This window comes from Rhodococcus sp. Leaf225 (genome assembly GCF_001426145.1).
Taxonomy (GTDB): Bacteria; Actinomycetota; Actinomycetes; order Mycobacteriales; family Mycobacteriaceae; genus Rhodococcoides.
The window spans coordinates 441,670-498,723 of record NZ_LMRN01000025.1; the positions used below are offsets into that span (position 1 = coordinate 441,670).

The 57,054-nt window shown below is 66.1% G+C and carries 53 protein-coding genes and 1 pseudogene (2 of these 54 cut by a window edge); 36 read left to right on the plus strand and 18 right to left on the minus strand.

Annotated features, from left to right (window positions below; all coding sequences use genetic code 11):
* The 3 genes in view from ASG69_RS20445 to atzF are tightly spaced (each overlapping or abutting the next) and all read left to right on the plus strand, a layout consistent with a single transcriptional unit that may run on beyond the window.
* On the plus strand, positions 1-312 hold the 3' end of the coding sequence (locus ASG69_RS20445) for an urea amidolyase associated protein UAAP2 (protein ID WP_056443812.1). 333 nt of this gene lie to the left of the window's left edge; the window shows 312 of its 645 coding nt (coding positions 334-645); the start codon falls outside the window, past its left edge; it ends in the stop codon at positions 310-312.
* On the plus strand, positions 309-2,300 hold the full coding sequence (locus ASG69_RS20450) for a 5-oxoprolinase/urea amidolyase family protein (RefSeq protein WP_056443815.1): 1,992 nt from the start codon (positions 309-311) through the stop codon (positions 2,298-2,300). Before ASG69_RS20445 ends, ASG69_RS20450 begins: the two co-directional genes overlap by 4 nt.
* Positions 2,300-3,973: an allophanate hydrolase gene (gene atzF / locus ASG69_RS20455; RefSeq protein ID WP_156380603.1), complete on the plus strand. Its 1,674-nt coding sequence runs from the start codon at positions 2,300-2,302 to the stop codon at positions 3,971-3,973. The genes ASG69_RS20450 and atzF overlap by 1 nt, the downstream gene beginning before the upstream one ends.
* A gap of 30 nt (positions 3,974-4,003) precedes the next feature.
* Here the strand turns inward: atzF and ASG69_RS20460 are convergent, their stop codons facing one another.
* Positions 4,004-4,687 carry a TIGR00266 family protein gene (locus ASG69_RS20460; protein WP_056443821.1) on the minus strand — a complete coding sequence of 228 codons (684 nt, stop codon included), beginning with the start codon at positions 4,685-4,687 and terminating at the stop codon, positions 4,004-4,006.
* 111 nt (positions 4,688-4,798) lie between these two features.
* Here ASG69_RS20460 and ASG69_RS20465 point away from each other — a divergent pair, with 111 nt between their 5' ends.
* The 9 genes from ASG69_RS20465 to ASG69_RS20500 all read left to right on the plus strand — a co-directional run bounded on the left by ASG69_RS20465 (position 4,799) and on the right by ASG69_RS20500 (position 13,419).
* Positions 4,799-6,718 carry a hypothetical protein gene (locus tag ASG69_RS20465; protein WP_056443824.1) on the plus strand — a complete coding sequence of 640 codons (1,920 nt, stop codon included), beginning with the start codon at positions 4,799-4,801 and terminating at the stop codon, positions 6,716-6,718.
* On the plus strand, positions 6,715-6,903 hold the full coding sequence (locus tag ASG69_RS20470; protein WP_056443827.1) for a hypothetical protein: 189 nt from the start codon (positions 6,715-6,717) through the stop codon (positions 6,901-6,903). The genes ASG69_RS20465 and ASG69_RS20470 overlap by 4 nt, the downstream gene beginning before the upstream one ends.
* A complete protein-coding gene (locus ASG69_RS20475) occupies positions 6,900-7,313 on the plus strand; it encodes a hypothetical protein (RefSeq protein ID WP_056443829.1) in 414 nt (137 codons plus the stop codon). The genes ASG69_RS20470 and ASG69_RS20475 overlap by 4 nt, the downstream gene beginning before the upstream one ends.
* A complete protein-coding gene (locus ASG69_RS20480; RefSeq protein ID WP_056443832.1) occupies positions 7,310-8,608 on the plus strand; it encodes a hypothetical protein in 1,299 nt (432 codons plus the stop codon). Before ASG69_RS20475 ends, ASG69_RS20480 begins: the two co-directional genes overlap by 4 nt.
* An 83-nt stretch (positions 8,609-8,691) precedes the next feature.
* The gene (locus tag ASG69_RS20485) at positions 8,692-10,716 is read left to right on the plus strand and encodes a CocE/NonD family hydrolase (protein ID WP_056444339.1); all 2,025 of its coding nucleotides are present in this window, start codon (positions 8,692-8,694) and stop codon (positions 10,714-10,716) included.
* 70 nt (positions 10,717-10,786) lie between these two features.
* Positions 10,787-10,945, plus strand: coding sequence for a hypothetical protein (locus ASG69_RS22635; protein WP_156380604.1), 159 nt, complete (start codon positions 10,787-10,789; stop codon positions 10,943-10,945).
* A 99-nt stretch (positions 10,946-11,044) separates the two neighbouring features.
* Positions 11,045-11,212 (plus strand): hypothetical protein, encoded by a 168-nt coding sequence (locus tag ASG69_RS20490; RefSeq protein ID WP_155957070.1) that lies wholly within the window; start codon positions 11,045-11,047, stop codon positions 11,210-11,212.
* 171 nt (positions 11,213-11,383) lie between these two features.
* Positions 11,384-12,406: an ABC transporter substrate-binding protein gene (locus ASG69_RS20495; protein ID WP_056443836.1), complete on the plus strand. Its 1,023-nt coding sequence runs from the start codon at positions 11,384-11,386 to the stop codon at positions 12,404-12,406.
* The gene (locus ASG69_RS20500) at positions 12,403-13,419 is read left to right on the plus strand and encodes a FecCD family ABC transporter permease (RefSeq protein ID WP_082544448.1); all 1,017 of its coding nucleotides are present in this window, start codon (positions 12,403-12,405) and stop codon (positions 13,417-13,419) included. Before ASG69_RS20495 ends, ASG69_RS20500 begins: the two co-directional genes overlap by 4 nt.
* 37 nt (positions 13,420-13,456) lie before the next feature.
* Here ASG69_RS20500 and ASG69_RS20505 read toward each other — a convergent pair whose 3' ends face one another.
* Entirely contained in the window at positions 13,457-14,413 is a 957-nt protein-coding gene (locus tag ASG69_RS20505) for a type IV toxin-antitoxin system AbiEi family antitoxin domain-containing protein (protein WP_082544416.1), read from the minus strand.
* A gap of 6 nt (positions 14,414-14,419) precedes the next feature.
* Positions 14,420-15,061, minus strand: coding sequence for a class I SAM-dependent methyltransferase (locus tag ASG69_RS20510; protein WP_056443846.1), 642 nt, complete (start codon positions 15,059-15,061; stop codon positions 14,420-14,422).
* Between the two features lie 80 nt (positions 15,062-15,141).
* Between ASG69_RS20510 and ASG69_RS20515 the strand changes: the two genes are divergently transcribed.
* Positions 15,142-16,323 carry an RtcB family protein gene (locus ASG69_RS20515; RefSeq protein ID WP_056443848.1) on the plus strand — a complete coding sequence of 394 codons (1,182 nt, stop codon included), beginning with the start codon at positions 15,142-15,144 and terminating at the stop codon, positions 16,321-16,323.
* A 35-nt stretch (positions 16,324-16,358) separates the two neighbouring features.
* On the opposite strand, the gene ASG69_RS20520 is transcribed toward ASG69_RS20515, so the two are convergent.
* The gene (locus ASG69_RS20520) at positions 16,359-17,171 is read right to left on the minus strand and encodes an SDR family oxidoreductase (protein WP_056443851.1); all 813 of its coding nucleotides are present in this window, start codon (positions 17,169-17,171) and stop codon (positions 16,359-16,361) included.
* A 17-nt stretch (positions 17,172-17,188) separates the two neighbouring features.
* Positions 17,189-18,862, minus strand: a complete 1,674-nt coding sequence (locus ASG69_RS20525) for an EAL domain-containing protein (protein ID WP_156380605.1) — start codon at positions 18,860-18,862, stop codon at positions 17,189-17,191.
* A gap of 376 nt (positions 18,863-19,238) precedes the next feature.
* Between ASG69_RS20525 and ASG69_RS20530 the strand changes: the two genes are divergently transcribed.
* The 7 genes and pseudogenes from ASG69_RS20530 (at position 19,239) to ASG69_RS22325 (ending at position 25,495) form a co-directional block, all read left to right on the plus strand.
* Positions 19,239-20,210, plus strand: a complete 972-nt coding sequence (locus ASG69_RS20530) for an AurF N-oxygenase family protein (protein ID WP_056443859.1) — start codon at positions 19,239-19,241, stop codon at positions 20,208-20,210.
* Positions 20,211-20,214: 4 nt separating this feature from the next.
* Positions 20,215-21,867 carry an FAD-dependent oxidoreductase gene (locus ASG69_RS20535; protein WP_056443861.1) on the plus strand — a complete coding sequence of 551 codons (1,653 nt, stop codon included), beginning with the start codon at positions 20,215-20,217 and terminating at the stop codon, positions 21,865-21,867.
* Positions 21,868-21,881: 14 nt separating this feature from the next.
* Positions 21,882-22,583 (plus strand): TetR/AcrR family transcriptional regulator, encoded by a 702-nt coding sequence (locus tag ASG69_RS20540; protein WP_056443863.1) that lies wholly within the window; start codon positions 21,882-21,884, stop codon positions 22,581-22,583.
* Positions 22,584-22,639: 56 nt separating this feature from the next.
* Entirely contained in the window at positions 22,640-23,236 is a 597-nt protein-coding gene (locus ASG69_RS20545; RefSeq protein ID WP_056443866.1) for a DUF6461 domain-containing protein, read from the plus strand.
* A gap of 436 nt (positions 23,237-23,672) precedes the next feature.
* A complete protein-coding gene (locus ASG69_RS20550; RefSeq protein WP_056443869.1) occupies positions 23,673-23,939 on the plus strand; it encodes a hypothetical protein in 267 nt (88 codons plus the stop codon).
* A 1-nt stretch (position 23,940) separates the two neighbouring features.
* Positions 23,941-24,579, plus strand: a complete 639-nt coding sequence (locus tag ASG69_RS20555; protein WP_056443872.1) for a DUF6226 family protein — start codon at positions 23,941-23,943, stop codon at positions 24,577-24,579.
* A gap of 75 nt (positions 24,580-24,654) precedes the next feature.
* Positions 24,655-25,495: pseudogene (locus ASG69_RS22325) on the plus strand (DUF72 domain-containing protein).
* Here ASG69_RS22325 and ASG69_RS20565 read toward each other — a convergent pair.
* Entirely contained in the window at positions 25,462-26,898 is a 1,437-nt protein-coding gene (locus ASG69_RS20565; protein WP_056443877.1) for an HNH endonuclease signature motif containing protein, read from the minus strand. The pseudogene ASG69_RS22325 and the gene ASG69_RS20565 sit on opposite strands and share 34 nt — an antisense overlap.
* Positions 26,899-26,987: 89 nt before the next feature.
* Here ASG69_RS20565 and ASG69_RS22640 point away from each other — a divergent pair, with 89 nt between their 5' ends.
* A complete protein-coding gene (locus ASG69_RS22640) occupies positions 26,988-27,548 on the plus strand; it encodes a hypothetical protein (RefSeq protein ID WP_156380606.1) in 561 nt (186 codons plus the stop codon).
* Positions 27,549-27,623: 75 nt separating this feature from the next.
* Here ASG69_RS22640 and ASG69_RS20570 read toward each other — a convergent pair whose 3' ends face one another.
* The 8 genes from ASG69_RS20570 to ASG69_RS20605 are packed head-to-tail and all read right to left on the minus strand — an operon-like array spanning position 27,624 to position 36,676.
* Entirely contained in the window at positions 27,624-29,132 is a 1,509-nt protein-coding gene (locus tag ASG69_RS20570) for a cellulase family glycosylhydrolase (protein ID WP_056443880.1), read from the minus strand.
* The gene (locus ASG69_RS22330; RefSeq protein WP_056443883.1) at positions 29,108-30,337 is read right to left on the minus strand and encodes an acyltransferase family protein; all 1,230 of its coding nucleotides are present in this window, start codon (positions 30,335-30,337) and stop codon (positions 29,108-29,110) included. Before ASG69_RS22330 ends, ASG69_RS20570 begins: the two co-directional genes overlap by 25 nt.
* Positions 30,334-31,734, minus strand: a complete 1,401-nt coding sequence (locus tag ASG69_RS22645) for an O-antigen ligase family protein (protein ID WP_156380608.1) — start codon at positions 31,732-31,734, stop codon at positions 30,334-30,336. The genes ASG69_RS22330 and ASG69_RS22645 overlap by 4 nt, the downstream gene beginning before the upstream one ends.
* Positions 31,731-32,843, minus strand: a complete 1,113-nt coding sequence (locus ASG69_RS20585) for a glycosyltransferase (RefSeq protein ID WP_056443888.1) — start codon at positions 32,841-32,843, stop codon at positions 31,731-31,733. The genes ASG69_RS22645 and ASG69_RS20585 overlap by 4 nt, the downstream gene beginning before the upstream one ends.
* Entirely contained in the window at positions 32,840-34,018 is a 1,179-nt protein-coding gene (locus ASG69_RS20590) for a hypothetical protein (protein ID WP_056443891.1), read from the minus strand. The genes ASG69_RS20585 and ASG69_RS20590 overlap by 4 nt, the downstream gene beginning before the upstream one ends.
* Complete coding sequence (locus ASG69_RS20595; RefSeq protein ID WP_056443894.1) at positions 34,015-35,136, minus strand: glycosyltransferase family 1 protein; 1,122 nt, start codon at positions 35,134-35,136, stop codon at positions 34,015-34,017. Before ASG69_RS20595 ends, ASG69_RS20590 begins: the two co-directional genes overlap by 4 nt.
* Complete coding sequence (locus ASG69_RS20600) at positions 35,136-35,684, minus strand: acyltransferase (protein WP_051613483.1); 549 nt, start codon at positions 35,682-35,684, stop codon at positions 35,136-35,138. Before ASG69_RS20600 ends, ASG69_RS20595 begins: the two co-directional genes overlap by 1 nt.
* Entirely contained in the window at positions 35,681-36,676 is a 996-nt protein-coding gene (locus tag ASG69_RS20605; RefSeq protein WP_056443897.1) for a GDP-mannose 4,6-dehydratase, read from the minus strand. Before ASG69_RS20605 ends, ASG69_RS20600 begins: the two co-directional genes overlap by 4 nt.
* A 252-nt stretch (positions 36,677-36,928) precedes the next feature.
* Between ASG69_RS20605 and ASG69_RS20610 the strand changes: the two genes are divergently transcribed.
* Entirely contained in the window at positions 36,929-38,281 is a 1,353-nt protein-coding gene (locus tag ASG69_RS20610) for a polysaccharide biosynthesis tyrosine autokinase (RefSeq protein ID WP_056443900.1), read from the plus strand.
* Here ASG69_RS20610 and ASG69_RS20615 read toward each other — a convergent pair.
* Positions 38,251-38,835: an acyltransferase gene (locus ASG69_RS20615; protein ID WP_235579022.1), complete on the minus strand. Its 585-nt coding sequence runs from the start codon at positions 38,833-38,835 to the stop codon at positions 38,251-38,253. The genes ASG69_RS20610 and ASG69_RS20615 overlap by 31 nt on opposite strands.
* A gap of 256 nt (positions 38,836-39,091) precedes the next feature.
* Between ASG69_RS20615 and ASG69_RS20620 the strand changes: the two genes are divergently transcribed.
* The 12 genes from ASG69_RS20620 to ASG69_RS20660 all read left to right on the plus strand — a co-directional run bounded on the left by ASG69_RS20620 (position 39,092) and on the right by ASG69_RS20660 (position 52,670).
* Positions 39,092-40,165 (plus strand): glycosyltransferase, encoded by a 1,074-nt coding sequence (locus ASG69_RS20620; RefSeq protein WP_056443903.1) that lies wholly within the window; start codon positions 39,092-39,094, stop codon positions 40,163-40,165.
* The gene (locus ASG69_RS20625; RefSeq protein ID WP_056443908.1) at positions 40,162-41,193 is read left to right on the plus strand and encodes a GDP-mannose 4,6-dehydratase; all 1,032 of its coding nucleotides are present in this window, start codon (positions 40,162-40,164) and stop codon (positions 41,191-41,193) included. The genes ASG69_RS20620 and ASG69_RS20625 overlap by 4 nt, the downstream gene beginning before the upstream one ends.
* Before the next feature lie 734 nt (positions 41,194-41,927).
* A complete protein-coding gene (locus tag ASG69_RS22335; protein WP_082544417.1) occupies positions 41,928-42,965 on the plus strand; it encodes a glycosyltransferase family 4 protein in 1,038 nt (345 codons plus the stop codon).
* Positions 42,962-43,927 carry a glycosyltransferase gene (locus tag ASG69_RS22340; protein WP_082544418.1) on the plus strand — a complete coding sequence of 322 codons (966 nt, stop codon included), beginning with the start codon at positions 42,962-42,964 and terminating at the stop codon, positions 43,925-43,927. The genes ASG69_RS22335 and ASG69_RS22340 overlap by 4 nt, the downstream gene beginning before the upstream one ends.
* Complete coding sequence (locus ASG69_RS22345; RefSeq protein WP_162246757.1) at positions 43,924-45,159, plus strand: polysaccharide pyruvyl transferase family protein; 1,236 nt, start codon at positions 43,924-43,926, stop codon at positions 45,157-45,159. Before ASG69_RS22340 ends, ASG69_RS22345 begins: the two co-directional genes overlap by 4 nt.
* A 10-nt stretch (positions 45,160-45,169) precedes the next feature.
* Positions 45,170-46,435 (plus strand): hypothetical protein, encoded by a 1,266-nt coding sequence (locus ASG69_RS22650; protein ID WP_235579023.1) that lies wholly within the window; start codon positions 45,170-45,172, stop codon positions 46,433-46,435.
* A gap of 59 nt (positions 46,436-46,494) precedes the next feature.
* Positions 46,495-47,925: a hypothetical protein gene (locus ASG69_RS22655; RefSeq protein ID WP_156380610.1), complete on the plus strand. Its 1,431-nt coding sequence runs from the start codon at positions 46,495-46,497 to the stop codon at positions 47,923-47,925.
* A 59-nt stretch (positions 47,926-47,984) separates the two neighbouring features.
* The gene (locus ASG69_RS23385; protein ID WP_082544420.1) at positions 47,985-49,004 is read left to right on the plus strand and encodes an acyltransferase family protein; all 1,020 of its coding nucleotides are present in this window, start codon (positions 47,985-47,987) and stop codon (positions 49,002-49,004) included.
* Between the two features lie 719 nt (positions 49,005-49,723).
* Entirely contained in the window at positions 49,724-50,086 is a 363-nt protein-coding gene (locus tag ASG69_RS20645; protein ID WP_056443917.1) for a hypothetical protein, read from the plus strand.
* A gap of 214 nt (positions 50,087-50,300) precedes the next feature.
* On the plus strand, positions 50,301-51,044 hold the full coding sequence (locus ASG69_RS20650; RefSeq protein ID WP_056444345.1) for a polyprenol monophosphomannose synthase: 744 nt from the start codon (positions 50,301-50,303) through the stop codon (positions 51,042-51,044).
* A gap of 88 nt (positions 51,045-51,132) precedes the next feature.
* The gene (locus ASG69_RS20655; protein WP_056443920.1) at positions 51,133-51,909 is read left to right on the plus strand and encodes a GAF and ANTAR domain-containing protein; all 777 of its coding nucleotides are present in this window, start codon (positions 51,133-51,135) and stop codon (positions 51,907-51,909) included.
* A complete protein-coding gene (locus ASG69_RS20660) occupies positions 51,906-52,670 on the plus strand; it encodes a GAF domain-containing protein (protein ID WP_056443923.1) in 765 nt (254 codons plus the stop codon). The genes ASG69_RS20655 and ASG69_RS20660 overlap by 4 nt, the downstream gene beginning before the upstream one ends.
* A gap of 1 nt (position 52,671) precedes the next feature.
* Here ASG69_RS20660 and ASG69_RS20665 read toward each other — a convergent pair whose 3' ends face one another.
* The 3 genes from ASG69_RS20665 to ASG69_RS20675 all read right to left on the minus strand — a co-directional run bounded on the left by ASG69_RS20665 (position 52,672) and on the right by ASG69_RS20675 (position 54,605).
* On the minus strand, positions 52,672-52,860 hold the full coding sequence (locus ASG69_RS20665) for a DUF2795 domain-containing protein (protein WP_056443925.1): 189 nt from the start codon (positions 52,858-52,860) through the stop codon (positions 52,672-52,674).
* Between the two features lie 76 nt (positions 52,861-52,936).
* Complete coding sequence (locus ASG69_RS20670) at positions 52,937-53,974, minus strand: GGDEF domain-containing protein (RefSeq protein WP_056695889.1); 1,038 nt, start codon at positions 53,972-53,974, stop codon at positions 52,937-52,939.
* 148 nt (positions 53,975-54,122) lie between these two features.
* Positions 54,123-54,605 (minus strand): Lrp/AsnC family transcriptional regulator, encoded by a 483-nt coding sequence (locus tag ASG69_RS20675; protein ID WP_027506980.1) that lies wholly within the window; start codon positions 54,603-54,605, stop codon positions 54,123-54,125.
* Positions 54,606-54,845: 240 nt separating this feature from the next.
* Between ASG69_RS20675 and ASG69_RS20680 the strand changes: the two genes are divergently transcribed.
* Both ASG69_RS20680 and ASG69_RS20685 read left to right on the plus strand, forming a co-directional pair.
* On the plus strand, positions 54,846-56,465 hold the full coding sequence (locus ASG69_RS20680) for a polysaccharide biosynthesis tyrosine autokinase (protein ID WP_082544421.1): 1,620 nt from the start codon (positions 54,846-54,848) through the stop codon (positions 56,463-56,465).
* A 254-nt stretch (positions 56,466-56,719) separates the two neighbouring features.
* Positions 56,720-57,054 carry the 5' portion of a YdcF family protein gene (locus tag ASG69_RS20685; RefSeq protein WP_056443934.1) on the plus strand. 250 nt of this gene lie beyond the right edge of the window, so only the first 335 of its 585 coding nucleotides appear in the window; its start codon is at positions 56,720-56,722; its stop codon lies beyond the right edge, outside the window.

Sequence of the window (57,054 nt, forward strand, 5' to 3'; positions counted from 1 at the left end):
TCGAACACGCTGCGCTACGGCCACCACACCAAGCACCAGCACGCGTGTGTCGAGAACTTCGTGCTCGAGGGGTCGCGGTGGGGTCTGGGCAAGCGCGACATCGTCTCCAACATCAACTTCTTCATGAACGTCCCGGTCGACGCGGACGGCAGCCTGGGCATCGTCGACGGACTGTCCGCGCCGGGCAAGCGGATCGCGCTGCGCGCGGAGATCGACTCGCTGGTCCTGATCTCGAACTGCCCGCAGATCAACAACCCGTGCAACGGTTTCGACCCGACACCGGTTCGTCTGATCGTGACGCGGCCCGCATGAGCATCCGCGTCGAGCGCCCCGGCATGCTCACCACCATTCAGGACTGGCCCGGCCGGGTGGGGTACTGGAAGGTGGGAGTACCCCCGTCGGGGCCGATGGACGACCTGTCGCTGCGGTTGGCCAACGTCGCCGTCGGCAACCCGGAGGGAGCGCCGGCGCTCGAGACCACGATGAGCGGTCCCGCACTGCGTTTCGACGACGAGACCGTCGTGTGCGTCACCGGTGCGGACGCACCCGTCACGGTGAACGGCGAACCCGCCGAGCGCTGGACGCCGATCACGGTGCCCGCGGGCGGGGTGCTGGACGTGGGTGCGGTGTCCGGGGCCGGTCTGCGGATGTACGTCGCGATCCGCGGCAGCGTCCTGGCCGAGGAGTACCTCGGCAGTGCGTCGACCTTCACACTCGGGACGTTCGGCGGGCTCGACGGCCGTGTGCTGCAGGCGGGCGACGACCTCGCCCCGGCGGATCGCGCGACCGGCACACCCGCATCCGTGCCGATGGAACACGTTCCGGCGCTGACGCACTCGTGGCAGCTCGCCGTCACGGAGGGTCCGCACGGCGCACCCGAGTTCTTCACCCGTTCCGACATGGACACCATTCTCGGCACCGACTACGAGGTGCACTTCAACTCCGATCGCACCGGCGTGCGGCTGGTCGGACCCCGCCCGGACTGGGCGCGCACCGACGGGGGAGAGGCGGGTCTGCACCCGTCGAACATCCACGACAACGCGTATTCGGTCGGGGCGCTGGACTTCACGGGCGACACCCCCATCCTGCTCGGTCCCGACGGCCCGAGCCTGGGCGGTTTCGTGTGCCCGGTGACGGTGGTCGCGGCCGATCGCTGGAAGCTCGGTCAGCTGCGCCCCGGCGACACGGTGCGCTTCGTCGCGCTCGAGGCCGCTGCGGCCGCCTCGAAGAACACGCTGGGCGTCGGCCGGCGCGCCGGCCTGCCCGTGGTGTTCTCGCGCGGCGGCGACGGGGACGACGGTGTCATCGCGCGCCGCGACGGTGCCACGCCGGTCACCTATCGACGCTCCGGTGACGACAACATCCTGGTCGAGTACGGCGAGATGTCCCTCGACCTCGCGCTGCGGGCCCGCGCGCACGCACTGCACGAGGCCGTCGAGGCCATCGCTCCCGCCGGGTTGGTCGATCTGACGCCCGGTATCCGGTCGTTGCAGGTGAAGGTCGACCCCGATGTGCTGCCGACCTCGAAACTCCTCGACCTGCTGCTCGAGGCCGAGGACGCGCTGCCGGACACCTCCGAGCTCACGGTGCCCAGTCGGCATGTGCGGCTGCCGCTCTCGTGGGACGACCCGACCACGCGCGAGGCGATCCAGCGCTACATGCACGGCGTACGCTCCGACGCGCCGTGGTGCCCGTGGAACATCGAGTTCATCCGCCGGATGAACGGGCTCGAGTCCGTCGACGACGTGTACGACACGGTCTTCGATGCCGAGTACATGGTGCTGGGCCTGGGCGACGTGTACCTCGGTGCGCCGGTGGCGACTCCGCTGGATCCACGGCACCGCCTCGTCACGACGAAGTACAACCCGGCCCGCACGTGGACACCGGAGAACGCCGTGGGGATCGGCGGCGCGTATCTGTGCATCTACGGCATGGAGGGACCCGGCGGCTACCAGTTCGTCGGCCGCACCACCCAGGTCTGGAACCACCGACACCCGTCCGCAGTCAAGGGTTTCGAAGAGGGCACGCCCTGGCTGCTGCGCTTCTTCGACCGCATCTCCTGGTACCCCGTCAGCACCGAGGAACTCGCCGACATGCGCGCCGATCTCGCGGCCGGGCGCGGAGCGGGTGTCGAGATCACCGACGGCACCTTCTCTCTGGCCGACCACGACGAGTTCCTGGCCGAGAACGACAGCTCCATCGCCGAGTTCCGCAAGAAGCAGGCCGAGGCGTTCGGCATCGAGCGCGATGCCTGGTCCGCGGCCGGCGAGTTCGCCCTCACCACAGCACAGGGAGCATGATGACGACCGCCACCGATCGAGTGTTGCTCGCGTACAAGCGTATTGCCGAGGTCGACCGCCCCGAGGTGTGGATCACGCTGCGCGACGAGGCGGACGTCCTCGCGGAGGCCGCCGGTCTGGACGAGAGCCTGCCGCTGTACGGGACCGTGCTCGCGGTCAAGGACAACATCGACGTCGCGGGTCTCTCGACGACGGCGGCGTGCCCCGAGTTCGCCCGTACCCCGGACGCCGATGCGACCGTTGTCGCGCGACTCCGCGCCGCCGGCGCTCTGGTGCTGGGCAAGACCAATCTCGACCAGTTCGCCACCGGACTCGTGGGAACGCGCAGCCCGTACGGCGCGGTGCGGCACGCGCACGACCCCGAGAAGATCTCGGGCGGCTCGAGTTCCGGCTCCGCGACCGCGGTCGCGCTGGGCATCGTGGACATCGCCCTCGGAACGGACACGGCAGGGTCGGGCCGAGTTCCTGCGGCCTTCGCCTCCCTGGTGGGCATCAAGCCGACGCTGGGACTGGTGCCGAACACCGGCGTCGTCCCGGCGTGCGTGGACTACGACGCCGTGACGGTCTTTGCCGCCGACATCACCACGGCCACAGCAGCCATGGCGATCATGATCGGTGCGGACTCGGCGGATCCGCGGAGTCGTGCGTGGCCCGCGACGGTGCCGTTGTCGGCCCCGCCGCGCCCCCGTGTCGCCGTTCCGCGCACCGAGGATCTCCGCGCGCTGTGCCCCGAGTACGCGGAGGCGTTCGAGCGCACGGTGTCGGGACTGGACGCTGTGGGGATCGACCACGAGATCGTCGACATCTCCGTCCTGCTGGACGCGGCCGTGCTGTTGTACGACGGGGCGATCGTGGCGCAGCGCTACGCGGCGGTCGGCGAGTTCCTGTCGACATCGCCCGAGCACGCCGACCCGACCGTCTCCCGCATCGTGCTGGGCGCGAAGGATCCGGCAGCGCACGCGTACGTCGACGACCTCTCGACGCTGCTGGCGGCGAAGGCGCACGCGGCGTCGATTCTCGACGGGCTCGACGGCCTGGTGCTGCCGACGACCACCGAGCACCCCACCATCGCTGCGGTACAGGCGGATCCGCTCGGCATCAATCGCAGGCTCGGCACGTTCACCAACTTCTGCAACCTTCTCGACATGGCGGCGGTCGCGGTGCCGGGTGCGCGCACGACGGCGGGGGATCCCTTCGGCGTCATGGTCGTGGGCCCCGCGTTCACCGATCAGGTACTGCTCGACATCGGCGCCGCGGTGGCGGATCAGGACACGGCGGTACTCGTGGAGGACGGCGTGGACGTGCTCGTCGTCGGCGCGCACCTGCGAGGGTTCCCGCTGAACGGTCAGCTGGTCGAGCGTGGTGCGCGGTTCGTCGGTGAGGTGAGCACCTCCGCCGACTACCGCCTGGTCGATCTGGGCACCACGCCGCCCAAGCCCGGACTGGTGCGCGGCGGCAGCGCCTCCATCGCGGGCGAGCTGTATCGGATGGCCCCGGCGCACCTCGGCACGTTCCTGGCCGGGCTGCCCGCACCGATGGGCCTGGGATCGGTGACGCTGTCCGGCGGTCGGGAGGTGGTCGGTTTCATGTGCGCCGCCGATGCGGCGGAGGCGGGCACCGACATCACCGAGTTCGGCGGCTGGCGGGCCTACACCGCGAATCGTGGAGTCTGAACCCCGGATTCCGGGGTCTGAGTTCCACGATCAGCTCGAGCGTGGCCGGTTCTCGTCGATGAGCCGTTCGAGTTCGCGAGGGTTCCTGGTCTGCAGCAGGACGCGGCCCGGACCGGTGAAGTCGAACACCAGCCCCTCGCCGGACTTCAGCGTCTGCACCGTCTTCCCCTGTACCGCTCGACGCACGTCGAACGTCATCGCGAGGTGGTACGCCACCACGTGACCGGTGTCGATGGTGACGCGTTCCCCGGGACCGAGGTCCATGACGTCGATGGCGCCGTACACACCCAGCAGCACGTGCCCGCGTCCCGACGCCTTGTAGCCGAAGGCGCCCTGGCCGCCGAACATCTGCTTCATTCCGCCGAACTGCGGGTCGACGGTGACGTCGGGGGAGTTGCCGAGCCAGGAACCGTGGCCCACGAACCACTCCTGCCCGTCGGCGACGTCGACGGTGATGACGTCGCCGGGCAGCTTGCCGGCCAGGTCGACCCAGCCGCCCTGGTCCGGTGCCGTGTACGTGGTGACGTAGAAGGATCCGGCGCTCAGCGCGCTGCGTTTGAGTCCGCCGAGGAATCCGCCCGGGGTGCTGCTGCGGATGTCCACACCGGCCGAACACGCGAGCATCGCTCCGCCCTCGGTGTTCAGCGATTCCCGTGGCGCGAGGCGGCATCGGGCGACGGTGTTGGAGGGGTTGTGCCGGAGTTCGACGTCCATGCGCAGACGATAGAGCAGCGACGACCGCCGCGCGCGGCACGTGAGAGTGCCCGAGAAATTACTTTCGGGTAGCTCTGGTGTCGACGTCCGGTTACAGACATAATCCGATGCGTGAACAATGTAGGTGTTACCTCGAGTAACCTGATCGCACAGGCGCCGGCCGGTGGCGGCGCCGCGCTCGATCAGGTCTTCGGCATGACCGCGGCAGCCGGTGTCATCTCGCTGTTCCTGCTGTATCTGGCCGTGATGCACCGGACGAGGCGCATCACGTGGCTGCAGCGCCTCGCGGACTACGCGGGCGAGAAGCTGCACCGCCCCGGGTGGGTGGCGCTGCCGCTCGTCATGTTCATCTCGACGATCCTCACCGCGTTCTTCGGCTTCATCTGGGACGTCAGCCTGCACATCGGACGTGGTCGCGACGAGGGCCCGTTGGCCAACCCGGCGCACTACTTCATCCTGGTGGGCCTGTTCTTCCTGTTCATCGCCGGTGCGCTGGCGATCATCCTGCCGCGCGACGAGAAGCCCGGTCCGGCAGCCATCAAGATCACCCGAACCTGGTACGCCCCCACCGGCGGGCTGCTCATCGCCGGTTCGGGCCTGTACGCGCTCATCGGCTTCCCGCTCGACGACATCTGGCACCGCATGTTCGGCCAGGACGTGACGCTGTGGGGACCGACGCACCTCATGCTCATCGGCGGGGCCGGGCTCTCGCTCGTCGGCGTGCTGCTGCTCGAGCACGAGGGGCGCGTCGCGATGGCCTCCACCGCCGTGACCACCGCCGCCACCGGCGGTGAGCCCGACGGCGAGACGACGGCGGACCCGGCGCAGGCCGTCGACTCGCGCAAGCGCTCGATCATCACCTGGTTCATGCGCAGCTCCGCCTTCGGTGGTCTCGTCATCGGCCTGTCCGTCTTCCAGATCGAGTACGACTTCGGCGTCGAGCAGTTCCGCCTCGTCTTCCAGCCGCTGCTCATGACGGCTGCCGGCGCCTTCGCGCTCATCGCCGCCCGCCTGATGGTGGGCCGCGGATCCGCTCTGTTCGCCGTCGCCTTCGCCGCGGTGATCCGCGAGATCACCGCGCTGATCGTCGGTCCCGTCCTCGGTGAGCCGCACAGCGTGTTCACGCTCTACCTGGGCATGGCCGTGGTCGTCGAGATCATGGGTCTGACCACTCTCGTCCACCGCCGCCTCCTGTTCGGCGCCGTCACCGGTGTCGCCGTGGGCACCGTCGGCCTGTACCTGGAGTCCATGTGGGTCGACGCCGTCTTCCTCTACCCGTGGCCGAACAGTATGTGGGTCGAGGCGCTCGCCACCTGCATCCCGGCCGGCCTCGTCGTCGGTCTCACCGCGGGTCTGTTCGCGCAGGCGCTCAGCGGTGACGGACTCCCGCGTCCCGCCGTCCGGCGTTCCATCGTCGTCGCGATGGTGCTGGTGCTCGGCGGCAGCGTCGCGAACGGCCTGATGATCGACGTTCCGCAGGGCGCGAGCGCGACCGTGAGTCTCACCGACGCTCCCCGCGAGGACGGCTTCCGCATGGTCACCGCCACGGTGAGCATCGACCCGAGCGACCTGGTGTCCGACGATCCCGAGTGGGTCTCCATCCTCGCCTGGCAGGGCGCAGGCGACTCGCTGCACGGACTCGTCGTCGACAACCTCGAGCGCACCGGCCCGGGTGAGTACCGCTCCACGCGTGCCATGCCGGTCGACGGGACGTGGAAGACGTTCCTGCGCATCCAGGACGGCCGCACCATGGCCGGTGCGCCCATCTTCATGGCGGCGGACGAGGGCATCGGCGCCGAGGAGGTCCCCGCGACCACCGAGTTCACCCGCGAATTCCAGTACGAGACCAAGCTGCTGCAGCGTGAGCGCTCGTTCGACCACCCGGCATGGCTGTTCACGGCTGCGTGCCTCGTGGTGCTGGCCTGCTCGCTGGCCCTCATCTGGTCGCTGTCCTGGGGCGCCGCACGCATCAGCCTGGCCACCCCCGGCAACACCGCGACGAAGGGCAGCAAGGAGCGCAGTCGCGTATGACGCCCGATCCGAACGTGACGTACCTCGCGGATCACTCTGTCGTGCTGGCACTTCCGGCCGTCATCCCCGCAGTGCTCATCGCTCTCGTGGTGATCGTCATCGTCGTGCGCGACCGGCGGGCCGAGCGGGCGGAGAACGCCGAGAACGACCTGAAGGATGCGAACGAGAGGGAGGGTACGGAGTGAGGCGGGTAGTGGTGGTCGGGCTGGCGGTACTGGCGCTGGCGGGGTGCTCGCAGGCGGAGCCGGAGACCGAGGCGACGCCCGAGCAGGTCTCTTCGACACCGGCCACGTCCGTAGCGGCGTCCGACGTCCCACGCATCACGCCGACCACCACGCTCGACGTCTCCATCGCGGGCGGTGAGGTCACCCCGGTCGACCAGCGCCTCGAGGGCAGGGTCGGCGAGGAGATCCTCGTGACCGTGTCCAGCGACGCGGAGGACGAGATCCACGTGCATTCCGTTCCGGAGCACAGCTTCCCGGTGGCGGTCGGTGACGATCAGCAGTTCCGCTTCACGGTCGACGTGCCGGGCTCGGTCGACATCGAGTTGCACGAGGCCGACGTCACCGTGGCGACGGTGCTCGTCCGGTCGTGAGCAGCGAGCTCCTCGCGCACGGTCTCGGCGGGTCGACCGACCTGCCGATCCCGGTGACGTACGCCCTCATCGGCGGTGCCTGGGCGCTGGCAGCGTCCTTCGCGGTCCTGTTGTTGGCGTGGAAGACTCCGCGTCTGACGCCCGATCGACACCTGGTCCGAACGCCGCTGGCACGACTCGTGGACGCTGCCCCGTTCCGGGGCGTCGTCGGCGCCGCGTCGGTGGCGCTGGCCGTGTGGGTCGGTGCGGCGTCGGTGCTGGGTCCGCAGGATGCATCCAACGCGCTGCTCGGCGTGTTCTACGTGTTGGTGTGGGTCGGGCTGGTCCCGGCATCGCTGGTCTTCGGGCCGGTGTGGCGCATCGTGTCCCCGGTCCGCGCGCTGTATCGCGTTCTGCCGCACGGCCGGCCGCGGACCGTGCCCGACGGCATCGGGGTGGTCCCGGCGGTGCTGGGCCTGCTGGCCTTCGTGTGGCTCGAACTGGCGTCGAGTGATCCCGGTTCGGTCGCCGCCGTGCGTACCTGGTGTCTGCTGTACGTGGTGGTCCTGCTCGGCGGCGCCCTGATCTTCGGCGAGGAATGGTTCGCGCGCGCGGATCCGTTCGAGGTGTTCAGCGACACCGTGGCGCGGTTGTCGATCCTGGCGCGCGACAGGGAGTCTCGCGCCCTCGTGCTGCGGAACCCGCTCGACGGTGCCGCCACCCTCCCCGTACGACGCGGAACCGTCGCCGTGACGGCCACGTTGCTCGGCTCCACCGCGTTCGACTCGCTGGCGCAGACGCCGAGTTGGAAGTCGTTCGCGCGTGACCTCGGTGACCCGGTGCTGATCCGCACGGCCGGCGTGCTGGCGTGTGTCGCACTGGTGGGCACCGTGTTCTGGCTCGCGGCGCGCACCACCGGCGGCGTGACGAGGGAGCGTCGCGCGCAGTTGCCCGGCTTGCTGGCGCACTCGCTGATCCCGATCGTCGTCGGGTACTTCTTCGCCCATTACCTCACCTATCTCGTGGAGAAAGGTCAGCAGAGCGTCTTCACGTTGTTCGATCCGTTCGACCGAGGATGGAATCCGCTCGGCATCGCGGACGCGTCGGTGAACTACGCGTTGTCCTCGCATCCGTCGGTGGTCGCATCGATCACGGTGCTGTGCGTGGTGATCGGGCACATCGTCGGAGTGACACTGGCGCACGACGCGGCTCTGCGGCTCCTACCGAAGAAGGATGCGCTGCTCGGCGAACTGGCACTGATGCTGGTGATGGTGCTGTACACCTTCCTCGGTCTCTTCTTGTTGTTCGGCGCATGAATGGTCGTTGACCTTTCCGTGACCGTAGGTTACCGTCCGGTAGGTTAGTGGCGCCCATCACAGGGGAGGGTGCCGATCAGAGCATGGGGGCTCGTGTGCGGCGTCGTTCCACGGTCATCTCGGGCGTTCTCGTCGCCCTCCTCGTCGCATCCGGTACCGCGGTGCCGGCCACGGCGGATCCCACCGGCGGCGCGGACGCCGTCGCCTGGACCGCCGCGGCCGATGCGCCGCCGCACTACCCGCAGGTGGCCATCGACTGGGACGTCCCCATCACGATGAGTGACGGAACGGTGTTGCAGGCCAACATCTACCGGCCCGCCGATGCATCCGGTCGCCCGGTGGAGACCGCCCTCCCGACCGTCCTGAACATCACGCCGTACACCAAGCTCGTGGGCAACCTGATCGACTCGATCCAGCAGATCCCCGGGGTGAGCGAGCCGGTGCTCGACTTCCTGGCGAGCCTGAACTTCGCCGGTACGCCGTTCGACGGCATCACCGATCTCACGCAGGCGGTCGACGGCGGGGGCCTGCGCATCTTCGCCGTCAACCGGAACCTCGTCCAGAACGGCTACGCCCAGGTGGTCGTCGACGCCCGCGGCACCGGGTTCTCGCAGGGTACGTGGGACGTGTTGGGTCCACGCGAGCAACAGGATTCGGCGGAGATCATCGACTGGACGTCCCGGCAGTCCTGGTCGGACGGTCAGGTCGGCATGTCGGGCATCTCCTACTCGGCCATCAACTCCGTGCAGGCCGCGGCGCTGCGTCCGCCAGCGCTCAAGGCCATCTTCCCGGTCGAGCCCGGCAACGACCTGCTGCGCGACATCGTGGGTACCGGCGGCGCGTTGGGTGTCGGGTTCATGCCGCTGTGGCTCACGTTGGTCAACGTGCTGAAGTTCGTCCCGAACGTGCAGTCGATCCTGCAGGGGCAGTTCGACACTCGGTGGCTCGCCGATCGATTGGCCGATCCGGCGATCCTGATCCCCGAACTCGCCAACGCCTTCACGGCGCCGACCATTGCCGACATCCGGCCCGAGACACTCGGTGTCGCGCAGGACGGCGAGTTCTACGCCGACCGTTCGGCGGATCTGTCGCAGATCGAGGTGCCCACCATGGTCTACGGCGGCTGGCACGACATCTTCACCAACAGTGAGCCGCGCATCTACAACGACATCCCGGTCGCGCCCGGACGCAAGCAGCTGATCATGGGCGACGGGTACCACGTCAATCCGGGCGCGGGCTTCGGACGCCCGGGCAACCCGCCGCGACTCGATGCACTCGAACGCGCGTGGTTCGACCACTGGCTCAAGGGCGTCGACAACGGTGTCGAGAGGTACGGCCCCGTGACGCTGTTCCAGCAGGGCGGCGGGTGGACCACCACCGATCAGTTCCCCCGTGCCGGAGCGCAGTCTCAGCGCACCTACCTCTCCGCCGCCCCCAGCGGCACCGCCGGGCACAGCCTCCATGACGGCTCGCTGTCCTCGTCGCCGACGTTTGACACCGCGCGCCTCACCGTCGCGCCGGGCCTTCGCGGGGTCTGTTCCCGCGACGCCGCGGTCGGTACTGCGGGTGCGGCGGCGATCCTGGGGTCCGTGTGCACGAAGGACTCCCGGTTCAACGAGGCCGAGGCCCTGACGTTCACCAGCGCGCCGGCCGAGAAGCCCACTCAGATCTCGGGTGCCACCAACCTGCATCTCAACACGGTGCTCGATCGGCCCGACGGCTTCTGGGCCGCGACGATGAACGACGTCGCGCCGGACGGCACGTCCACCCCGATCAGCCACGGCGCTCTCACCGCATCGCTGCGCCAGATCGACGAGGCGAAGAGCACCCGCTCGGCCAACGGCGACTACGTCGACGCGAAGCCGGCGCTCACGCTCGCGAGCCGGCAGCCGCTCGTGCCCGGCGTCCCGACCACGGTGGACATCAACCTGCTCCCCACGGATGCCGTGATCGCGCCGGGCCACCGGATCCGCATCGACGTCTACGCCGCCAGCGTGCCGCGCTACCTGCCCCTGGGGCCGATGCTCGTCGACTCCGCGCTGGCACCTCAGCACGTGCAACTCGACCCCGCGAACCCCAGCTTCGTGAACATTCCGTATGTGAACTGAGCGGATACCGTGACCATGTCGCGTCCTCGCAGGCGGTTCGGTCGCCGGTATCGGTGGAACACTTCGTGACATGTGGTGGTTCGTCATCGGCTTCGTGGCCGTCTGGATGGTGGTGTCGGTCGTTCTCGGCGTCCGAGTCGGCCATGCCATCCATGTGGCCGACGTCGAGGAAGACGTAGAGCATGCACACGACGTCGACGGTGACGCGCCACTCGCTCCCGCGAGGTGATGGGGACCGAGATCGGATTGTGATCGAGCACGGCAATCCTCGCGAATGGCCGTGACGAAAACTCGTCGTGACGACACCGCACCACCTCGGGACCCGCTCGTGACCACGGGCTGGATGCTCGTGGTCGGCATCGCGGTCGCGTGGCTTCTCATGGCGGTCCTCATCGGTGTCTGGATCGGTCGCGCCGTCCGCAAGGCGGAGCGCGACGAGCGCGACGCACGTCGGCAGGAGTCGACTCCCGAACACCGCCGCGACTCGGCGGCCTGACGACCGACCGTTAGAGTGACCCTCGAACAGTCGTTCAGCGAGGGAACCCGGTGCGATTCCGGGACTGGCGCGCAACGGTGACGAGCTTCGGCTCGAAGTCCGATCGCTTGCTGTCCGGCACCACCCTCGAAGCTCCGCGCACGGGCTCCCAGCAGGACGGCACAACCGAACATGACCCCACGCCTCGCGATCGCCGCTGTCGTCACGACAGTCGGCCTCCTCGCCACAGGATGCTCCACCGGCCCGACCACGACGGCTGCGGCCGAGGCCGGAAGCAACTATCCCGTCACCCTCGAGAACTGCGGCCGCACCGTCACCATCGACGCGCCGCCGCAGCGCGCCGTCTCCCTCAATCAGGGATCCACCGAGATCCTGCTGTCCCTGGGGCTGGAAGATCGGATGGTCGGTACCGCCACCTGGACCGACCCGGTACGGGCCGACCTCGCGGACGCCGACGCGCAGGTTCCGCGGCTGGCGGACAACAAGCCCTCGCTCGAGGTGGTGCTGGACACCGAGCCCGATCTGGTCACCGCGTCGTTCGGCGGAACGCTGGGAGAGGGTGGAGTCGCCGACCGCGACCGGTTCGACGCGCTCGGCGTCCCGACGTACCTGTCGCCGACCGATTGCATCGGCAAGTCGGCCACCAGCGTCAACGCCGACGGTGCCCGGGACGAGCCACTGAGCATCGAGACGGTGTTCGAGGAGGTGCGCGATCTCGCGGCGATCTTCGATGTCCGCGACCGAGGGAATGCCCTCGTCGACGAGCTGCGAGCGCGCTACGACGCGGCATCCACGCCGGTGTCGGAGGCGTCGCTCGCCTACTGGTTCGCCGACACCACTGCCCCCTACATGGCCGGGTGCTGCGGAGCGTCCGGTGTCATCTCGAACGCGGTGGGCGTGCGCAACGTCTTCGCGGACACGAAGGACGAATGGCCGCAGGTGAGTTGGGAGAGTGTCGCCGACCGCAACCCCTCCGCACTCGTGCTGGCCGACCTCAGCCGGCGCAGCATCGACGGTGACGCGCTGGCGAGCAAGATCGCATTCCTCGAGAGCAACCCGGTGACGAGTCGCATGCAGGCGGTGATCGACAAGCGTTACATCGTCGTGAACGGTGCCGACCTCAATCCGTCGATCCGGACCATCGACGGTATCGAGAAAGTGGCTGCGGCACTGCAGGAGTGGTCGAACGGGTGAGGGTGCGACCGGCATTGGCGGTCGTGGCCACGCTGCTGGCGGTCGTCGCGTCGGTGGCGGTGTCCATCGCGCTGGGCCCGGCGAACGTGACGGTGCCCGACGTGGTCGCCGTCGTCGTCGCGCATCTCGGTGGCCCGCCGGCGGACGTCAGCCGCATCCAGGACGGCATCGTCTGGGAACTGCGGCTTCCCCGTGCACTTCTCGCGGCGATCTGCGGGTGCGGCCTGGCGCTGTGTGGCGCGATCATGCAGTCGCTGCTGCGTAACCGCTTGGCGGATCCGTTCGTTCTCGGCATCTCGTCCGGTGCCTCGACGGGCGCCGTGTCGGTGGCGGTGCTCGGTGTGGGTGCGGGCGCACTGTCGCTGTCGACCGGCGCCTTCGTCGGTGCTCTCGTGTCCTTCGTGCTGGTGATGATGTTGGCCACCGGCGCCGGCGGCGGAACAGGGCCGGTGATCCTGGCGGGAGTGGCCGGTACGCAGTTGTTCTCGGCCCTCACCTCGTTCATCGTGCTGTCCTCCGCCGATGCAGAGCAGACGCGCGGGGTTCTCTTCTGGTTGCTGGGCTCGCTCGCCGGTGCCGGGTGGGGCGATGTCGCGGTGTGCGCCGGCGCCGTGGGGATCGGGGCGGTGGCGTGCGTGGTGGCGGCGCCGTCGCTCGACGCGGTCACGCTGGGATCGGACACGGCCCGCGCGCTCGGGGTCTCGATGCTCCGCCTGTCCGTCGTCCTGCTCGGAGTCACTGCACTGATGACCGCGACCATCGTGGCGTCGGCGGGAGCCATCGGATTCGTCGGGCTGGTCATCCCCCACGCGGCCCGCATCCTCGTCGGCACCGCCCATCACCGCGTGCTGCCGGTGTCCATGGCGATCGGTGCCGTGTTCATGGTGTGGGCTGACACCCTGGCGCGCAGCGTCTTCGCGCCGCAGGAGATTCCGGTGGGGGTCGTGACGGCGCTCGTGGGTGTGCCGGCGTTCGCGGTGATCCTGTTGCGTGGCCGGCGCGGGGTTCGATAGTGGAATCTGGACCCCGGAATCCGGGGTGCCGATTCCACTATCGACGCAGTACTCGACGAACTTCGGCGATCACGGCTTCGGGCTCTCGAATCAGCCGGTGGTAGGTGAACCGGAGGATCGTCCAGCCGTCGTTCACGAGCGCGTTCTGACGCACCGCGTCGTGTGCCATGCGCTCGGCCGTCCGGTGATACGCCCAGCCGTCGATCTCGATCGCCACCCGCCGGTCGACGAAGGCCACGTCGATCACGTAGCCGCACGATCGCACGGCGCACTCCCATCCCGTGATGCGAAAGGTGCGCAGCAGTCGAAGGAAGATTCGCTCCGCCTCGGATTCGCCGCCGGTCGCCGCGTGCACGAGCATCGCCGCGGCGCGAGGGCTGCCGACACGTCCGGGGTTGCGAGCGTGGGCACTCTGCAGCCGGTCCAGTGATGTGCGGGTCTGCAGTGCGCGGTCGAGGAACCGGGTTCCGTCGCCGGGCCGTGCCTCCTCCAGGATCACGGCGGTCTCCAGCACAGTCAGAGCGAGGCCGGTGACGCGGAGATCACGGGCCACCGCCACGTCGACTGCAGGAACGTTGCGTCGTCGCACGGTGACCGACCGATCGAGGTATCGCCGAGCACGCGGAAGGGTCACCCAGGAGTGGGCGGGCGGCCGCTCGAGCAGGCCGAGCCACCATGCGGCGGTGGGCCCACTCGCCAGTGCTCCGCGACCGCATCGGAGCACCGCGATGCGCACCATCGCCTGCTGGGTGACCGGTTGACCTGCCGGCATGTAGATGCCCGACGCCATGCGGGTCCAGCGTCCTGCGGACACGCGGCGTTCGAGCGCGGTGGACGACAGTCCCAGTGCGAGGGCCTGTGCCCGGCTGATGACGCCGTCGTGCCGACCAGCGAATCTGTCCAGTTCGTCCACGCACTGTTGGACGGGCGTGGGCCCACCGGGGATCCCCGCAGTAACAGTGGAATCGGAACCCCGGATTCCGGGGTCTGACATCCACGATCAACACCCTCGCGGCGGCGGCTCCACGAGGTGATCGCGTGCCCGCGCGACGACGAACGCCTGCGCCGCCGTCTCCGTGCCGTGGGCGGATCGCACGGCGTCCCGGTGCAGCACGTACCCGCTGTCGATGAGCAGCGACTGCACCTCGTCGACGTCGTGGCGGAGGTAGTCGAGGTGCACGTCCCGCCCGAACGCGGTGCGCAGCTCGCGGGTGGGTGCTGCGGTCTGGAACGCCAGCAGCAGCCAGCCGTCCGGGACGATGACGCGGCGGAACTCGGAGAACAGAGCGGGCAGATCGGCGGTGGGGGTGTGCACGATCGAGTACCAGGCGCACACGCCGTGCACAGAACCGTCGGCCAGGGGGAGCGCGGTCATGTCGCCCACCACCCAGGAGGCCGGCCCCGATGCTGCGGCGATCATGCCCTTCGACGCGTCGAGACCCAGGACGTCGAGGCCGGCACCCGCGAGCTCGCGTGCCGCCTGGCCGGGCCCGCACCCGGCGTCGAGCACCGTCGTGCCGCGCGAGGACCGTACCGAGCGAGCGAACGACGACAGGAACCCGCGGTCGAAGGGGCGCGAGCCGAGCTCGTCGGCGAAGGCGGCCGCGTAGTCCGGGGCGATCGCGTCGTACTCCGAGTGCATGCGGGACAGCGTAATTGCCTGGCCCCGAGGTACCCACACCTCGTACCGTCATCCCCTCACTGACAACGAAGGAGATCACCATGCCACCGACAGGCGCGGGAACGCGGCTGCTCAACTGGGCCTCGGCCATCGAGGACGCCACGTTGGAGCAGGCGCGTCGCACCGCGGCCATGCCGTTCATCCACCCCCACGTCGCCCTGATGCCCGATGCGCACCCCGGAATGGGAAGCGCTGTGGGCACGGTCATTCCGACACTGCGCGCGGTCATCCCCGCCGCGGTCGGCGTCGACATCGGGTGCGGGATGATCGGCGTCGAGACGACGCTGACTCACAGCGACATCACGGACCTCGACCTGGCGCAGCTGCGTCAGGACGTCGAGCGCGTCATCCCCCTCTCGCCCGGCAACTACAACGGGCACCTCGACCGCTTCGAGTTCACCGCTGCCAAGATCGCGGAGCTCGAGGAACTGGCCGAGAAGAGCGGGGTGGACCTGTCGCACTCGCCGAAGTGGCGTCAGCAGCTGGGGTCTCTCGGTGGTGGCAACCACTTCATCGAGCTGTGTCTCGACGAGCGGGACCGGGTGTGGCTGTTCCTGCACTCGGGTTCGCGAGGGGTGGGCAACAAGATCGCCAAGAAGCACATCGCGATCGCGCAGAAGATGTGCGAGAAGTGGTGGATCCAGCTGCCCGACCGTGATCTCGCGTACCTGGCCCAGGGCACGCCCGAGTTCGATCGGTACATCGCGGATCTGACGTGGGCGCAGCGGTTCGCGTACCTCAACCGGGCCGAGATGATGGATCGGTTCCTGCACCAGTTCGTGCATCGGGCCGGTACCGACACGAGTGTCGAGTCGGATCGAATCAACTGTCACCACAACTACACCCGGCCGGAGAAGCATGCCGGCAAGGACGTGTGGCTCACCCGTAAGGGCGCCGTCCACGCGGCCGAGGGTGTGCGGGCCATCATTCCGGGCAGCATGGGAACGCGGTCGTACGTCGTCGAGGGCAAGGGCAGCGCGAGCGGTCTGCACTCGGCTCCGCACGGTGCGGGTCGGCGGTTCTCCCGGGCCGAGGCGCGCAAGCGCTACACGCAGGACGACCTGCGTGAGCGGATGGTGGGGATCGAGTACCGGGACTCGGCCGAGTTCATCGACGAGATCCCCGATGCCTACAAGTCCATCGACGTGGTGATGGAGGATGCTCGCGATCTGGTCACGGTGCTCCACGAGCTCCGCCAGATCATGAACGTCAAGGGCACCTGACGTCCGATGGCCCTGCAGTGCAGGGCCATCGGACGTCACACGCTCCGCCAGGCGTCGTCCTTCACGAACTGGACGGCCTGCGGCCCCATCAGGGCCATGCCGCCGTCCACGACGAGGGAGGCGCCCGTCATGTACGACGACGTCGGGCCGGCGAGGAACGCGACGACGGAGGCGATCTCCCGTGCGTCGCCGGTACGTCCGAGCGGGACACCCGGCCGGGGGTTGTTCTCGGGGTTCTCGTCGGTCTGACCGGTCATCGGTGTCGAGATCTCGCCCGGTGCAACCGAGTTCACGGTGATGCCGTATTGTGCGAGCTCGATCGCCATCACCTGCGTCAGTCCGCCGAGACCGGCCTTCGCGGCGCAGTACGGTGCCGCACCGACCTTGGGCAGGTGTTCGTGCACGCTGGTGACATTGACGATGCGCCCGCCGTGGCCCTGCTCCACCATCAGCCGTGCGGCGTGCTGTCCACACAGGAACGCGCCGTCGACGTCGACCGACAGCACCGTGCGCCACGAGTCGAAGTCCAGGTCGAGGAATGAGGTGGCGGTGCCTGTGCCGGAGCAGTTCACCAGCACGTCGATCCCGCCGAGCTCACTGGCCAGCGAGTCCACGGCGAACGGGGCGCCCGGGAGGTCGGTCAGGTCCATGTGGGCACTGAACCCGCTGCACCCGAGCGCGCGGATCTCCGCGACGGTGGCCTCGGCGCCCTCGCGGTCGCGGTTGTAGGTCACCCCGACGTCGAGGCCGCCGCCGGCCAACGCGACGGCCACCGCGCGGCCGATGCCGGAGTCGCCGCCGGTCACGACGGCGGTGCGGGAAACGAAGTCGGAACCTGGTGTCGTCATGGCCGGGCCATACCCGCTCAGAGGGCGTTCATGCCGTTCTGACGGCTCAGGATCGGAGTGGAGGTGGGGCGCCCCAGCAGGAACCCTTGCACCATGTCGGCACCGAGGCTGCGCGCCGACTCCAGCTCCTGCGGCGTCTCGATGCCCTCGTACACGCATTCCGCACCGATGGCGGCCGCGAAGGTGGTGAGGGCGCTGGCGGCGGCGCGGCGCATGGGGTCGGTGTCGATGCCGCGGACGATCGAGGCGTCGAGCTTGAGGACGTCGGGCTTGATCTCGACGAGCTGACGGAGACCGGAGTAGCCGGCCCCGACGTCGTCGACGGAGATGGACAGGCCCTCGTCGCGCAGATGATCGAGGGCGGCGCCGAGTGCGGTGTAGTCGCTGACCAGGTCGTGCTCGGTGATCTCGACGACGACGCGTCGGCACTCGGCGGCCTCGTCGAGGATCGGCACCAGGTCGGTGGCGACGATGGTGGTCGCCGAGACGTTGACTGCGAGGAAGACGTCGGTCGGGAGGTCTCGGGACGCCGCGACGGCGCGTCGGACAGCAGCGAGCTCCAGCGGGATCTGCAGGCCGTCGGCGGCCGCGTCGAGGAACCAGCTCTGGGTGGTGCCGTGCCCGGAAGGAAAGCGGGACAACGCTTCGTAGCCCATGACGCGACCCGTCGACACCGACAACACGGGTTGGAAGACGATGGCGGGCCCGCCGTCGGCGATCAGCTCGGCGACGTGGTGGTTGCTGCGCGGAGCCACGGCGTCGCCGTACTGCAGGAACGCGGCGGCGGTGAGGGTCTTGCCGAGCGCGACGGTCACGGTGGTGCGGTAGTCGACCGGCACGGTGGAACTGGTGCACGTCATGCTGACGGTGGCGCTGCGCAGGCGGGTCGACTCCACCAGGGCGCGCGCCGCGGCGAGCCGCTCGGCCACGTCGTCCGCGGAACCGAGCCAGACACAGGCGAATTCGCCCGGTTGGGTCCGGGCCACGATGGCGTCGGGAAACGCGTCCGTGAGGAGACTCGATGTCTCGGCGACCAGGTCGTGGCTCGTGGCGCGGCCGAGGCGTCGCTCGATCTGCACGAAGTCCCGGAGATGGACGACGGCCGCGCCCAGGGTCTGCTCGACTCCGCGGGGAACATCGAACCGGGCGACGGCGCCGTCGAGGCCGCGTCGGTTGAGCAGGCCGCTGACGCTGTCGCGTCGGCTGTTCTCGAGCTTATCGGTGAGGAAGTCGACGTGAATCTTGAGCAGGATCGGCACGATGACCGCGGTGAGCAGCGTGAGCGCACGCGAGAGAACAATCCACCCGGAGACACCGTCGTGTACCGAGAGCACAGACAGCACGACGAGGATCGCCGCGGCGAAGGCCAGCTGGGCCGTCAGGATCCGCCCGGAGACGTACACGCCCGCGAACAACGACACCAGCATCAGCAGGACGACGCCGGGAAGGGCGTCGAACGGCGACCGGGAGGCGAACAGAACGACGGTGATGCCGATGTCTGCGTAGACGACGAAAGGAATCGAGTAGCGGAGATTTCGCCCGTAGAGGTAGATGAGCAACGCGGACGGAAGAGTGGTCAGCGCCGCCACGGCGACGATGACGAAGGACGTCCTGTCGAACTGCGGTGACAGACCCCAGGTGATCCCGGCCAGGCCCACGATGATGACCAGCGTCAACACGACGAGACGCATCGCAGGCACGCTCGGGTACTCGAGGCGTGCCGCGGCGTGGTCAGCGGTCGGGATCGGACGTACGGGCAACACACACTCTCGTTCGTCGAGCCGCGTCGACCCCCGACGAACGATGCGGCAGTGAGGAGAAGGACAGGTCGAGTTCCCGGTATTCGGAGCTGCGGTTCGCAAGGACGGGGAAACGGTACCCGATGATCGAAGAATAGATGCCGAGTGAATGCAACAACCGAGAATGGCCTGATTTCGGCCACGATGACAACGTTCGTTGTACCAATTCGCGACGGCTCAACGCTTGCGTGGTACACCGAGTTGCAGTAACTTTTACTGCAACAGCCTGTCGCACCAAGTCGGCCCGGCACTCACGGAGGTTCACGCCATGACGATCACATCCGACACGCGCTCCGAGTACGAGCAGACGCTGCGCACCCTGTCCGAAGCGTCCGTTCACCAGCACTTCGATGCCTTCCTCGACATCCCCTGGGACGATCCGCACTACGCGATCGTGGCCGACGATCCCCGCTGGGTGCTCCCGGCAGCCGATCCGCTGGGCAACACCGAGTGGTACCGGTCGCTCCCTCTGGATCGGCAGATCGCGGTCGGCATGTACCGGCAGGCCAATATCCTCAAGGTGGGTCTGCAGTTCGAGCAGGTGCTCATCGCCGGCATCATGAACTACGCGCTGCGGCTCCCGAACGGCTCGCCGGAGTTCCGCTACTCCACGCACGAGGCGACGGAGGAGTGCCACCACACCCAGATGTTCCAGGAGCTGGTGAACCGGATCGGTGTCGCCGTGCCCGGTGGCCCGAGGTGGTTCCGCAAGGCCGGCCCTCTTCTTCCCCTCTTCGCGGGCCCGCTCCCGTTCGGCTTCTTCGTCGGAGTGCTGGCCGGTGAGGAGCCCATCGACCACGCGCAGAAGTCGATCCTGCGCGCCGGTGCATCGCAGCACCCGTTGATGACGCGCATCATGCAGATCCACGTCGCCGAGGAAGCGCGGCACATCGGATTCGCCCACCAGTACCTGGAACACCGCGCCCCGAAGCTGTCCCGACGTCAGCGGTTCGCAATGTCCATTGCGACGCCGATCATCATGCGCGTGCTGTGCGACGTCATCATGAAGCCCAGCAAGCAGGTGCAGCGCGAGCTCGGAATCCCGCGCGAGGTAGTGCGTGAGGTGTGGTGGGACAACGACGCCTCTGCGAAGACGTTGCGCGACATGTTCGGTGACGTCCGCAAGCTGTCGGAGGACATGGGGCTGATGAACCGCGTCTCGAAGCGTCTGTGGACGAGTCTGCGTATCGACGGACGCCCGTCGCGGTTCCGCAGCGAGCCCGCCTCCGCCGCGGCCTGATTCGATGCCCCACGTCGTCACCGGGACGTGCTGCGCCGACGCGTCCTGCGTCCTCGCGTGCCCGGTCAACTGCATCCACCCCGCGCCGGGTGAGCCCGGGTTCGGGACCACAGACATGCTGTTCATCGACCCGGCGACATGCGTGGGATGCAGTGCCTGTGTGACGGCGTGCCCGGTGGGCGCGATCGTCTCCGACACGAAGCTGACCATCGAGACCGCTCCGTACGCGGCCCTCAACGCGGAGTACTTCGAGCGGTCTCCGCACGCGGACCGCACTCCGCTGGCTCTCGTTGCGCCGCAACGACGTCTGCGCCGCGGTGGCCCGTTCCGCGTCGCGGTGATCGGTGCCGGGCCTGCCGGGCTGTATACCGCGGACGAGCTGCTCAAGCATCCCGAGGTGGCGTCGGTCGACGTCTACGACAAGCTCCACACTCCGCACGGCCTGGTGCGGCACGGCGTCGCACCCGACCACGCGACCACCAAGAAGGTCACCGACCTCTTCGAGGCGATCGAGAACGAGCCCGGCTTCCGCTACGTGCTGGGCGCCGAGGTGGGAACGACTGTCACTGTGGCGCAACTGCAGTCGGTCTATCACGCGGTGGTGTTCGCCGTCGGCGCGTCGTCCGACCGCACGCTCGGCATTCCCGGTGAGAACCTGACGGGCTCCGTGGCGGCCACCGACGTCGTCGGCTGGTACAACGGCCATCCCGACCATCGGGACGCCGCCGTCACGCTCGATCACGAGCGCGCCGTCGTCGTCGGCAACGGCAACGTCGCCCTCGACGTCGCGCGCATGCTCACCCGCGACACCGATTGGCTCTCGGAGAGAACGGACATCGCGCCGCACGCTCTCGACCAGCTCCGGGGTTCTCGGATCCGAGAGGTGCGGATTCTCGGCCGACGCGGACCGGCCGACGCGGCCTTCACCGTGCCCGAGCTGATGGGTCTCGCAGCGCTCACCGATGTCGATGTCATCGTCGAGGCGGATCCCGCACAGCTGCAAGGTGACGATCAGCGGAGTCGCCTGCTCGCGGAGCTGGCTGCTCGGCCGCGATCGACAGACGCCACGCGCCGTCGCATCGTGCTCACGTTCGCGGTGTCTCCGGTGGAGATCCTGGGCCGGGACGGCCGGGTGACCGGCGTCCGCGTCGCCCGGAACAACCTGGTCGAGGGTGCTGACGGTGCCGTCGTCGCCGTCCCGACGTCCGACGAGTACGTCCTCGACGCCGGCCTGGTGGTGCGGTCGGTCGGCTTCCGCGGTGTCGGTCTGCCCGGGCTCCCGTTCGACGAGCGCACGGGCACCGTGCCGAACGATCGCGGGCGGGTGGCGCCGGGTGTGTTCGTCGTCGGGTGGATCAAGCGCGGTCCGCGCGGCTTCATCGGCACGAACAAGACCTGCGCGCAGGAGACGGTGGAGGCGGTGCTCGACCACCTGGACTCCGACATCACCGAGCCGCACCACACGCCCGACGAGTTGATCGCAGCGGCGATCCCGCGGGCGGGTGACCTGGCGGCATGGCGCCGGCTGGATGCGGAGGAGCTCGCTCTCGGTCGACGGAACGGTCGGCCGCGCGTGAAGATCGTCGATCGGCTCGATCAGGAGGCCGTCGCGGCACGTGTGACGGTCAGGGCGCCGCGGAGACTACTGCGTACGTGAGATGCTTCGGTGCGATGAGCACCGAGCGCACCACCTCCGGTGACGGCCGGAGGCGACGGTGGGATCAGCACAACGCCGACCGCCGCCGTCAGGTGATCGCCGCTGCCCTCGACGTGCTCGAGCGGGGCGTGCATCCGGGGGAGTGGGTCACGGCGCAGCAGATCGCCGACGAGGCGCGCATCCATCGCACCGGCATCTACCGTTACTTCGCCGACAGGGCTGACCTCGACGTCGCCATCCAGCGCACCATCTGTGAGCAGCTGGAACACACCCTGACGGCGTCGGTGACACTCGAGGGTCTGCCACGCTCGGTGGTGCAACGGGTGGTCGACTCGTACGTGCGCTGGGTGGTCGCCCATCCCACCTGGACGTACGTCATCGAGCAGAACGTCACCGGATCGTCCGAATCACCGCTGCAGAGCACCATCGCCCGCGTCGCCGAGAAGATCGAGGTGGCCGTCGGCGGATTCCTCGCTCTCGTCGACGCCGACCTGGGCGACGAGGACCTGCGCCTGGTCGGACCGTGGGTGTCGAGCCTCATCTCCGGCTGCGTCGGCGCGGTGAGAACGTGGCGCGCACAGGAGGATTCGGTCGATCTCGACACGTTCGCCGCCTTCCTCGCCGACACCATCTGGCTGCAGATCACGGGCCTCGGCGCGTCGCGGGGGATCACGATCCCGAACGTGCCGCTGGAGAGGGTGCTGGACGCCAACTAGGCCGTGGCCGCGTGTGCCGACTGCAACTGACCTCGGTTGCGACGTAGATTGCAGCAATGACGAACGTGCGCTCCGCTGATTACGCGTGGATCACCGTCGACGACCCTTACCTGCTCGACGAAGGATTCTGCCTGTCGGTGTTCTCGCCTGCCACTGTGGACGACGTTCTCGCAGGGCTTCCGGCAGTCACCGAGTCGAGCACAGGCGACTTGGGCGCGCTCTGTGATCTTGCCTGGGACAACGGCCGGGATCTGATCGGCGGTGTACTCCAGGTCGGCGAGTCGGTCGTTCTGTACGAACCCTATGGCTACCTCGACGACGACGCGAAGCAAAGCCTGTCGACTGGCCGATTCGCGGTCAGCGTCGACGGCAACCTCGCTGCCAGTCACTTCCGGTTCTATCGTGACGGAGCGTTGGTGACCATGTTCGAGCACATGTTCGCGGACTCCCGCCAGGGCAACGATCCTGATGCGGTGTTGCCACTGATGGAACAGGTGGGTGGCTTCGACCTCGATCGCGGGCCCGAGGACGATCCAGCCCTCGACGCGAACTACCTGGCGTCGTCATTTGCGCTGTGCGAAGCGATAACTGGTGCGCGGCTCACTTATCGGCTCATGTCGGAGTCGCAGTTCTTGATCTGTCGATTCGCCTGAGTGCCACTGGCCGTAGGTATGGCGGAGGTTGCCATTGATCAGCCTGTCGATGCGCTTGCGCAAGCCACGAACGGCGTCGTCGTCCGGGCGCGGTGGGTCGAGGAGCAATGTCCACCGAAGGTTCGTCCCAGCGCCATCGTCCGTCAGGTCGAAGCGAATGAGAGCACTGGGTCTCGCCGGCCAGAGCGACGACCACACGACCAGCGACGGCGGCTCGGACTCGATGACGCGCGGAAGCATCTCGTCATCGAGCAGGCGCAACCACGGCCGTATGGTCTCGCGTCCGGGATTGACGAGATCGTCGAAAACCACATGAGGGGGCGGTGGCTGGTTCTTCCGTCGGGTCACGACCTCGTCCATGCACCGCACCGTACGGTGTCGAGGGGATCGTGAGAAACAGTTTTCCGAGCACCGGAATGCTTGCCACACTGGACCGATGTGGGGCCCCGATCTCGAGTACGTCGACGAGTGGACGTTGCCGTTGCTCCCCGACTCCGGAATGGGTGCGCCCACCCAGATGGTCGACGCGTGTGTCGCAGTGGGGTCGGACCTGCACTGGCGCCGGTCCGGTGCGCACCTGGACCTCGACCGACTTCGGTGGACCCTCTCGCTCCACGAGACGGGTGTCGCGGTGTGGTGCGATCCCCGCACCGACCGGGCGGTAGCACCGATCGGACTGCTCGCAGCGAGAGAGGATGACTGACGTGAGTTCGTACGTACGCCCCACGATCGAGGAGCCGGTGTTCCGCGACTCCGACGGTCGGGTCATCGAGTACGGGAACCTGTGGGCCGACTCTCCGCCGGAGAGTGCCTATTCCGTGACCGAACACCCGGAACGCTATGCGCCACTTCATGTGATCGCGGATGCCCTCATCGAGCACCTACGCGACACCTACGACGTCGAGATCGACGAGGGTCCGGAGGCGATTGCGGAGTTGGTTCGCCCGCATCGCGCCACGACTCGTGCTGTTCGAATCCGACCGAGCGATTCCGACTGCGCGACACTGACACTGATCTTCACGTCCTACCCCGGGATCGGGATGCACGCTGGTCTGCTGCACGATTTCTACTTCCCGAGCTGCGGGTGCGACGCGTGCGACTCGACCTGGCAGGACGAAGCCGACGGCCTCGAGCGTCAGGTGTTCGCGGTCGTGAACGGCAACTATCGGGAGAGTGTCAAGCGCGGGCTCCGTCCGATGGTCGGGTACGCATTCACCTTTCCCGACGGCGCGAGCTCGGGGCGGACCGGTTCCGACGGTATCCCCGCAGCGCGTCTCGACGCTGCGGATCCCATTCTCCGTGCACTTCCCGACGGCTGGGCCGCCTGGCCACCGCGACCGTGATCGCACCAGGCCCATGTGTCGCAGCTCGGTGTGCGGGTATCTGCTGACGGAGGCCGAGAGGACGGGAGGTAGCCGATGGAACTGCGCATCGGCATCTCCGGCTGGCGCTACGCGGGCTGGCGGGGCGACTTCTATCCCGCAGGCCTGGCGCAGCGCCGCGAGCTCGAGTACGCCTCCCGCGCACCGACCTCCATCGAGATCAACGGCTCGTTCTACTCCCTGCAACGGCCGTCGAGCTATCAGCGGTGGCGTGCCGAAACGCCGGACGGGTTCGTGTTCGCGGTGAAGGGGCCGCGCTTCGTCACCCACATGAAGAAGCTGGTGGGGGTGGACGCGGCGCTGGGCAACTTCTTCGCGTCGGGGGTTCTCGCGCTGGGGCCACGGCTCGGGCCGATCCTGTGGCAGCTGCCGGCCACGTTCCGTTTCGACGCCACGAGAATGGCCGACTTCTTCGCGCTGCTGCCGCGGTCGACGACGGAGGCCGCTCGGCTGGGGGAGAAGCACGACGACAAGCTCGCCGACGACCGCGTGTTCCTGGACGTCGACGAGGACCGGCCGCTGCGGCACTGTCTCGAGGTGCGGCATGCAAGCTTCGACTCACCCGAGGCCTACGAGCTGATGCGGGCACACGACATCGGGTGCGTGGTGGCGGACTCCGCCGGGAAGTTCCCCATGCTCACCGAGGTCACCAGCGACGTGGTCTACGTCCGGTTGCACGGCGACACGGAGCTGTACACGAGTGGGTACTCCGACGAGGCGCTCGGCCGGTGGGCCGAGCGCATCGGTGAGTGGCGCGCTGCGAAGCGCAGACGTGTACGTCTACTTCGACAACGACGCGAAGGGCTTCGCGCCGTGGGATGCGTTGCGACTCATCGAGATGACTCAGGCCGCTGGCTCGTCGTCCTCCCACAGATAGTCCTGTGGGTGGTGATAGTGGTTCACCCGGCCTGTCCTCGACGGGTCGATGAGGGCAGGCGGGTGCCACAGAGTGCGCCCGGCGTAGGGATGGCCTGGCGGCGCTGTGGTGGTGGACCATCCGAGTGCTCCGTCATGGACCATCGGATGGTGCATGTCGCACACGAAGGTGAGCGACTCGATGTCGGTGGGCCCGCCGTCCTGCCACTCGTGGATGTGGTGCGCCTGAGTGGCGACGGCGGGGCGATCGCATCCCGGTGCTGTGCATCCGCGGTCTGTGGCCATGAGGACGAGGCGCTGGTCCTCACTGGCGATGCGGCGGGTGCGGCCGAAGTGGAGTGGTCTGCCGTCGTCGTCGCCGAAGACAGCGAGGTAGTGATCGGCGTGCGACCCCATGCGGATGACGTCGCGGATCGGCATGGTGGAACCCGTTGCGGTGGTGGCCAGTCCGGTGCCTCGGATCAGGTCCTCGAGACGGGCGACGATGATGACCTTGACCGGCACACCGCGGTGCCTGCCGAGATCGTCGGAGGACAGTGTGTCGCGTAGCAGTAGCTTGAGGGCGTCGTGCCGTCGTTGCGGTGTGGTCCGGGTGTCGCGCTGGCGGGTCTCGTCGTCCGGTTCTCCGATGACGGGCGCGCGTGTGTCCTCGGGATTGCCCACCCCGGGCGACGCGTACTTGCTGTTGTAGGCATCGAGGTACGCCGCGGTCTCGGGATCGAGAACGAACCTGCCGCTGCGCATGCCGTCGCTGTCCTGCTTGCCCATGAAGATGCCGCGCTTGCGGACGCGCTCCGGCGGGAGCTCGAACTCGCCTTCCTCGACGATGTGCGCGGTGATGCGTTCGGCGAGCGCGGTGAGTTCTGCGGGACGCACCTCGCGCGCCGCGTCGGCCAGGTGCCGCTCCGCGTGGGCGCGAGTATCGGCATCCACAGCAGCGGGGAGATTCTTGTCGAACTTCCTGATCACCTTCACGTGGGCCGGGTCGATGGCACCCTCGCGCAGCGCCGCAGCGGTGGCGGGCAGCTCGGGTTCCATGACGTCGCCGAGCAGGGTGGTCCTGTTGCCGAGCTGGGCGGCCACGGACAGTCGCGCCACAGCGGCTGCGCGATCGATGGTGAGGAGTTGAGCCAGCGCATCGGCGTTGTGCGCTCCGGTCTCCTCGAAGCCGCGCTGCTGGACGAGCTCGGCCAGCCACACGTGCGCCTGCGCCTGCCGCGACCGCGTCACCTTCTCGTCCCGCACCAGAAGGGCGAGACGGTCGGCCGTCCCGATGTGCTGAGTGTCGTAGGCCGCGATGCGGCGCGTCAGCTCCTCCTGCGCAGCGACGAGCTGGGCGAGAACGGGGTCGCCGATGGAGCCGTCGTCACGACGACCATCCCCTGCGTTTCCCCCCGAAAACATGCCTCACAGTACCGCGGACCACCGACAAAAATCGAACGTGTGTTCGATTTGCCTACATGTGCGGAAGTGGGCCGAATTCAGAGAAGGCCGTGGCTGATGCAGAGAAACAGCAACACGAGAAAAGCGACGAAGCTGACACCGACGGAACTGACTTGTCCGAGCGTCGGTTTATCGGGCGCAACAATGCGCGAACGTCGTCTGACCATGCGGAAAGTATGGCCATCCGCTGTTTCTGCTGCAAGTCATCCCGCGATCTCATCCGACTCGTCCTCGGCGTCGAAGAACTCGAAACACGCCTGAACAGGCCGGGTGCGCGAAGCGTCGTTGACCCCGTCCTCCGATCGAATGACAGGTTCTGTGGTGCGGATCGCGTACCGAAGACGCCCGTGGTGGCGCTTCGAACCCCGCCGAGAAACGTTCTCAATGGTTTCATTGCCATTTATGGTCACATTTCCGGATTTCGGTGTCACACTCGTGCGATGTGGTGGATCGTCTACGGCATCGGCGCCGTCTGGGTTGTCGCAGCCCTGGTCATCGGCGTCGTCATGGGCCGTGCCATTCACAATGCGGACATCGAGGACGGGGCTCGCATTCTGGGCGAGGAGACGCCTCTGAACCGCAATCCCCGGACGCCCGTCACGCTCGAATAGCGGCCCGTGAAACGGTGTCGCAATGTCCAGTAACGGCGACGTCAGCGGAAACCCGGCGCAGCGCGCCCAGCCGCGTCACCGGTCGCGCACCACCACTGCCCCGTCCGTCGGGTTCCACAGGATGCGGCCGGACTCGAAGTCCACGACGCGCTGACCGTCGGGCGTCTCGTACTCCCCGGTGACCGGGAACCCGAGCTCCGGCCGCCACTGATCGAGGATCGCGCCGACGACGGCCCATGTGCCGAAGCGCGGATCGGAGAACACCCGGAACCCGCCGTCGGCCAGCAGGTCCTGGTATCCGTCGTGGAACGGGCCCGCCGGAACGAGCCCCGTGGTGCGGGCGATGTCGGCGACCGCCGGCGGCGAGGTGAGCCAGCCGCTCGAAGTCGAGTACAGGCTGCCGTGGGTGTACTGGCGGCCCGAGCCCGCGGGGAGTGCGAAGACCGGGCCCCGCGGCTCGCCCAAGTCGGAGGGTGCGGCGGCGTCGAACCGGTTCGCGATGTCGCGCTGGGGCAGCCCCGCCGCGGCCAGTGCGGCCAACTGTCCGTAGACGGGTTTGGGTACGAAGGCATCGTCGAGCACGCCGAAGCGTGCCTCCGGATCGGGGGACAGGCTGTCGCCGTCACGGACGGTGTAGACGTAGAACGGCCCGCCGTACGGCACCTCGCCCCACTGCTGCGCCGACTCCACGATGAGCCGCGCCTGCGTGTCCGCGTCCACGCCGGTGTCGGGCGCGCCGTACTCGGTGATCCAGATGCGTGCCGCCGCATCCCCGTGCGCCACCATCGTCTGCCGCATCCTGATGATCTGCTGCACAGCCGAATTGGGGTACAGGCCGGCGTCGGCCAGGGTGGTGCCGTAGTCGTACGCGTGGTACGAGAGCGCGTGGAACGACCCGGCCGCACCGGTGTCGTACATACCCACGAGGAACTCGTTCGAGTCCATCCGGCCGTCGGTGGTGTCCGTGTTGCCCAGTGCCCCCGCCACGACGACGGCGTCGGGATCGGACGCGGTGACGGCGGTGAAGGCGGACCGCAGCATGGCGGTGTACCGGGCGGGGTCGGGGTTCGGCCAGAAGAACAGTCGGCCGTTCGGCTCGTTCCAGATCTCGTAGGTCGACACCCGCCCGCGATACCGATCGGCGACGACGCCCGCGAACGCGCCGTACTCCTGCGGGTTTCGGGGAGCCGCTGCGGCGAGGTCCGAGAACCCGATGGCCGCCCACGCCGGTGTCGTGGTCAGCGTGGCCACCACGTCCAGGCCGGCCGCCCTGGCGGCGTCGACCACCCGATCGGAGGGTCGCCAGTCGTACTGCCCCCGAGCAGGTTCGGCGAAGCGCCACGAGATGTCGATACGAACCGATGTCGCCCCGCCGTCGCGGACCGCGGCCATCGTCCGGGAGACGTCCGCGTCGTCCGCCCACAGGATGGACGATCCGGTGGAGTAGCCGAGCACTCGGGGCGGCGCCACCGGTTCCCCGGGGACGGGCGGCGCAGCCCGGTCCCGCGCGCACCCGGCCGCCGCTGCCGCGGCCGCGAGCACGAGGAACCCCCGTCGGTTCACGTGGTACGTCCGGCTCGCCATCGCATCATCGGTCGTTCCACCAGGTAGTACGTCAGCGACCCGAGCGCCACCGTCAAGGACATGACCAGCACGAATCCCCACACGAGACCGAGTGCGGTGGGCGGGATCGGAATCCCCGCACGGCCGACCAGGATCAGAACGGGGTAGTGCCACAGATAGGAGGACAGGGAGACCATGCCGAGATACTTGAGCGGCGCCCAGTCGGTCATCCTCGCGAGGCGGGAGTCCTCGCCGCGGCCGAGAGGCGCGACGATCGCGAGAATGGAGGCGCACGAGGCGATCGCGAACACCGAGGAGATATAGCGAGATCCGAGCGCGAACAACAGCATCGAGCCGGACAGCGCCAGGACGGCGATGCTGAGGAGAACCGCCGACAACCGCGACGTCGACAAGCGGGAGAAAGCTCCCCGGGCGATCGCGGCGTAGACGACGGCCGCCACCATGCCCCAGGCGAAGTGGTCGGCGAGAGCGAGGAAGCTGCGCGAGAACACCGCGACCCAGTTCGGTCCCCAGTACTGCTCGAGCGGTGGGAGGCCGCTCGCGTGCTGCAGCCTGCCGACGATGGTGTTGGCGATCAGCCCGAGCGCGATGAGCGCCACCGCGGGGATCAGCGCGGTCACGAGGGGTCGCCGGCCGCCGCGGCCGAACCGGAAGAGCAGGAAGCCCGCTATCGGGAGGACGAGGTAGAAGCCCCACTCGGTGCTCAGCGACCAGGAGGGATTGATTCCGGTCTGCAGAGTGCTGGGGAAGTACGACTGCGTCAGCGTCAGGTGCGCCAGGAGGGGCAGCGGCGCGGTGATGGTGCCGGTGCCGTCGGCGGAATGATCCCAGCCGCTCGTCACGGGATTCACCACGTAGCCGGCGCCCAGGACGAAGTTCACGATCAGGAAGATGACGATGTAGGCGGGAAACACCCGTCGGACGCGGGCGACGAAGTAGCGCTTCGTGTTCGGGAACGCTGCCCCGTCGGCGAAGCGCGTGACGTACGGAAGGTAGAGCAGGAACCCGGACAGCGCGAAGAAGAACGTGAGGGCCTGGCCCAGGAAGTCGATCCGCGTCGACGCGACGATGTTCGGGGTGTGCACCACGGCCACGTGGGCGAGGACGACGCAGATCGCGGCGACACCGCGGGGGCCTTCCAGCCCGGCGATCCAGGCCTTCCGCTGGGTCGGCGGTGCGGTGACGGGAGCGGGAGTATCGGTCACCGTGGAACCTCCTGCAGTCGAGCATGATCGGGTTCGACGGCGCTGTCGTCCGGTGTGGGTGTCGGGTTGACTGTGAGCAGAGCGAGGAAGACCGAGAACACCATCGTGACGATCGGATTGGTGACCACCGGGAAGTCCAGTTGCAGTGCGACGAGCAGGAATCCGATGAAGGCCGCACCGATCACACCGGCCTGCCAGTGCGTCGACGAGCGCATCCGTCGGTACGCGATGACCAGCGCGGCCAGCAGCAGCGCGAGGAACACGACGCCGACGATGATGCCCCCGCGATAGAGCGTCAGCAAAGGGGTATTGGCGACGTAGTTCGCGTTGTAGCCGGCCACCTCGTCGATGAGCTCGAGGGCACCCCACCCGCGCCCGAAGAGCCAATGCCCGTCCATCGATGGAAGGAAGTTCGCGAGTGCGCGGGCCCTGTCGTCGGTTCCGCGGTCGGACGAGCCGAAGCTGGACAGGAACCGCGCGTTGACGGCGGGGATGGCGAGTGCGACAGCCGCGCCCAGCAGCGTGGCCGCCACGACGATCACGCGGGTCCGTGTCCGCAGTTGCTGGAACGCGAGGTACACCGCCAGCGCGACGATCACCGACAGGATGGCCGAGCGCGACAGGGTCGCCATCAGCGCCAGTCCGATGACGGCACTCGACACGATGCGGATCCACCCGCGGGTCAACGCCAACGCGAGGGCGAAGCCGAGGAACAGAAAGATGCCCGCCACGTTCGGGTCGATGTAGGTGCCGGCCAACCGACGGATGGACGTGCCGCCCACCTCGAACCAGCGCAGCGTGGTGCCGATGGTCCCGGTGTTCCCGTACCCGATGGGGGACAGGACGGAGATCGCCGTCCCGGTGCGGTCGAAGAACAGGATCAGGAGGGAAGCGCCGCCGCCCACCGCCGCGCCGCACACATAGGACAGGCCGAAGCGGCGCAGGTCGACCGCATCGAGTCGGAGCAGCGGGAAGATCAGTGACGTCGCCACTGCCCATTTGAGGAACTCGGTGACATGGACTCCACTGGTGGCGCTCTGGGTGACCGAGGCGAGCGAGACGAGCAGGAGCAGCGCCACCATCACGTCGAGGCTGCGCACCCGCAGGACAGGGGGCGGGTGGGTGAGCATCGCGGCCCACACCGCGACCGCGAGGAGCAGCACCGCGGGTCCCGCGCCGGGAATCACCGCGAACGGGATGCCACCGAGCGTGAATCCCAGTGCGGCATAAACGAATTTTGGTGAGGCAAGGGTGACCGTCACGCCGACCACCATGCCGATCAGGCCCACCGCGAGCAGCCGGGCGGCGCTGGTGCTCGAGCCGGACAGCAGGCCCACCGCGACGGCCACACCGGCGCCGAGGATGCCCACCAGGAGAGACGCTCTGCGGGGGGTCATGGCGCCAACCACTCCTGCACCGCGCGGTGCGGTGCGCCCTCGTTCCAACGGTCGGCGTTGGCTCGGTAGAGGGCGTCGCCGTCGGCCACCGCGGCCGAACGGTCGAGCAGGTAGCGCCGGCAGCGCTGCACGAACTCGTGCTTGTCGTCGATGCCGTCGATTCCCAGGACGGGTCCGAGCGATCCGACGGCCGCGGTGGTACCGACGACGGGCATGCCCCGGCTGGCCGCGTCGAGGATCTTCACCCGGACTCCGCCGCCGGTGACGATGGGCGCGACCATGGCGCGGCTGGTCGAGAGGAACGCGTCCAGGTCGTCGACGAAGCCCAGATCCTCCACACCGGGCGGCAGCGGTACGGGCCGGCCGGGTCCGCGCGAGCCCACGATGCGCAGTTCCGCACCGTCGATGCCGCGGGCGATGTCCGGCCACCACGTCAGCAGCCGTTCGAACGCCTCCTGGTTGGGCGACCACTGGCGGTCGCCGAGGAACACCAATCGAGGGCCGGACTCGCCGATGTCCACCTGCGTCTTCGGGGGCAGTGTCAGATCCAGCCAGTGCGCTCGCCGCACCCCGTGATCGGAGTAGAACTGCGCCTCCTCCGCGTCGTACGTCCCGACAGAGTAGGCCTGACGCGCGACGCGGAGTTCGTCGCGCACGATGCGGCGCGAGTCGACCCGGCCGAGGACTCCCCGGGTCGCCTTCCACACCAACGTCTCCGACACGACGGTGCTCACCGCGAGGATGGGGTCTCCGTGTCGACGGGTGTGTGCCCGCGAGGAGTGCAGGAAGGCCTCGGCCATGTAACTGTGGTCGGCGACGAAGATGTCGGCGTCGGTGTCGTCCACGGCCTTCACGAGGCTGTCCGAAGTGAAGCGCGTGTGCACCAGACTGCGACGGGTGCGCAGGCTCCGGCTCACCAGTTCGGCCGGGCGCGGAGCCGTCTTGGGAATACGGACGACGTCGGCCTCCGCCACCTCCGGGCGGCCGGAGAGGCACACGACAGCGACGTCGTACGACGACCGGGCGAGCGTCATCACGAGGTTCGCCATCGTCAGATCGCCCGTCGACTCGAACCGGGGATCCTTGGCCAGGAGAAATGCCGCTTTCATCGAGTAGCCCTGTCGTGAAGTGGTTCCCGGATGGAGGACGACGCCGCGCCGTGTACGGCGCGGTGGTACACGAACAGCAGGGCGGCCTCGCACACGACACAGGCCACGGCCGCGCCGTACCCGCCGAGCGGTCCCACGAGCAACGCCAGTGCCGCGAGCTTCGCCACCGCCACGGCGACGGTGGCCTTCACCCGCAGGGCGTCGCGCTTCTGCACGAACAGCACCACGATGAACGAGTGGTTGATCGCCCGCGCGACGACGAACAGCGAGAGGATCAGCGTGATGTGGCCGGTGTAGTCGGCGCCGCCCCAGACCAGGATGCCGACGCCGATGACGGCCATCGACCCACCGGTGAGCAGGCCGACCTTGACGACGTCGCGAAGCGCCGGCGCTCCCGACACGTGACCGCCGACCGCCCGGATCTTCTCGAGGTAGGTGTTGGCATAGTTCTGGCCGATGGTCGAGATGGCCAGTGCCGCCACGAGTGCCACGGAGTAGTAGCCCGCGACCTCGTCGCCCGCGACCCACCCGATCACGACGACGTCGCCCTGCGCGTAGAGGGCGGCGGCGAGAGCCTCGAAGGAGAGCAGCGCGAACTCCTTCGGCCCGCCGGGTGCGGCGGGGGTCCGTCCGGGGACGTACCGGAGGCAGGCGGCCGCCACCACGAGGTAGGGGAGCAGGTACAGGGCCGCGGCTGTCGACAGCGACGGTGCCTCCACCGCATACAGATACGTGGCACCGAGGACGATGCTCGTGATCTGCCGGACCGCGTCGAAGCGCATGGCGACGTCGGGACGTCCCTCCCGGAGCAGGTGGCTCTTCCAGGTGTTGAACAGCAGCTCACCCGCCGCGACGATCACGGCGAAACCCACGACGAACGACGCGGTGAACGCGACGACACCGACCACCGCCACCACCGAGCCGAACAACACGCGGGCGCAGCGTTCCCGCTCGTACCTGGCCTCATCGAGTCGAAGGGAGCGGACGTAGAACGCGTTGTCGATGCCGGCGTTCACGATGGCAGCCGTCGCCACTGCGACCGCGTACTGCCCGTAGGAGCCGATGCCGAGGGTGTGGATGAGGGCGAACGTCCAGCCGAGCCCGACGAGCCGGCCGCTGTAGTTCCAGAACGACGCCACCCCCGTGCGGAGGAGATGGCTGTCGAGCGCTCTCATCGCACCGAGTACTCGGCGGCGTCGAGGCTCGCCCCGGCGGACCACGCGTCGAGGAAGACGGCCGCACAGTGGGTCATGGCGTCGGCTCGCCGTACCGCGTCGACCTGGCGGGTGAGGTCGTCGAGCCGGGCGCCGTCGCGCACCACGCCGAGTACCGCGGCCGCGAGATCGTCGACGCTGTCGACTCCCACGGCGCCTCCGCGCTCCACCGTCTCGGCGAGTGCTCCCTCGGTGATGCAGACGATGGGCGTTCCGTAGGCGAACGATCGGGTGACGGCGCTGGAGGCGGGATAGGCCTTGCCGTACGGATTGTGCTTGGAGTACGGCACCAGAAGCAGTCGGATCGACTCGAAGAAGCGGTCCTCGTCGGGACCGTTCACCTCGCCCACGAGGGTCACACCGGCCATCGCCGGCAGTGCCGCCGTTCCTCGTCCGGCGGCGCGGATGTCGATGTCGGCGTCCAGTTCCTCGCGCAGACGGCCGATGAGATCGAAGCCCTTGCCGCGGTAGACATGGCCGAACAATCCGACGGCGAGTGGACGCTCCGCGGGTGGAGTGAGGTCGGGGCGGGCCGGCACGAAGATGCGTGCCGCGACCGGGTGTGACCGGGGGAAGGTGCGACGGATGCTGTCGGCGCCCATCGTCGTGAGGGCGAAGACGGTGCGCCCCCGCAGCACTCGAAGTTGCAGCGCGGTGGTGATCACCCGGAACGGGTAGTGGACGGCGTGGTGCAGGAGGCGGTGGCGTCCTACCAACTTGGTCTTGAAGGGCCACCACACCGGGTAAGGCGGATCGTGCACCGTGGCCGTGACGGTCACCCCGCGCAGCAGTGATGCCCAGAACACCGACAGCGACCCGCCGCTCTGCTCGAAGTGGACGAGGGTGGGGCCTTGCGCCGACGATGCCTTCACCAGCGCGCGGATCCGTCTCGCATGGGCGAGTACCTCGCGCGCCGTCTCCGCGCCCTCGGTCTCGATGCGGTAGTCGACGACGTCGAGGAAGTGCGGGGCGACCTCGGTGAGAAAATCGTCGGCGTAGTCGCCGACGCCGCTGCGGCCGGCAGCAGGCGCGACGTAGACCAGCCGTGTACGGGCGAGATCCACCACGTCGGATCCCATCAGTAGAGGAGCGGGCGGAAGGTGGGGTGGTAGTCCAACGCGGACGTGCGCTTGCCCAGCGCCGTGGCGGGAACGCCGGCGGCGATCTCCATCTCGCCCACGTCGCGGCGGACCAGAGACGCGGCACCGATCACGGCGCCGGCGCCGATCTCCACGTCCCTCAGCACCGTGGCGCGGCTCGCGATCCACGCGTGGTGTCCCACGTGCACCGGCCCGAGGCGGACACCGAAATCGTCACTGTCGACGTCGTGGTCCCCGGTGATGATGTGGACGTCGGACGCGATCACCACGTCGTCGTCGATGAGGAGACCCCCGCGGGCGTCCAGCAGCACGGACGATCCGATAGAGACGTTGTTGCCGATCACCAGCCGTCGGAGCCCGAACGTCGTGGAGCCCAGCATGATCGACGAGCCCGTGCCGATGGTGGCGCCGAAGAAGCGGAGCCACCCCTGGCGGAGTGTGTGCGACGGGATGTGGGTGATCAGGAAGTTGAAGACGCGCTCACCCAGTTGTTCCTTGCGCGTGCTCGAGTAGGGCGCGGAGTTCACTGGGCACCGGCCGCACGCTTGGACTGATCGTCGACGTCGTGCCGCACCATCATGCGGACCAACTCGTCGAAGCCGACCTTGGGGCGCCAGCCGAGCGTCTCCCGTGCCTTTGTGGAATCGCCGATGAGTTCGTCCACCTCGGCCGGTCGCAGGAAGGCCGGATCGATGTGCACCCGCTCGCTCCAGTCGGAGATGCCGATCTCGTCGAACGCGATGTCGAGCAGTTCGCGGATCGAGTGCGTCTCACCGGTGGAGATGACGTAATCGTCGGCGTGGTCGTGCTGCAGCATCAACCACATCGCCTCGACGTAGTCGCCGGCGAAGCCCCAGTCGCGCTTGGCGTCCAGGTTTCCCAGTGCGATCTCGTCCTGCAGGCCCAATGTGATGCGAGCGACGGCCTGCGACACCTTTCTGGTGACGAATTCCGGTCCACGGCGCGGTGATTCATGATTGAACAAGACGCCGGAGCTGGCATGCATGCCGTAGGACTCGCGGTAGTTGATCGTCATGTAGTGGCCGTACACCTTGGCGACGCCGTAGGGCGAGCGCGGCCAGAGAAGCGTCTTCTCGGTCTGCGGTACTTCCTGCACCTTGCCGAACATCTCGGAACTCGATGCCTGGTAGAACCGCACGTCGCGGCCGGAGCTGTCCTGGAAGAAGCGCACCGCCTCGAGGATGTTCAGCACACCGCCGCCGGTGACGTCACTGGTGAGCCGGGCGTTCTCCCACGAGTACGCGACGAAGGAGATGGCGCCGAGGTTGTAGACCTCGTCTGGCTTCGCATGGGCGACGGCGCGAATGAGGCTCACCAGATCGAGCAGGTTGCCGCTGATGATCTCGACGTACGGGTGTGTGACGCGGAGCAGATCTGCCTTGGGATTGTTCTGTCCGGCCACCAGGCCGAACACGTCGTACCCCTTCTCGTGCAGCAGTTCGGCGAGGTACATGCCGTCCTGCCCGGTGATTCCTGTGATGAGAGCTCGCTTGGTCAAGACACACCATCGCTTCCGTCAGTCGAGCTCGAGTGTCCGAAACGCCGAACTCCGTCGCGTCGTGCTCATGTACGTCCCCGTAAACGGGGCCATTTCCGGGTATCGCCGTTTCATTCTGTCAGTGCGACTGCGCGAGCGGATGACCATTCTGTGACACCCATGTTGCCCTGCGCTTTTCACTGATCATCCGCATACTATGAGCAATCATTCCCGGCCACAATCGCTGGGTATCTTCCGCGGGGAGAACGGGTCATGGACATACGGGAGTATTTCTCGGCCTGGCGGAGACACTGGGTCACCATCGTGCTGTGCACCGTGCTCGCGGTCGGTGCTGCCGGTGCGGTGTCGGCCCTGTCGCAACCGACCTACGTGGCGACGGCGCGACTCTTCATCTCGACCACCGGTGCGGGCTCCATCAGCGACGCGTATCAGGGCAGCCTGTTCTCCACCGGTCGCGTCGCGTCGTACGCGGGGCTCGCGGTGGGCAAGCAGGTGGCCGAGCGCGCGATCGACGAATTGGGTCTGAACGTTCCTCCGGAGAGCGTGATGTCGAGAGTCACCGCCGCGGCCGTCACGGGATCGGTGCTGCTGGACGTCACGGCCAGCGACTCCGACGCGGCCGCTGCTCGCGACCTGGCCAATGCGGTGGCGTCCCAGACGAGTCAGCTCGTGCAGGAGTTGGAGACGGCGCAGGCGGGGCAACTGCCGGCAGCCACCGCCACGGTGGCTGATTTCGCAGACCTCCCCGTCGCTCCCTCGAGTCCCCGCTGGGGCCGCAATCTGGTGTTCGGGCTGTTCGGTGGGTTGATCCTGGGTCTCGCGACGGCTGTGGGTCGCTCGGCCCTCGACTCGACCGTGCACACCGACGACGACATCGCGGCCGGCGCCGCCGGGCCCGTGCTCGGCGTCGTTCCCCGCCAGAACGACGCGATGGCCGACTCCTTGCTTCTCGGCTCGTCGTTCCCGACGGCGGAAGAAGCGTTCCGCGAGATCCGCACAGCAATCCTCGCGCTCAGAACGGGCACACCGCCGCGGACCATCGTGGTGGCGGCACCGACGATGGGGACCGGATCGACGACGGTGGCGGCAGGACTGGCGGCTGCACTGGCGGACACCGGCAGATCGGTGGCCCTCATCGACGCCGACTTCCGCGGCGGGCGGCTCCCGACTCTGTTCGGTATCGGGGGAGTGCCGGGGCTGAGCGAGTTGCTGCGCGGCAAGGCCACACTCGACGACGCGGTGGTCCCCACCGACCGTGACAACCTCAGCATCATCGGTACCGGCGTCGCCACCGAGTCGTCGAGCGCCCTGTTCGGCCGCGTGACGATGAACGAGATGGTCAAGCAACTTCACGAGTATTTCGAGTTCGTCATCATCGACGCACCGCCGGTGCTGTGCTCGGCCGACGCAGCCGTCCTCGCGGGAGTCGCGGACGGCGTCCTGCTGGTGGCGCTTCTGGGGTCGACCACCTCGGCGGATCTGACGCACTCGGTGGGGAAGCTGGGACTGTCCGGCGCGAGTGTCCTGGGGTGCGTGGCCACCAGCCACCGTCGGCGCAGACAGCACGACGCACCTCAGGTGAGGCGCGGGCTCCCTACCGGGTGATAGTCGAGAGCCGCGTCGCGTGTCCCGATGGGACGAGCAGGGACACCCGCGACGACGGTCCTCGGCGCCACGTCGTCGCGCACGAGCGACGCGGCTCCCACCACTGCACCGGCTCCGATGCGCACGCCGACCACCACCATCGACCGACTGGCGATCCAGGCGTGGTGTCCGATGACGATGGGGCAGTAGGTGGTACCGAAATCGTCCGAGTCGACGACGTGCTGGCCGCTGATCATCTGCACGTGCGCGTCGATCTCCACGTCGTCGTGGATGGTGACCTGCCCCCGCGCGTCGAGCAGGCAGCCGGCACCGATGGCGCAGTGCGCACCGATGACAAGGGAGCGCAGCCCCAGCACTCGGGTGCCCATCCTGATGGTCGTGCCCTCGCCGATGGTGGCCCCGAACAGCCGCAACCAGCCCACTCGAAGCGTGCCTGACGGGATTCGGGTGATCACCACGTTGTAGAGCCGCTCACCGGCCTGCTCCCGAGCGCCCGTCTGCACGCGGGAGACCCACTGCTTGCGCGAATCGTCCGTCGAGACCGGTGCCGCCATGCCGACAACTATGGCACGAAAATGGACGACTCGTCGTGGTCTGTCACCGTGCGCCCGCAACCTCGAAACAGTCGCGGTGCCGCTTTCCGGCCTGTTTCATCGACCTTATACGTAAAGTAGCCATACCTTTTACATTGTAAGAATTCGACCAGTTTGAACAAACATTGTTCGACGTGCAAAGAATGGTTCTGGGCGTTATGTTTCGTCTGCACGCGGGTGGGGAGCGTCGTGCCACCCACGACCGAGAAGGTGCGAGATGAAGATCGTGCATGTGTCGGAAGCGTTCGGCGGCGGGCTGCGCAGCGCCATCGTGAACTACGTCCGCGGTGCCGACGCCCACGAGCACCATCTGTTCGTCCGCACCCGCGTGGGCCACGAGACCTTCGACGTGCCGGAGACGGCGACCGTCCAGACGTTCGACGGCGACCTCATGGCGTTCCTCCGTGACGCACGAAGGTTCATCCTGGACAACGACTTCGACATCGTGCACCTGCATTCGAGCTACGCGGGGCTGCTCCGCGCGATGCTCCCCAAGGGCACCCGCATCGTCTACTCCCCGCACTGCTACGCCATGGAGGAGGGCCACCCGCCCGCGAAGCGCCTCACGTACTGGGCGGTGGAACGCTTCCTCGCCGGCCGCGAGCAGATGCTGATGGCCGTGAGTCCTCGCGAACTGGCCATCGGGCACGATCTGCGCCCGAGCATGCCGAGCCGCGAAGTGCCCAACACCGCCACCCCCATGTCCCTCGTCGTGGAGCGCCCGCCCGCGTCGGACCGCCCGTTGGTGGCGATGCTCGGACGGATCGCCGACCAGAAGGACCCGCGCTTCTTCGCCGAGGTGGCCGAGGTGGTGGGCCCGTCGTGCGAGTTCGTGTGGATCGGTTCGGGTGACGAGGGGCGCGAGTGCCTCGAGCGAGCGGGAGTCCGCATCACGGGATGGATCGAGCCGGCCGAGGTTCGTCGTCTGATCCAGACCGCGAGCCTCTACCTCCACACCGCTGCGTGGGAAGGGGCTCCGCTGTCCACCCTCGAGGCGGCCGAGATGGGATGCCCGATTCTCAGCCGATCCATCCCCAGCATGGTGTCGCTCAATTACCCCTTGGCCGGCACCACCCCGGTGGAGATGGCGATCGCCGTCCGGCGCTTCTTCGCCGACCTCGACTACCAGGAACTCGTGAGGGCGCAGTCGGTGGAGGTGGCGAAGTCCTTCGACTTCGCGCTGATGGCCGGGCGGTTGACCGAGGCGTACGACTTCGCCCGCTCACGACTGGGCAACACCGCGAACGTGGCTGGGGATCGAGGCACGCGGGACGGCATACTGACCGCATGAGCACCGGCCCTACCGACGTGGAGCTCGACGACACCGCACCCGTGGCGCTGATCACCGGAGTGGGTGGTCAGGACGGCACCTACCTGGCCGAGCTGCTGGTGTCGAAAGGGTGGCAGGTCCACGGCATCACGCGCCCGAACGACGACGGACCCCCGTTTCTGCAGTACCTCGACGGCGTGACCGTGCGATACCAGGACATCGCCGACCCGATCGCGACGACGACGGCGGTGCAGGAGATCGCGCCCGACTACGTCTTTCACCTGGCAGGCATCTCGTCCGTGTGGAAGTCGTGGCAGGACCCGGTGACCACCGCGCGAGTCAACGGAGTCTCCGCGGCTGCGCTGCTCGACGCCTGCCTGCAGCAGCAGGAGGAGTCGGGAAAGAAGGTGATGGTGGTCAACGCCTCGTCCGCCGAGATCTTCGCCGGATCGACCGAGTCACCGCAGACCGAGGACACCCCGATCAGGCCCACGTCGCCGTACGGCGCGTCCAAAGCGTTCTCACACAACCTCGTTCAGGTCTACCGAGCCCGTGGTCTCGAGGGCACCAACGCGATTCTGTACAACCACGAGTCCCCTCGTCGACCGACCACCTTCGTCACCCGCAAGATCACCGCGGCCGTCGCCGCCATCGCCGCCGGCAAGCAGGACACCCTCACCCTCGGCGACACGAGCATCCGGCGTGACTGGGGCTGGGCCCCGGACTATGTCGACGCGATGTACAGGATGGCGATGCACGGGAAGGGTGACGACTTCATCGTGGCGACGGGGGAGGCGAGGTCGATCATGGAGTTCGTCGCGACTGCCTTCAACGCTGCGGGTATCTCGGACTGGTCCGATTTGGTGAAATCCGACGCCAAATTGTCGAGGCCGTCTGAGCCCACCTTGAGCGTCGGGGATGCGTCGAAGGCGCGACTCGAACTGGGGTGGGCACCAACGCAGGACTTCGAGTCAATTACCGGCTCAATGGTTGGACGAGACATCGATGATTGCGGCAATGCGCTAGGCGGAAACCATCAGTCCACATGATCGCGAGCGCATGACCGCTCCGACCTCGCCATCCGGTTAACACCCTGCGCATCCGACGTCCGCGTAGTAGCCCCCAGGATGAAGCCAAACGGACCTAGGTTTGTCGTGTTGAGACCTTCGCTCCAACAGTTGACTCTGGTGCCGGAATCAAAGATTGCAAATCCAGGTATGAGGCGACGGTAAACCAAGATGTCGCCCCGAAAGAGGAAGGCTTCAGGGTCGGCGTCGCGGCCAACAGTAAATTACCTATTTGCTGTAGAAATTCACAATTAGCGCCATTTGTATCACGCAGACCCGCCTCAGACACCGAACCAACAACGATTACCGAGCGCGTCGCCGCTACTGCGCCCGCCGAGTGATCCCTAGTTCGCTTGCAACCAAATAGGCTCGGCAGCGAGCACAGACGACCTCAGCCCGGCCACCCCGGCCCGATCCGTGGCACTGGCAAGGATTGATAAGGGATGGTGACGGTCGAGGTGTGTGGGAAAACACGCCCTGGGCGACGGGCGAAACCCAAGATGCACAGGCGTGAACTATCCGTTATCTTAACGGGCGACGGTGCATGTGCCCGGTCAAGGCTGGTTTCGTCGTAACGCACCACTGGGAGGAGGCCTTCGCTGAGTAAGCAGACGCAGGTCAGTAAGCATCGCTACGTTCGCATGCTGGGCGACAGCGGTGGCGGTTGGCTTGTCTAACGGCATATGCGAGAAATCTTTCGAAATTAGGATTAGCGAATGACCGAACGGCCGGCAATCAAAGTGGTCCACCTTGGTGTTGTCGGCGACATACCCGGGGGCATCGCGAAGGTAATTTCCGAACACGTAAAGTGGAACTACAAGCGGTGCCATGTTGAAGCTGTCCGTACGACCCGCGGCAAACGCGACCCTCGCGCATTAATAGACTGGCCAAAGGCTTTAGTGAGGCTTTTAAAGCTGCGATATGGGCGCGATCGCAGCGTAGTGGTAGTCCACATGTCCCAGGGTGGCTCCTTCATCCGTGAAGGATCCCTACTGGTCATCAGCAGGAAAATCGGACTACCCGTCTCGGCATACATTCACGGAAGCAACTTTGTTGGGTTTGCTGCCACCCACACCCGGATAGTGCGAACCGTTCTGCGTCACGCTACCAGCATTATAGCTCTTACCGACCAAACATGCCGAGCAATAGAATCGTTAAATTTGATTGATGTACCAATTGTGCGTTCGAGAAATGCGGTGACCGTGCCTTCTACTTTTGTGGAGAAAAACAAAACTGTCGTATTCGCTGGCGAAGTATCCACCAGGAAAGGCGCGGATATACTATTGGCCGCTTGGCAAGCTCTAGAGAACGAGTTTCCTGACTGGCAACTCGTCATAGCTGGGCCGAATCGGCTCTCGATTCAAAAGCAAGTTCCTAGATGCACTTTTCTCGGCGCGGTGAGGCAAGACTCTGTTGAGGACCTCCTAGCTAAAGCGGAAGTGGCCGTTCTGCCTTCGCGAGCCGAAGCGCTACCGATGTTTCTGCTTGAGGCAATGTCGAATAAATGCGCAGTCATAGGAACAGACGTCGGCCAGGTCGGAGAGCTTCTTCAGGGTGTCGGCCTAGTGGTCGGCCCTGGTTCGACTGACGAGTTCACTACAGCGATGCGACAGCTACTCAGCGACAACGACCTCCGCTCGAGATTTGCGGAATTGGGTCACCTGCGCATCGAACAGCGCCATTCGGGACGCGTGATTGCGGAACTGTTCGAGGACCACTGGGTTGGCCTCGCCTACGGGAAGGAAGCGTCATGACGGGCACAGTCAACGCAGAGGCCGGCGCGAACCGTGCGATACTTGTGGCGAGCACGGGCGGTCATCTCGCGCAATTAGCACGACTCAGACCGCATCTAGGAGTCGGTCCAGATCCACTTTGGATTACATTTGACCACCCGCAATCAGAATCCCTTCTAGAGGGTCAAAGAGTTGCGCACGTTCCTTATGTGGCGCCGCGCGCACTCCGTGCGCTTATCTCGGCTGCGCCAGCTATGCTGTCGGCCCTGCGCCGCGAACGAGCAGATGTGGTTATCAGTACCGGCGCGGCCATTGCTTTGATCGCCCTACCCGCAGCGAGGGTTATGGGATCGAAGGCGGTATACATCGAGAGTGTGTCCCGTTTCGACGGCCCGTCATTCACAGGCCGTATTTTGGCGAGAGTCCCAACCATCAAGACTTTTACGCAACACAAATCGTGGTCTTCGCGCAGATGGCCAGCCCATCCGTCGGTTCTGCAGGATTATGAGATCGACGACAATAATAATGCAGACTCGAAAGTCGCGAAAGTGTTTGTCACGTTGGGAACTATTAGACCATTTCGTTTCGACAGACTTGTTGATCGGCTGGTAGAGATAATCCCGCCCGGTGTAGAGGTTGTGTGGCAGCTAGGCGAAACAACCAGAAATGACCTAGCGGGACAGACTTTTCACTCGATGTCGAATGCGGAGATGGTCATGCATATGAAATCAAGCGATGTGGTGGTGAGCCATGCGGGAGTGGGCTCAGCCATGCAAATAATGGATATTGGAATGTCGCCGGTCTTAGTGGCGCGCGAACAAATCCATAACGAGCATGTTGACAACCACCAGCTTCAAATCGCGCGAGAACTAGCGCTTCTCGGGCTTGCAACCCACCGCCAACCCGAGAAACTGGTCTGGTCCGACCTTGTTGAGGCGTCCAAGAAGACAATCTCTTTGTCGCTATCCGCCGGTGCCTCGTGAAGATCGTCATAACGAACGCCGTCCTCAGCAATACCGGTGATGCGGCAATCCTGCACGGGATTGTGAGGGCCCTAGAAGTCGCAGGTGTATCGCGACGAGACGAAGTCACGGTTATTGACGCGAACGCCAACCTTACCCGGAACCTCTACCCGGATCTCCGCATCGAACAGCAGTTATGTTATCCATCATCGAGCCGAAACCGAATTATCAAAAGACTCACCCAAGAACTACTCCGCATGTCAGTTAAGTTTTTGTCACACAAGGGCCGATTGGCTGCATGGCTTGGACTTAGGTTTGCTGACCGTAGTGCCTTCTTTCGCACCATGGCATGTTATTTCGACGCCGACGCAGTCATTAGTAGCGGTGGCACATACTTGGTTGACCATTACAATTTCGCTCCCAGAGCGACTGAGCTTGTATTCGCGCACCGCATTGGCGTCCCCGTGTACCTATGGACACAATCGGCTGGCCCGTTCAAGTCGACGGGGTCGATCAAGTCGGCGAGAGCTATTGCGGAAGTGATCAATGGCGGCCTCTTCCGGGACACGCGCTCACTGAAGTACTGGTCTTCACTCGGCATGTACGTTGCTCGAACGGAGGTGCGGCCAGATGCGGCGTTTGCTCTGTCGTCAGCCCCCTACTCACCGCCGAAGCATCGGATGCTGTTATCTGTCAGGAGCTGGTCACTGACTTCCGATGGAGCCGCCTTGACCGCCGGGTCGTATGAATCGGCACATAAGGCAGTTGCTTCCAGCCTGATTTCCTCGGGTTTTCAGGCCGTGGCGATGTCTACATGCCAGGGACTTGACGGCTACATCGACGATTCTGCAACTGCCCGTGAAATTTTCTCCGAGACCGACGTCGATATCGACGCAGTGCACAGGACGCCCGACGAGTTGGCGATAGAGATCCGTGCATCTTCTGCAGTTCTCACGACGAGGATGCACATGGCTATCCTTTCTCTGGTGAACAAAACTCCAGTAGTCGCGATTGCATACGAGTTCAAAACGTTAGAACTTTTCAACTCTCTGGGGTTGGGTCACGCAGTCATCCGCATTGAAGACGTGAATGACGACCGGCTGGCAGCGGCGGTAAAGAACATGCTGGATGAACCAAGCCGACACATCCTTAGTGACGCCAAGCTAGCAGAACTTCGAGATGCGTGCGTCGGCGCTTGCGAGATTCTAGCCAATATGCCGGGGCCAGAATCCGCGACCGCCACTACTCGCTGAGAGAAGTGTTATGACGTCTACGCTCAGCGCAAAAGTCAGAATGGGCGCGTCGGTTTTAGACCAGGGGGTCGCGAGTGCCTCCAATCTTGCGATGTCGGTGACGATAGCGAGCCAGGTCAGCCAGTCTGCGTTCGGCGCATTTGGACTTTGCTTTGCAATTTTTGTTGTGTTCCAAGGTGCAGCGAGAGCATTCGTTGGCGACGCAATGCTCGTCAAGGACCCCAGGGCCGTGGGCGTCGAGACGTCGGGGGTAGGACAGGGTGCGCTGCTGGCGTCTTTAACCATAGGGGTCGTCGGTTCCGCGGTATCGGTAATCAGCGGACTCGCAACTGCGGGTGATCTTTCTGCGGGCTTCTTTTCTCTAGCGTGCATTTTTCCTGCACTAATATTGCAGGACGCTATTCGATACCTGTTCTTCAGTCGTCAAGAGCCGACTTTGTCTCTTATTGCGGATCTGACTTGGGTAGTTGTGCAGGCTTCCGGATATGCGATCTTGCTGGCGAATGGATCGACGAGCCTGTCCTCCTACATACTGGTATGGGGTCTAGGTTCGGTGGCATCAATTGCGTACCAGAGTATCGTGCTATTTCGCAAGCAGCATTCTATTGGTTCACTGTCGGGCTGGTGGGTCGCTAATAAAAGTATCAGTCCAAAGTTTCTTGTGGAATTTGTTCTGCTGTCGAGCGTCCAGCAAGGCACAATTTTTGTTGTCGTCTTCTTCGGTGACCTCCTACAGGCCGGTGCACTTCGCGCTGCTCAGGTGCTCTTAGGTCCTGTCAATATTCTTGTGTTAGGAGTGTCGGTTTTTGTTTTACCGGCAGTGGCACGAATCGCGCGTTCGGGGAATTCACAACTTATTCGGCTCTACGCCGTGCGAGTGAGTTGTACCCTGTCCTGTCTCACGTTGCTTTACGGGGCATTCATTTTTTTCATTCCGGATTCTGTCGGCCGATTGCTTCTCGGAAGCTCCTGGGTGGCTGGCAATGCGCTGGCCCCAGCCCTAACAGGTTCAATCATTTTCGCCAACTTGGCTTACGGCGCCACGTCCGCGCTACGAGGGATGAAGAGGGCTACGGAGTCCCTACGCATGCGGTGTGTGACTGTACCGATCAGTTTACTGTCAGTCATTATCGGTGCATCGCAGAGCGGAGTGACGGGCGCGGTGATAGGGTTGCTGCTGTCAAGCTCAATAAATGCAATTTTGTGGTGGGCGTTGTTCGTCCGACTGTCGCGGCACATGCCTGACACTGACGGAATCGGTGGTTCAGACCTGTGATTTTTCTAGGCCAGTGGAAACGGCGTCACCCTGAAGTCCGTGGGCTCACGTTCTGGGTAGTGGCATCCTTCGCGGCAGTCACATTGTCGATAGCGGCGGTCGTTGCTCCGTTCGTCGTACTCCCATCGCTGTTACTGATCTGTTCGGTCGCACTGGCGTATGCACACCCCAAGTTTTTTGTGCTAGTCACCGCTCTTGTGCTGCTTTTTGTGCGGACTCTTGAGTACAGAAGCGGCATGTCTCAGGTTGGTTATCTCGATGAGATGTGCGTTTTTATATGCGCCATCGTTTTTCCGATAATGAGGCTCCTGGCACACGGAAAACTGCGGTTGTTCCCGGGATTCTATTGTTTCGCCGTATACATATTGTGCGGACTGTTGTCGGCCGTAATCCGCGATGTGCCCACTGCTGTGCTAGTGAGCGGACTTCTTTTGGCGGGCAAAGGCGTTCTTTGCGGTTGGGCCGTATCGCAGATCGACTGGGCACCCTCTGACATCTCGCGGATGGTTAAATCTGGGTCTGTCATTATGACGTTTGTTTTTGGCTGTGCGGTAGTTAACCTTGCTGCTCCTGGGTTCTGGACGGGTACTGTGATGTCATCGCCAGGTTTTGGGTATAGGTATGGCATTCCGCCTATCATCGGTCCCTTTGTTCATCCTGGATACTTCGGTACTACGGTGGCACTTTTTGGACTTGCAGCGCTTGCTTATCGTGTGTACCACGGGTCGAGCGCTTTCAACACCGCGATGCTTGTGGCCTCTCTTGTGACTACGTTGTTGACAGTGCGACGGAAGGTAATCGCGGCGCTTCTAATCGGTGCTGGCTATTTGTACATTAGGGTTAACGGTGTCAAGGGTGTGATTGTCGCTTCGGTACTGGTTCCGATCGCGTTAGTGCTGATTTGGCCAATCTTGATGTCTGTGCTTGACGCGACTGCGACCGAATATCTTTCGAATCCCGATGAAGTTGCGAGAATAAGACTGTACTCCGATGGTGCCGGTGTAGCGTTCAACTATTTCCCATTCGGCGCTGGTTTCGGTAGGTTCGGCAGCGCGACTGCGCGCGCTTACTACAGTCCTGAATACGCCGATCTCGGCTACCGATATGTGTGGGGTCTTGGCGACACTCAAGAGTCTGGTAAATTCTTGACCGATACTTTCTGGCCGGCAGTGTTTGGAGAGGCTGGTTTTATCGGAGGGCTAGCGTTTGTGTTTGCGCTTTGGCGCATTTATTCGTCGTTCTCGCGCGGTGCTAAGTCCTCAAGTGACGCCAGGCTGAGCTGGTTGTACACAGTTGCGGTTCTGTGGACCGTAGAATTAGTAATCGAGTCAATGGCCGGAGCCGTCTTCACCGCGGCGCCAACTTACGGGCTGTTCTTTGGGTTGATCGGTATAGCCGGCGCTTACCTGCAATCAGAGCAATCTGAGCAAACCGGTGACGGCGCTGTCCTGGGTTGCCGGCGTTGGTGGATTCAGGGTGCGAGCTCTTGAGTCATGCCAACGACGCCACTGCGCCGAAAGACCCCTCCGTGCCAACGGCTTCGACAAGAATGACATGGTTAGATGTTGCTCGTGGCGGTTGCGTTCTTCTCGTTGTGTTCCACCATCTGGTGAGGCAGCAAGTGTCCGAGGCGAGAGGCGTTTGGGAGATCGTCGGACTTAATTGGATGGTCGTCGACGATTACTTGGAACCGATACGTATTCCCCTGTTCTTTGCGATCTCGGGCATACTTGCGTCATCGCGCGTCTTCGGTCCGTTAGTACGTGCGCGTAGCAGGATTGTCATTCCGCTATATTTGTATTTTTTGTGGTCTGTTCTTCTCGCGAGTCGTGACTTCATACCCGGGACTGCGAATGACTCGTTCAAGGGTAGTGCGTTATCTTTCTTAGCCGACGTTTTTCTGGTTTGCAGCGGTTACTGGTACCTTTTTTCTCTACCGTTGTATTTTATATTGGCGCGAGTTACTGCAAATATCAACGTTCTGCTAGTGCTATGTGTGTTGCTTGTCCCTTACATGTTGCGTGAGCATGTTGAATACTTTGCTAACGAAGTCGCAAGCGACTTCACGGATTCGTCGAGTTTGTTGGGTAGCGTTTGCGCCAACATGGTGTTTTTCGTTGCAGGCGTACGCCTCCGTGGAAAAATCTTGATTTCTGTTTCAGTCATCAAAGTTCCCGTAGCGTTGTTTGGATTCGCGTTGTACTTCTCGTTAGTGTTCTTAGCGCACGTTTCCGGAAGTCAGGTATTGGTCCTCTGTGCAAGCGTCATAGGAATCCTCGTGACTGCAAACCTCGCTATGCGATTTGGTCGTTCTCGAAGTTCGCGCGGGTTGCAGGTTCTCGGAAGTCGGACTCTGCCTGTTTATGTCCTCCAGTTTTTCTTTGTGTCTATTCTTGCGTATGTATGGGGAAAGTACTCGGTTTCAATTTCGAACTGGCCGCGAATGATAGCGGTAATGTATGCGCCTGTCGCTGCAATACTGATAGCCCTAACGTCGTCATATATATACGTGCTGGCAGGTCGTATGGGACTAGGCCTGTTGTTCGCACCGCCGAAACGCTGGACGTAGGTGCGGTTCACCAGCCAAGATTGTAATCGTCTATTGGGTTTATCGTGCACTAATTGCTTTGATTTACGTTCGGTGCGCTGAAGCGGTATTGAAGGGCTCAATTCGACCGTCTAGTTCCTGTGATCAGGCAATGCTGTACGTGAATAATGAACCATGAATCGTCAGGTGGGGCATCGACAGATCTGTGACTACCTCACCCCAGCGGTGCGGTAACCGCTATTTCACTGTGGGGTCGTCGACAGTGGGTTCGCCCCGTCGCCCCGTCGAACAGTTGCGGCTGCCCCGACCACAGCGGTGTCATGAGCTACTGTCATTTTGCGACGCCCCACCAGGGCGACGATCAACCGACCCAGTCCTCCCGTGATTGCACCCAAACCTGGTTCCGAACGTCGACGCGTCTTGTTCGTGCAAGTCCGGGTGAGGACTGCGCCGTGATGCTTACATTTTCACCTGCCAAGAAGGTTCTTCGTCCCCACGCCCATGGCGCTGCCGAAGTCCGCCGCTTTGCCGCTTGGGTCTTGAATGTCAACAATGGACACCCGCCCCAGGGCGGCCTGGTCCAGATCGAAGTTATGCAGCTAGTCCAGATTTCCGAAAGCGGTGGCGTTGCGCCCGTGTAGCCGGTCGATATTCGTGCGCCAACGTCATGGATTACCTGTTCGGGGGCTGTTTCTCTCGATAGCGAGGCGACACGGCGTCGCCACGAATCGGGGGATCAGATGAAGCTCGCACGAACACTCGTCATCGCAGTGGCTGTCGGATCGTGCGCCGTCGTCGGCGCGGGGTCGGCAGCGGCGACCGAGGTGACCGATCCGATGCAGAGATTCGCCGAGTCGTGGGAGTTCGCGGTGGACGAGTGCTCGTCCGGGATGCTCAGCGGAGCACTGAGCGGTGCCAGTGTCGGAGGCATGCTGGGCGCGGCCGGCGGGCCCCTCGGTGTGGCGGTCGGGGCAGCGGTCGGCGGATTCGTCGGTGAGGTCGGTGGGGGAGAGACGTCGTGTGAGGACCGGGTGGTCGCGGGTCGAGCGGTGGCGGACCCCGATCAGGTCACGCGTGGGCACAAGGGCGCGGGTCGACGATGACCAGGCGACTCGACGCTCGCACAGCGTCAGTACTCGCTGTCCTTCTTCTCTGTACGACGCTGGGACTGATGGTGGGCGGGGCATCGAACGTGACGGTGTGGTGCGTCGCAGCGTCCACGGTGCTCGCGGCCATGTGGGCTATGGTCCCGCGCCGCTGAGCGACGCGGTGTGTCCGGTTCTTGCGATCTACCGGCCGATCCATCACCATTCCACAGTGTCCGAAGCCTCCGCTGACCCCCGCATCACCGTCGTCGTACCCACGTACAACGAGCGCGAGAACCTTCCCAAGCTGGTCGGAATGCTCACCGACCTGCAGATGAAGAACCTCGGCGTCCTCGTGGTCGACGACGGATCGCCGGACGGGACGGGCGACGTGGCGGACGGACTCACCACCTCCGCCGCCATCCCGGTGAGTGTTCTGCATCGCACCACCAAGGACGGGCTGGGCCGCGCGTACGTCGCCGGCATCCTGCGCGCGCTGGAGGAGGGGGCGGACATCGTCGTACAGATGGATGCCGATCTCTCCCACCCGTGCGAGGCCATTCCGCGCATGGTGCAGCGCCTGCAGGAGTCGGACGCCGCCGTGGTGCTCGGATCGCGCTACGTGCCGGGCGGCGCTGTCGCCGAGGACTGGCCGTGGCACCGCAAGGCGCTGTCGAAGTGGGCCAACCTGTATGTCAACGCGATCCTGCGGTTGAAGGTCAAGGACGCGACGGCCGGCTTCAAGGCCTGGCGCGCATCGACGCTGCGCACCATCGACGTCGCGTCCGTCGGCAGCAACGGCTACGCCTTCCAGGTGGAGATGAACTACCGCGTCATCAAGCACGGTCTGCGCATCGCCGAGGTGCCCATCCGCTTCGAGGAGCGCGTCGACGGCACCTCCAAGATGAGCCTCGCGGTGCAGCTCGAGTCCGCCGCCGTCCCGTGGAAGCTGCTGCGCAGCGGGATCGGAAAGTAGGAGGCGCATTCCGCGTCCGGGACACTGCGCGTGGGACACTGGGTGCGAGGCGCACCGGGCGTCCGGAGGAGGTTCGCTCGTGGATTCCATGCCCGACGACCCCACCCGTGACGATGATCGTCGTGGGTCCTCACGTGACGGTGCATCCTCGTTCACCGGTATCCGCCACGTCACCGAGACGTCGGTGCGGCTGACGGGTGTCGACGGGGCCGCGGTCGCACTTCTCGGCACCTCACACGACGTGCGCGAACTCGTCTTCGCCACGGACGCCCTCTCGCAGCAGCTCGACGAACTGCAGTTCACCGTCGGCGAAGGCCCGTGCATCGACGCGCATCGCTCCGCAGAACCGGTACGGGTGGGCGACATCCGCTCGCCCGATTCAGCGGCCCGCTGGCCCATCTTCGGACAGGGCGCGGCCACGCTGGGCGCTCGCGGGATGTACGCCTACCCGCTGCTGGGTGGCGCGTCGTCGTTCGGCGTCCTGGAGCTCTACCGCTCGACGCCCGTGGACCTGACCGACGTCGAGCACGACGCAGCCCGCATGTGCGCCGTCGCGATCGCGCGTACGGTGCTCGGGCACTACGTGAACCCGGACGACACCGACGACGCGGCGGCCACCCCGGAGGATGCTCTGGCATCGGAGGACGTCGCCGCCATCGAGGGCGCCGGCCCGTACAGCCGCGCCGACGTCTACGTGGCGGCGGGCATGATCGCGGTGCAACTGGCCGTGACCACCGATGTGGCGATGGACCGTCTGCGCGCGCACGCCTTCGCGCGAGGGCGCAGCGTCACCGAGGTCGCCGCCGACGTCGTGGCCCGTCGGATCAGCATGAGAGACGAACGAGACAACGGAGGTCCCCGGTGAACACGACGCCCACTCGGCTCGCCCTCGCCGACATCACCGCCACGCTGGTCACTCGCTTCGACCTGCCCGCCCTCCTCGAGCGCATCGCGGGCACCGCACTCACCGGGTTCGACGCCCACATCGCCGTCATCTCCCTGGTGGACGGAGATGCGCTGCACGCCGTGGCCACCGCCAGTGTCGGCAGTGCGGCCGCCGACGAGCGGCTCTTCACGTCCGGTCCCGTCCGCACCAGTGCCCGGGAAACGGCCGTGGCCATGATCGGCGACGCCTCGGCTGCGGGAAGCAGCCGGTGGGAGCAGTACCGCGCACTTGCCGAGGAGAGCGGCGTCGGCGCCGTACGGGCGTATCCGGTCGTCGCACTGGGCGTCGGACTCGGCGCCCTGGCCGTCTACACCGCCGAACCGTGGGGGACCCAGCGTCCGGACGAGCTGGGGCAGATGCTCGCCGACCTGACGGCGTTGGCCCTCACCACCGGAGCGTCGGAGATACGACGCGTCGACGCGTCGGCCGCCGTGCAGGCAGTACTCAGCGGCGCGGCCACCATCTCGGGTGCGACCGGTGTGTTGGCCGAATTCTTCGACGACTCCACGTCGGCGGCACGCACTCGGCTGTCCCGCCTGGCGCGGGCGCACGGCACCACGGACAGCGAGCACGCCGCCGCGATCATCGCCGCGCAGAACGTCGCGCCGGCGGACATCGGATCGTCGGAGCTGATCTACCTGCCGACGAGTCCGGTGCCGCCCCGGCGCTTCGACTCCTGACCTACTTCTTGGTGATGGCGGCGCTGACGGCGTCGGGTCCGTCGTAGCTGTCGTCGGGCATGGACGACAGTGCGTCGACCACGTCGTCGTCCGCGCCGTTGCTCTTCGCGAGATCGGCCAGGTCTTTCGGCGACGCCGGGTAGTCGGCGCCGGCCAGGTGCTTCTGCAGTTCGATCGGATTGACGGCCATGGGACGGTCCTCTCGTCGTCGGGTGATGGCTCGCGTGCGAGCTACCCGAGGAGAGGGACGGCAAACCGCGCGGACGTCAGTCCGTGTAGACCACCACGGTGTTGCGGCCCGCCGCCTTCGCTCGGTACATGGCGATGTCCGCGAGGTGCATGCCGTGATTGATGGTCGACGCGATCGGGGCCGCCGTCATCCGAGTGGTGTCGAGGCACGAGACCCCGATGCTCACCGTCACCGGGATGAGGTCGGACGTGTCGGACAGCGCGAGGCGGATCGACTCGGCGAGAGCGTGCAGACCGGTGGACTGCGCGTCGAGCACCACGAGGAACTCCTCGCCGCCGCGTCGGGCGACGACTGCCCGGTCACCCAGGTGATCGCGCAGGCGCTGCGCGGCGAGCGCGAGCACCCCGTCGCCCGCGATGTGCCCGTGATGATCGTTGACCCACTTGAAGTGATCGAGGTCGACGAGCAGGAATCCCACCTGTGACCGTCCGCGGAGCTGCCGCTTCGCCTGCACCTCCAGGCCCCGCAGGTTGAGCAGTCCCGTCAGCGGATCGGTCCGCGCACTGTCGATCTGACGCTCGAGGTGCCGGTGCAGGGACATCGAGGTGGTGCTCACGATGGACATGGTCGCGTTGACCGCCAGCCAGATGCTCGTCGCCGCGGCGATGGTGGCCATCGCGCCGATCGGTTGCTCGCGCAGGACCAGCGCTGTCATCCAGCCGATCACGACGGTGGTCAGCACCAGGTGCACCACCACGGTGGCGCGTCCGCCGAAGAAGGCGACGTACGAGCTGATGACCGCGAACAGTGCGCACCCGGCGAGACCCAGAGCGTGACTGCTGCACAGCAGGAGGAAGGTCGACGTCCCCACGTCGGCGTAGACGGTGAAGGCAAGAGCGACGGCGCGCTGGGTGCGCGCCCGGCGCCACCAGGTGAACGACTTGCGAGCGGTGGCGACGATTGCCGCCACGGGAAGAGTGGACAGCAGAACGGCGATGGCAGCGATACGCGGGGCGCCGGCGGCCGGGCCGGCAGCGCTGAACATCGTCAGGATGCCGGGGAGGGCGAACGTCGGGATCAGCACAGCGATACGGCGACGCACGACGTCGGTCAAGGGCGCCCGGGACCGAACACGACTGCGGCCGCCGGAACCTGGGCGTATCACCTGTCGGACGGTATCAGCGTGGAACCTGCGTCGAGGGGTGGTTGCACGCTTCCGTCGGGCCCGATCCCTGTTTTGCGCACACGTAACAGGAGTGGAATCAGGAATTGTCGTTCTCGCGCGCAAGTCTTTCGATCAGCGGCCGGGTGCGATAGGGAATCGCTTCGCGCATCACGACGGAGACCGTCGTGCGTTCGACCCCGGGAACCGCGAGAATGAGCCCGGCCACGCGATACAGATCATCTGCGTCGGCGGCCGAGACGCCGATCTGCAGATCCGCTCCGCCCGAGACGCCGACCACCTCGGTCACCTCGGCAATGTCCCGCAGGCGATCGATGACCGCTTCGAGGCGGTGTTGGTCCGTCACTGCGCCCACGTACGCGCGGAGGGGATACCCCAGGTCCCGAGGGGAGACGAGCCGGTCCATCGGTGCGAGGGTATGTGAGTCGTCCCAACGAGAGAGTCTGGCCTGAACCGTGTTTCGCGCCAGTCCGAGAACCGAGGCGAGGTGGACTCCGGTGGCGCGAGGGATGTCGCAGAGCGCGAGCAACAGGCGAGCATCGGTGCGGTCGAGCTTGGTCACGTGGTGAACTGTGCCACACGGCGAGCGGAGCAGCCCGAAGTATGCAGTGCTCACGAACTTGATCGTGATTTCAAAAATCGGTGTTTCTCACATTTATCGCGTAAAAACCGGAGCGGGGCTTTCGCCCCGTTCCCGAGATGCCCGATGGTCACGACATGGTTAAGGTGAGTCCAGAAGTTTGCCCCAGATGTGTGGTCCGGGTGCTCGGTCCGGCCGTCATCGATGTGAGGAGTCGTCTCGGTGGAGATATCTGATTACGTGAGAATTCTCCGCGCGCGGTGGATCGTGATTGTTCTGACCACGGTGATCGCCGCGGCGGCGTCGCTGGTGTTCTCACTCGTGTCCACGCCCGTCTACGAGGCGTGCACACGCCTCTACGTCTCCACCGGCTCGTCGTCGTCCTCGGTGACCGAGGTGTACCAGGGCAACCTGGCGTCGCAGCAGCGCGTCGCCTCCTACACGCAGCTCCTCGGCGGCGAGAGCGTCGCGCAGCGCACCATCGACAGCCTCGGCCTCTCCATGAGCCCGTCGACGCTGGCGTCGAAGGTCCGCACCACGTCGTCGCCCGACACCGTGCTGATCGACACGTGCGTGTCCGACGCCAGTGCGACGACCGCGCGCGATCTCGCCAACGGCATCGGCACCACGTTCGTGGACTTCGTCGACGACCTCGAGACGCCTCCCGGCGGCGGCGCTCCGCTGGCCCAGGTCAGCGTCGTCGAGCCGGCACAGGTTCCCACCGGCCCGATCTCGCCGAAGACCACGCGCAACCTCGCGCTCGGTGTGGCCGTCGGCCTGCTGCTCGGTATCGCGCTCGCCGTTATCCGCGACCGGCTCGACAACACCATCAAGGACCGCACCACGCTCGCCGACCTCTCGGGCGTTCCCGTCGTCGGCGTCGTGCCCTTCGACAAGACGATCAAGGAGGAGGCGGCGCTCTCGTTCGCCGAATCGTCCTCCGGCACCGCCGAGGCGTTCCGCGAACTGCGCACCAACCTCCAGTTCCTCGAGGTGGACTCGCCGCCGCGCGTCATCGTCGTGACGTCCGCCGTGCCCGCCGAGGGCAAGACCACCACGGCCGTCAACCTCGCGCTGGTCCTCGCCGAGGCCGGCCACCACGTGGCTCTCATCGAGGGTGACCTCCGTCGTCCCCGTGTCTCGAAGTACCTCGGCCTGGTCGGGTCGGTCGGCTTCTCCACCGTGCTGTCGGGACAGGCGGACGTGGAGGAAGTGTTGCAGCCGACCAAGTTCCACGGTGTCGACGTGCTCGCCTCCGGACCGTTGCCGCCCAACCCGTCCGAGCTGCTCGGGTCCGAGGCGGCGCGCACCGTCATGGACACGCTCCGCGCGAGCTTCGACTACGTCGTCGTCGATGCACCGCCGCTACTCCCCGTCACCGACGCATCCGTCATCACCGCGCACGCCGACGGCGCCATCGTCGTGGCGCGCCACGGCCACACCAAGCGGGACGAGCTCACCCGTGCACTGGGCAACCTGACACAGGTGGGTGCCCCGATCCTGGGCGTCATCCTCACGATGGCCCCGTCGCGCGGCAAGCGGGACTACGACTACCGCCACTACTACGAGACGGACACCACGGTCGCTCGTCAGGACGCTCCGTCCGCCGCCGTGCGGCCGGCAGCGCCGGTCGTGGTGCCCGAGCCCGCACCGGAACCCGCTCCCGAGATCCATCCCGCGCCTCGCTACGAGCCCACCCGGAGCCATGGCGGCCGAGCTGCCCGGCGTCAGGCCGAGAACGCGAACGGCAACGGCAACGGCAATGGCAACGGGTACGAGGCCGAGCAGGTTCCGAGTCGGTCGACGATGCGTCCGCCGCCTCGCCGTCCGTATCAGTCCTGACAGAGGCGGGTGCTCGAACCCGCACCGTGTGAACGACGAAAGCCGCAGACCAGGGGTCTGCGGCTTTGTCATAGGCGACGGTGCCCGCCAGTGCGCCTCTCGGCAGGTGGCCGCTCGAAGCGGCTGATGGTTGGTACCCGGGGCAGTGGAATCGAACACCGTCGGCCTGTTCAACGGCACCCGTGGCCGGAGTATTCCGGGTGCGCCCGGGCTTCACTCGGTGGTGCAACCGCACTCTCGCCTAGCCTTGACCCATGTCCTGGACGGTGCGCCTCGCGCTGGTGATGGCGTCCCTCGTGGTCGCCGGCACCGTGGGACTCGGCGCCTCGGGATATGTGCTGTTCACCCGTGCAGCAGAGGATCCGGTGACGGCCGTCGACGCCATCATCGTGCTGGGTGGTGAGCACGACGGGCGCGAGGAGTACGGCCTCGACCTCGCCCGTTCCGGAGTCGCCGACACTGTCGTCCTGTCCGATCCCTACAACTCGCGGGATCGGCGCATGGCAGCGTGGTGCGCGTCCGGCACCGCGACCCTGACGGTGCTGTGCCCCGCGCCGGTGCCGAGCACCACGCGAGGCGAAGCGATCTT

What these genes read in the sequence shown, in the direction of transcription:
- ASG69_RS22340 (WP_082544418.1), top strand. Translation starts at nt 42,962, where the DNA reads ATGACGGGCACAGTCAACGCAGAGGCCGGCGCGAACCGTGCGATACTT.
- ASG69_RS20570 (WP_056443880.1), bottom strand. Translation starts at nt 29,132, where the DNA reads ATGGCGAGCCGGACGTACCACGTGAACCGACGGGGGTTCCTCGTGCTC.
- ASG69_RS20590 (WP_056443891.1), bottom strand. Translation starts at nt 34,018, where the DNA reads ATGAGAGCGCTCGACAGCCATCTCCTCCGCACGGGGGTGGCGTCGTTC.
- ASG69_RS20450 (WP_056443815.1), top strand. Translation starts at nt 309, where the DNA reads ATGAGCATCCGCGTCGAGCGCCCCGGCATGCTCACCACCATTCAGGAC.
- ASG69_RS20530 (WP_056443859.1), top strand. Translation starts at nt 19,239, where the DNA reads ATGACGATCACATCCGACACGCGCTCCGAGTACGAGCAGACGCTGCGC.
- ASG69_RS20645 (WP_056443917.1), top strand. Translation starts at nt 49,724, where the DNA reads ATGAAGCTCGCACGAACACTCGTCATCGCAGTGGCTGTCGGATCGTGC.
- ASG69_RS20505 (WP_082544416.1), bottom strand. Translation starts at nt 14,413, where the DNA reads ATGTCAGACCCCGGAATCCGGGGTTCCGATTCCACTGTTACTGCGGGG.
- ASG69_RS22645 (WP_156380608.1), bottom strand. Translation starts at nt 31,734, where the DNA reads ATGACCCCCCGCAGAGCGTCTCTCCTGGTGGGCATCCTCGGCGCCGGT.
- ASG69_RS20545 (WP_056443866.1), top strand. Translation starts at nt 22,640, where the DNA reads ATGACGAACGTGCGCTCCGCTGATTACGCGTGGATCACCGTCGACGAC.
- ASG69_RS20525 (WP_156380605.1), bottom strand. Translation starts at nt 18,862, where the DNA reads ATGCGTCTCGTCGTGTTGACGCTGGTCATCATCGTGGGCCTGGCCGGG.
- ASG69_RS20485 (WP_056444339.1), top strand. Translation starts at nt 8,692, where the DNA reads ATGGGGGCTCGTGTGCGGCGTCGTTCCACGGTCATCTCGGGCGTTCTC.
- ASG69_RS20585 (WP_056443888.1), bottom strand. Translation starts at nt 32,843, where the DNA reads ATGAAAGCGGCATTTCTCCTGGCCAAGGATCCCCGGTTCGAGTCGACG.
- ASG69_RS20460 (WP_056443821.1), bottom strand. Translation starts at nt 4,687, where the DNA reads ATGGACGTCGAACTCCGGCACAACCCCTCCAACACCGTCGCCCGATGC.
- ASG69_RS20595 (WP_056443894.1), bottom strand. Translation starts at nt 35,136, where the DNA reads ATGGGATCCGACGTGGTGGATCTCGCCCGTACACGGCTGGTCTACGTC.
- ASG69_RS20495 (WP_056443836.1), top strand. Translation starts at nt 11,384, where the DNA reads ATGACCCCACGCCTCGCGATCGCCGCTGTCGTCACGACAGTCGGCCTC.
- ASG69_RS20540 (WP_056443863.1), top strand. Translation starts at nt 21,882, where the DNA reads ATGAGCACCGAGCGCACCACCTCCGGTGACGGCCGGAGGCGACGGTGG.
- ASG69_RS20550 (WP_056443869.1), top strand. Translation starts at nt 23,673, where the DNA reads ATGTGGGGCCCCGATCTCGAGTACGTCGACGAGTGGACGTTGCCGTTG.
- ASG69_RS20515 (WP_056443848.1), top strand. Translation starts at nt 15,142, where the DNA reads ATGCCACCGACAGGCGCGGGAACGCGGCTGCTCAACTGGGCCTCGGCC.
- ASG69_RS22650 (WP_235579023.1), top strand. Translation starts at nt 45,170, where the DNA reads ATGACGTCTACGCTCAGCGCAAAAGTCAGAATGGGCGCGTCGGTTTTA.
- ASG69_RS20610 (WP_056443900.1), top strand. Translation starts at nt 36,929, where the DNA reads ATGGACATACGGGAGTATTTCTCGGCCTGGCGGAGACACTGGGTCACC.
- ASG69_RS22335 (WP_082544417.1), top strand. Translation starts at nt 41,928, where the DNA reads ATGACCGAACGGCCGGCAATCAAAGTGGTCCACCTTGGTGTTGTCGGC.
- ASG69_RS22635 (WP_156380604.1), top strand. Translation starts at nt 10,787, where the DNA reads ATGTGGTGGTTCGTCATCGGCTTCGTGGCCGTCTGGATGGTGGTGTCG.
- ASG69_RS20625 (WP_056443908.1), top strand. Translation starts at nt 40,162, where the DNA reads ATGAGCACCGGCCCTACCGACGTGGAGCTCGACGACACCGCACCCGTG.
- atzF (WP_156380603.1), top strand. Translation starts at nt 2,300, where the DNA reads ATGACGACCGCCACCGATCGAGTGTTGCTCGCGTACAAGCGTATTGCC.
- ASG69_RS20510 (WP_056443846.1), bottom strand. Translation starts at nt 15,061, where the DNA reads ATGCACTCGGAGTACGACGCGATCGCCCCGGACTACGCGGCCGCCTTC.
- ASG69_RS20620 (WP_056443903.1), top strand. Translation starts at nt 39,092, where the DNA reads ATGAAGATCGTGCATGTGTCGGAAGCGTTCGGCGGCGGGCTGCGCAGC.
- ASG69_RS20520 (WP_056443851.1), bottom strand. Translation starts at nt 17,171, where the DNA reads ATGACGACACCAGGTTCCGACTTCGTTTCCCGCACCGCCGTCGTGACC.
- ASG69_RS20565 (WP_056443877.1), bottom strand. Translation starts at nt 26,898, where the DNA reads ATGTTTTCGGGGGGAAACGCAGGGGATGGTCGTCGTGACGACGGCTCC.
- ASG69_RS20615 (WP_235579022.1), bottom strand. Translation starts at nt 38,835, where the DNA reads ATGGCGGCACCGGTCTCGACGGACGATTCGCGCAAGCAGTGGGTCTCC.
- ASG69_RS20535 (WP_056443861.1), top strand. Translation starts at nt 20,215, where the DNA reads ATGCCCCACGTCGTCACCGGGACGTGCTGCGCCGACGCGTCCTGCGTC.
- ASG69_RS20665 (WP_056443925.1), bottom strand. Translation starts at nt 52,860, where the DNA reads ATGGCCGTCAATCCGATCGAACTGCAGAAGCACCTGGCCGGCGCCGAC.
- ASG69_RS20655 (WP_056443920.1), top strand. Translation starts at nt 51,133, where the DNA reads ATGCCCGACGACCCCACCCGTGACGATGATCGTCGTGGGTCCTCACGT.
- ASG69_RS20470 (WP_056443827.1), top strand. Translation starts at nt 6,715, where the DNA reads ATGACGCCCGATCCGAACGTGACGTACCTCGCGGATCACTCTGTCGTG.
- ASG69_RS23385 (WP_082544420.1), top strand. Translation starts at nt 47,985, where the DNA reads ATGACATGGTTAGATGTTGCTCGTGGCGGTTGCGTTCTTCTCGTTGTG.